Genomic DNA, 55,067 nt, shown 5'->3' with positions numbered 1-55,067 from the left:
CTCCGGGAGTTGTGTAAAGATATACTAAGACGCCGACGATAGCAGCGACGATTATTACGATCGCCACCAAAAGCACCTTCAAACGGAAAGCAACGCCTTTTCTATTCATATAAACCCCGATGGGGTTTGGAGTTGTGATCAGATATATAAGACTTGTGCCTAATTGACCGAAAGTATTAAATGTAGAATTATCCTACGAGTTAAGGGTGATTATGTTTGCCGTTTAAAGTTAAGGCAACTTTGGTGAATTTTCTAGGTGATACCAAAAAGTACCCGTGCCACTTCCTTCATAAAATTGGCGACGAAATAATTTGGGACGGAGAAAAGCTCATTGGAAGGGTTTGCCCAGACGTATTGCCTCTCCTCATTCCAGTGATGCACGCCCTCCGCTACGCCGGTCCAAGATATAAGGATCCAATGTATTATGCGCCTTTTTGGTATGCTTCCCTTAGCATTTTTGACCCCAGCATGAAGAAATATGATGGCCTAGGTTTTAAAGTTGTAAAGGAAAAAATCGTGGAGCCGCCATATCATGTAGCATCCCTCCAGCCGCCTAACGCTTTTCAATGGCCTCCCGTCAACGAAAGAATAGTCATGAAAGATATAACAGTGCTATGTCCTGATACCAGAACATCCGCAGTTTTTAAGGTGGAACCATTTGACTTATCTGATACTGGCCACGATGTCCCATACTTCAGACGCGAAATGGTAATACTATATAAAGTAATGCAAAAGCCTGGAATTGAAGTCAATAAAATACTTGATGAATTTACGAAGGAAGAGAGGGAAGAAATTTATCCTCCACTATCTCCAGTTTTGGTTCAAGCGTTAGTTGAGGAGCTCGAACTCGTCGGCTACATAAAGGTTAAAGAGGGAAAAGCCTATACTACAGATAAAGGCAAAATCAAACTAGACGAATTTAAAGCAAGTCTAACAACGGAAGAAAAAAAGGCGTTGAAACTTAAATAATGTATTATCCTCGTATATGGAGAGGTGAAACATAAAAACTTTAAGGAAACCCTTTCAAAAGAGGAAAACAAGCCTTAAAACTAAGCTAACTTGTGGGTGAGAGTATGAAGTTTGGTGTATCTCCATCGCCTTTTTTGTGGTGGAAAGAAGTTAAGGAGTTTGATAAGTGGATTCAAGAAGCTGAAAACTGCGGATATGATGCCATATTTATTCCTGACCATTATAATCTACCAGTGCCAGACTTTCCCTCCGACCAACTAATGGATGCTTGGTCAACCCTCTCATACATTGCTGCAAAAACAAAAACCGTTAAAATTGGAACATGTGTTAGTCCTTTACCCCGTTGGCTTCCAAGTCAACTGGCAAAAGTGATAGCTACCGTCGACTTATTATCTGAGGGTAGAGTTATCGCCGGATTAGGTGTGGGGTTGTTTCCAGACGAGTTCATTAATTATTCTCCCCAAGGGTATTTAGGTGAACCCAAAGAAAGGGTTGAAAGATTTCTGGAAGGCTTGCAAATAATGATTAAACTTTGGACTGAGGATAAGGTAACATTTATCGGAAAATATTACAAGCTGAAGGATGCAGTCCTTTTACCTAAACCCAAACAAAGGCCTAGACCTCCCTTATGGTCAGGAGGCTTAGGTCCTCGTATGCTAAAAATCACCGCCAAGTATTTTGATGCTTGGTTCCCTCACAGAGCCGGGCCGGGATATCCGGACCCCGAAAGGTATAGACAAGCAGTGATAACGATTAAGGAACATTTAAAAAAATATAGCAGAAGCTTAGATAAGTTCACGTTTGCCCTTTTAGGCTGGATAACTGACAAAGTAACCGACGATATAAACATGCTAGAAAAGTATGTAGAAGCTGGTTGCCAATACTATGTTGTTGAAATTCCACTCACTCCTCCATTATCAAATGGAAAATATATAGAAGCTATAAGAAAATTTGCAAAGGAAGTTATGCCGTCTTTCTGAAAATAATACAAAGCCACGGACGCTTTCAGATTGTCACGGCGTTTATAATGGTATGTTAGGCTCTAAGACCATTCTGTCCACACCAATTTTTTCTAAATTTTCAGGAATCTTATCGTTTCTAAAAAATATTGTGTTACCTTTACGTATAAGCACAGTTGGCATCGCTTTGCTCCTTATGTAGAAAACGTATTTTTGGCATTCCTTATTGCATGGGAAAACGCCTATCTCATCCTCTTTTCCAAGCACATCACAGTTAATTGCAAGACAGGCACGAGTTGTGGTGACATATCCGTAGGGAATGTAAAGTGATGCGGAAATACCATTTTTTAGGTTTAGCTCGATGCCTTGAAGTAGATTGTCAAGTTCCACACGATTTATCCTATTTTTTAGGAGGAAATCTTGGAAGACTTGGGTGTCGATGCTTGCACCTTTAAAATATTTGATGGTTGTTTCTGGCAAGATGTCTATAAGATTCATTAGCCTAGGCCCTCGTTTCATCTTATTGAGCAATCGTCCCATAACTGGTTTCAATCCGTCTCTATATCTATTTAAAAGGACTCTTAATACTCCATAATCGTTAAAAACAACCTCGCAGCCGGGTTTTCTCCTTATTATGTAGTCAAGCAGCTTCTCTAAATTTCTAAGTCCCTCATTAGTAACGTAAGGTGTTACAAAAGTGAAATGCAGCTTGCTTTTCGAAACAAAATCGAGTATTTCCCTTAAATCCTCGAGTCTTGGTATAAGACGTTCACAAAATTCATTGCCAAAATATAACCTGGAAAACTGGTAAGATATACTTGCTAGTTTTGCTAGTTCACTGGTTTTTGTTATATAAACTGCTTGTTCCATTTAAAATCACTTCAGGATAATAACACATTATGACCCGGCATTGACGCCCATAAGTTGAAGTGTAAAGGTTTCGAGCAATGTCTCTGAACTCCCTCCTTGACGGATTTTTGCTCAGAGTGTTTAATAGTGAGCGGATGAATTTTACGTCTATAATCTTCTTGGAGGTTGGATAACCACGTCCTACAATTTTGACGTAAGTTAGACCTATCTCATTAAACTCATAAAGCGCACACGCACCACATGGTCTATCGTCTATGTGAAACCTTTGCCACACTTGCTGCCTCACTCCAGCGATTACTCGCTTTTCATCATCTTCAGACGATTCAACATAAATCTCATAGGGTAACATGCAAGCGTTATTATAAGCGGGATCCGAAAAAGTGAAATGCAAAAAAGTGCAGAATCCATCGATATTCGCACATTTTGAGTTCAAAATAAAAACACCTGTCTCCACACAGGATATTTCTTTGTGAATATCTCGTATCTCCTTCAACGTGAGGTGCCTCGGCAACTGTATTCTCGAAGCACCCAACTCTTGATAGAATTTAATAGATTCGGAATTAAGCGCCACTCCTCCTGTGCTAATGCTTAGCTTAACCCCAACATTGAGGTCACGTAACCATAACAAAAGACCAAGATCCGAAATGATAAAAGAGTCAACATCAGCGTCAACACACTTTTCTACGAAGTCACGCAAAAGGGGATACATGTCCTCGGTATAGTAGTGCTCGTTTATTGTCAAGGCAACTGGAACACCATAAGAATGGGCGATCCTTACAGCTTCTTTTAGTTCTTCAAAAGACTTAAAGTTACATGCCGGGGATGGTCTCCTGTTTATAGCCGCTATTGTATATTTTTTCAGAAATTCACGTGATAAGAGACCACAATAAAGTTCGTCCGCCCCTGCCTCGATTATTTGTGTTACCTCTTCAACTTTATCTACGGGAGCTAAAATTTTCAACACCATTTATCATCCTTATTCTCATCGTCCATGTTAAGTAGAACATGCATGGAATATGTTATGATCCAAAAAATTTCTTTTTGTCATTTCCAGTTTGACTAACTGTTTTCAACTGATCGCTTTTAATACAAGTTCTACTAGGTCGTAATATTTTATTTTGTCCTTATTTTTGGTTATAGCTCTGTTGAAATTTATAGCACAATGCGGACAGCAAGAGACTATTGCTTCAGCCGCTGTTGTTTTTGCCTCGTTGATTCTCTCTTCAGCTGCGAATGTGGCAAGTTCTGGAAATACCTGTGATACTTCTGTACCTCCGCCACAACACCATGCATATTCTCTAATTCGCTCCATTTCAACAAGGTCTATTCCGGGTATAGCCTTTAAAACCTCCCTTGGAGGATCGTAAACACCGTTAGATCCGAAGAGCCAGGTTTTGGGAGGCACATGAATACCAAACATTTTGATTTCACCTTCCCATGGAATATAAGTTTCTCCAAGTCTTCCAAGTAGACATGGGTCGTGATACGTGACTTTCAAGTCAATCTTATTACTTAGACTTAGCTTCCCTTCATTTAGAAGTCTTTTTATAAGCTCACTTGTGTGAACTACATCAAAACTAAGTTTGTCAACAACTTTTGGATACTCTCTCTTAAAGGTTCCATAGCAGTGAGCGCAACTAACCAGCATGGTTTTCGCCCCTAAACGTTTGACTGCCTCAATGTTGTGGACCATTACTTCTTTAGCGATGTCTCTTTGTCCTGTTCTCCATAAATGTGCGCCACAACAGTATTCTTCGGGCCCGAGCACGGTGAAGTCTATTTCTGCAGCTTTCAATATTTTTACTGTTGCTTTAGCTATCTCCGGCTTTAGATAAGCTGTCGTACAGCCCACAAAATAAACTAAACCTTCATTATTGCTCGACTTGGCTGGCTTTATGTCATCATACATCCACTTGAATCTTTCTTCATGAGGCTTGCCGTAAACATTCTTATATTTTATGACGTTCTCAGCCATTCTCTTATGTTGAGGTAAAGGTCCCTTTCCATCATCAACCATTTTTGCCCTGAGTTCTAGTATTGTATCAAGCACTTCCGCATTTGCATGCACCCATTTGCAAGCATAGTCACAATATCCACATGTTGTACAAGAGTACACAACCTCAGGTAGCTTTTTAGAAGTTTCCAATTTTCCCTCAAGCATTTTATATGCAATATTCAAAAGTCCCTGTCCTGAATAAGCGTCAAACCCGTATTTCTTATGTATCGGGCACGCTGAGTTAAATCTCCAGCTTTTTTGCATAGGGCCAAATATCACTTTACAGAAACCACAACGAGTGCAGCACATCATATCGCGTTTATATTTGTCTAGTCCCATCTGCAACTTCCTCCTTTAAAATATGGCTAAGGCACCGGGATTCAGAACACGGTTAGGATCAAATATATTTTTAAGTTTTCTGAGAATATCAACACCCTCGGAATAATTGCTATACATCATTGAAGCCCATGGACCATATACCCTGCTAAAGAAACCACCTGCTTTCATCAAGGTTTCGCTCGCATTGACGAGGAATTTTTGAGTTTCCTCAACCTCTTTTGAATCTGATGGGTCGTATGGAACATCAAACTCTATGTGGTACGCGTGTCCTTGAACGATGGGTTGCAAGTATCCACCTATCTCTCTCATTGAATATCCATGGTTTACTGCAGTCTCTTGAAAAACCCTGATGAGGTGGGATGCTTTGCTTGGAGGTGAAAGGAAAAATATTTCACAACAGGAGCCCTTATACCTCAGTTTCCAGTATGGTTCTTTATCCCAAGGTTTAGACAGCAAATCGAGAACCGTTTTTTCTTTCCCATAAGCTCCAAGTAAGTATTGCGTCGGTTCAAGTGCAAACTCTTGAGCTATTTCCATTAAACATTTCTCTTGGACTTTTAATCGTTCCTCCGCCAGTCGATAACCTCCAATACATATAATCATCACCCATGGAGGTAAGCTTTTCCTTAGTGCTTCAAACTCTTCTGGCCATTTCTCAGCCAGAATGAGCGCCAAGTTAAAGTTATTTAACGCTAAGATTTCGTCTGCGACGCTTCCCATAACTCCATACCTCAAAAGTTTGTTCATCGGTTCCACCACGTCTTCACTCCTTTCAAATGGTATGAAATACAGTTTTCGAAGCTTAGGCATTACCTCAACTTTCACCATAGCCCATGTAACAATGCCGAATGTACCGTGAGAACCTGATAACAGTTTAAAATATTTAACGTCTCCTGGACCAAACGGGTTAACCATGTCCGCATTTATCTCCTCTGGAGAACCTGGGCCTGAAGCTGTACCAGTTCTGAATTCGTCACCTGTTCCAAACACGACTTCCATGGTAAGCATCGGGTCTACGTAGTCAAATTGATATTTTGGCATCATAGGCGGCTCTCTTTCCAAGTAACTTGTGACCACTGATTTTGAAGCACGTGGAAGAAAGGGCATGTTAAGTTTTAAACCATATTTTTCTAGTTCCGGAACCAGCTCACCAAAAGTTACACCCGGCTCAATGCGCACGGCTCTATTTCTTGTGTCAATTTTTAAGATTCTCTTCATTTTGCTTAGGTTTATGATTATTCCGCCCTCCCTTGGAACAGTGTCCCCACGGAAATGTGGTGATCCAGAACTCACTGGAACTATTGGGATTTTATATTCATTAGCAATTCTTATTATCTCTTTAACTTCTTCTTTTGTTCGAGGATAAACGATACATAAGGGCTTAACCGGTTTAACGAAACTGTGATCTTTTGCAAACTCATTCAGAGCTTCAACGCTATCTACAACATTTTCAGGGCAAACTATTTCGGCCAGTTTTTTCTTCAAGATTTCATATTCTAAGCTGGACACTTCAACTCCCTCCTAAAAGCTATTTTCAGGTATTACATAGTATTTGGGGTTAGCTACCAAATTAGGATCCAAAGCTTTCTTGATTTTCATCTGCCATATATGGAAATTAGAGTATAACGGACCAAGCCTTTTAACATCGTCATCGTTGAACATAAAGAAGCGAAACATTACGTCAGGAAATCTCTCCTTTAAATTTCTTTCAGTCATCTTGCTTACGTAAGAAACCATGGCTCCCGCGGATTCAGGCACTGTTGTGTCGCCGAAAATAAGGTTTTCAGTCACGGCCATGTGGCCGTATTCTGTTGGGACGATCCAGTAGCTGTCGAAAGTGTCCATAATCAAACCCTTTTCAACAAATTCTTTCCTAATGCTTGGGATACCCATACCCCACTTGACCATCGTGTCTATTGAATCGACACCGCAGGCGGTAGTCGCAAATCCGCTTGTCTTTTGAGCCCTGCAGCTTGATATTCCCAATAATATACTGGTTGTTGGAAGATCCAGTTGTATACACTTTCCAATCTCCCATCCATCATCATAGAACTCCTTAGGAGCCTCTTTACCACCAAACTCAGCAATGATTTGCCTTACAACATTTTCTTGATATCTCAAATCTTCACGACAACACGCCTCTATAAACACAACTATACATCTGGAAGTTTCCCGTTGGAAAAAACCTTGAACGTATGCTTCCCAAGCCTCTTCCATGGTACTACGCCCTTCAATGATTATTGGAAAGTTAAAAAGTTTAAAAACCGCCGTTCCTACCTCAGCCTTACTAATCTCGTATAAAGCTTCACCTAGTTTCCTCAAACTCTCTTCCCATCCCAATTCTTCCACGCCTGGCATCTGGAAAAGCAGAAGCTTGAACTTATCTTCTGGTAGCTTCGTTCTATATGCTATTGCTCCTGTTCTGGGATTCTTCAAAGTTTCAACGTGAAGCTCCCTTGGGCCCCACCATGGATATAATTTTATCGCTACTTTAGTTACTATACCCATACCAGCCCGTGTTAGCAGACCATCTAAGCCTGGACCTGGTCCCGTAGGACAGAACCAGTTATCGCTGGTATGTAGGGAGCCCAACCTTAAAATGTCTCCAGATGGCAAGACCCATTCAACAGCCAATGCGTGCCGGCGACCATCAGAAAAGCGGTTAGCCATATAACCATGCCCCTCAATACCTTTTGGCACAGCTCCCACTAAAGCTGAACCCACAACGCTAGCCGCAGCATACTGCAACCCTTTTTTAAAGCATTCAATTGCAAGGGCAGCACGTGTAACGCCAGGCTCAACGATGGCGTACATATCTTTCTCGTTTATCTCAATTATCCTATCCATTCTTTTGAGATCAAACAGCACCATTCCGGGTTCAAGACACATCGGAGCCATAGTCACAAAACAAGAAAACTTGACGCCATATCGATTACAAAGTTTCACAACGGCTGCAACTTCTTCAGTAGTTTTAGGCATAACAACAAGAGTTGGCCGCTCTGAAGGAAAGGAAGAGCCAGCAACACCTATCTCTTGGTAATAGGCGGCTAATATAGCCGGATCGTCGCTTACATTACCTTCCCCGACGATTTCTTCAATCATACGGTAGAGTAGTTTTGGTGAACTCAACGCAACACACCTCACAACATTTCGAAGCATTTTGAGGTAGTTTACATATAAGTTTTTGCATGGTTTCTGCTGCTCATGAAAAGTAAACCTTGACTGGAAAACTCTTCAGGAACTGTGAACTAGCTGTTTAAATAATAAGTTACACTTCTCATGGTCATGAAGAAGCTAACGGGTTCTTCAAACATAGAAAAATAGGATGAACTCTAAAGCACCTATGACTTGTCCCCCCAAAAATACTTAAGAATATTGGCAACTATTGTAGGTGTTTTATCGCCCGGTTTGAAGTAGTGGATATCAAGCTCCATCACGTCTAAACCCACAAGAAACTTTTTGTCTCCTTTTATAATCTTTCCTATAGTCCTAGCAAGTCTATAAAGTTCGGGTTCACTAAGGCCTCTTTCATGAGGTAAGCACCGTGTCAAGGTTATCGCCGACCCACAACCTATATCGACATCGAGCGAAATATATACAAACTTAGTTGACAATTTTTCTATTACACTTTTGAAAGTTTTTGATTTTACTATTTCATTTGTGACTATATTTACACCTTCATTTTCCAAATTTAGATATGCATTCACATAACTTTGGATGAGAGAGTCTTTTTGTGCTAGCAAGTCTTCAACCGGATAATCTTGAACGCCCACGACCCATAAATTTGTCGGCAATATTGTTCTCTCCTTTATCAGATAGTAAAGGAAAGTCCCCTTGTTGTAAGAGTCTGGTCTTTTAAAGGCTAACGGATCATACAGACTTGTACTTAAATAGAAACTGTCGGGGTAAAAGAGGGGCGAGTTCTTTCTTTTTAAAAAGGTAAAAAGTTTATAGCGTGCGGAAGTCTGAATAGCATCGAAATGAGAGTCTAAGATTATTACAGAAATATTTTCAACACCATATATTTCCGACAAGGCTTTAAGCATTCCTCCAGTCATTGAGTGGTCTATGCCTATCATTAATGGAACAGTATTTTCATCTGTTATTTTTTGAACAAAATCTTTCACAAGGTCAACATATTCTCTGCATCCATTTGCATCTATGAATGCAGAGTAGTTTTCGGTATTAACGAGAACTTCATCATCCAACTCGGGTTTTGGCGACAACCAAGACTCAACAGGCACCTTGCCCAGTTTGATTACTGTATTAGGCTTATATATTTCGCAAATATAAGGCATCATTAAGTCATATGGATCGGAAATTTCCTTAATATAGTCGATTCCACTTTTCAGTAAAGCAAGGTAGTACTGCCTTTCTATGGCACCTATATATTCGTCGGGATCAAATGCAACTCCGAAGACTTTTATTTTCTTATGATTTCTCAACTTAAACACAAAATAATGGGGTGATTGTTAGAGATTAAGTTAGGGCTTAATAAAAGGTAGCATTTGAAGGTCTTCAGGCTTAGCTTTATATACCTTACAAAGGAGGCCTCTGTTCCACCAGTTCCCATACATGGGACATAATGTATCAGAGTCGTCAAGTGTGAGGACGTTAGCATTGGATATGAAAGCCCCACAAAGCCATGGTTCTTCTGGTGGAAGTTCTGGATACCACCAAGATGCTTGAACATTCACCACCTTTGGATGAATGTGAGGCCCAACTTTTGCCTTTTGGAGTATTCGTCCTCTTCTAGTTTCTATCCAAACCCAGTCCCCATCTATGATTCCAAGCTCACGAGCTGTCTCATAATGGATGTCACAAACCGGCCAAGGATGCTGTTCTCGAAAACCTATACCCCATTGTCTGTTTTCTCCGTGAAACATCGGCTGAAATCTTCCACCAGTTGTGAGTATTAGAGGATACTCTTTTGCCACTTCAGGGGTGCTTATTGGACTTTCTGGTGGCTCTATGTATTCGGGTAATGGATCATACCCTAGCTCTTCGATGATACTGCTCCATATTTCAGCTTTTCCGCTTGGTGTTGCGAAACCCCTTGGTTTGCCAGTCTTTGGTTCGATGTAGGCGTAACTGCGATATTCTGTTGGTAAGTACCCCGGTGTGTTTGAGAATAATGCACCTAACTGTGCTCCCTCTTCAAGCGATAGGCCAAACACCTCTTGAAGCTTGGTTTTTTCATATTCTTCTACATCCTTCCAAGGAATATATTCACCAACTCCCAATCTATCAGCAAGATCCTTGAAAAACTCGAAGTCGCTTCGCCTCTCACCAAGAGGTTTAACCGCTCTTTCTCCGACCCAGAGAACATCAAATGTATCTTCAAAGTTGCATGCATATGAGTGTTCAAGCGATTTACAAGCCACGGGTATTACGTAATCTGCAAGAGCAGCTGTGGGAGTCATCCAGTGGTCCAGTACGACTAATAACTCTAAGTTTGGGCTTTTAAGCACTTTATATACCTTTTTAGTGTTGGGGGCCCACATCATGGGGTTCCCGCCCCAAACAATAATAGCTTTCAACGGATATGGTTTCCCTTCCAGCACTGCTCGCACAAATGTTGACCATGGACTTCCAAATGTGTGGCTTGCTTGTGCTTGAGGTACACCCCAAACCCTTTTGTAATGTTCGTTATGCATGTCAAAAGCGAGCCAAGAAGACAGTCTAAATTCGTCATAGCCAAGCTGTTTTTTCTTAACCTCCGGTTTAACAATCTCTTGTAGTTCAAAAATACTTTCTCGGAATGGCCTCCCGTTTATCACAGGTCCAGGTTTATGTCTACCTAAAACTTGTCCTCCATCAACGTCTAGATTCCCCAGCATGAGAATTAGTGTAACAAGCGCAATGTGCCACCTGTTGTCACTTCCAGTTTGGCAGGGAGCTACTCCTTTAGCTATACCTCCAGGCCTATTCTCCCAAAGGAGCTTAGCGGTTTCAACAATTTTTTCTGCAGGGATCCATGTGATCTTTTCAACATACTCCGGAGTGTACTTGTTCACTCGTTCAATGAACATTTGCCATACAGTTTTACATTCAACTTCTCTCCCACTTGACAGTCTTACTTTATAAGTTCCAGTTAGTGTTGGAACAGTGTCTTTAGGGTTATATTCAAAACTTCTAGATTTCCAGACAGCAACTTCGTTGGTTTTCTCGTTCCATACCACAAAATTTTCTTTGGAACCGTTTGCGATGATGTCGCTTTCTCTCAAAAGTTTTCTTAAATCAGTCCTCACAAGGAATGGTGCGTTAGTCCATTCTTTTAAGAACTCTTTATCATACATTTCATTATCAATCAATGTCTTAATCCATGAGAGAACTAAAGCTCCATCGGTTGCAGGTCTTATTTGTAAATGGATATCGCCCTCTCTTACAGTTTCGGTAACTCTAGGATCAACCACCACCAGCTTGAGGTTTCTCCTAAATTGTGTTTTTATTATGTGCCAAGTACGGGGTAATGCCTCAGCGAAATTAAAACCTATAGAAACCAGCAACCTAGTTTTATCAGAAATTAACGGAGTTGTCTCTATACACGCGCCGATCATCATCTGCTCCAGCGCCCAATTGTTATGATGGCAAACTGTACCAGGTGATGTATAGTTCCCAGGATTCCCCCAAGCATTGGAAAACCGCGCTCGCACCAAAAACGCATCTGACCGATAAGTTCCCTCTATGAAACCAAGACATTCAGGTCCATATTTTTCCTTTAGTTCTTTTAGTTTAGCCGCAATCTCATCTAACGCTTGCTCGTAAGATATACGTTGCCATTTGCCCTCCCCTCTTTCACCGACCCGTTTTAATGGATACAAGAGTTGGTTTGGATGATAGAGTAGAGATGCTGGCCAATTTTTAGTTTCAGCGGCTTTTCTTCGACCTAGGCACATGAAACCTCTGCTTAAAGGGTGATCTGGGTTTCCCTCCACTTTAACAAGTTTGCCGGTCTTCCTGTCGATATATGCTATTAAACCGCAATGTTCAAAACATCCGCCCATACCATTGTGACATATGATCCGCCTTACCTCAAAATCTTCACCGCCCAATAGTATTCCCTCACGAAGATTAGTATTTGCATAGTTCTGTGGTTAAAAGCTTTACTATTTTCGCCTTTCAAGATGTTCTAAACTCTAAACCACGAAGTCGTTATTTTGTTTTTGAGGCAAATTCTTCTGAAATCCGCTTGTACATTTCCAGTTCTCTTTGCGAGATGGGTTTAACTTTTTTCAATGCTTCTTCGAAGTGGCGCTTGTGTATTTTCAAGTTTTTAAGACCTTTCTTTGCTTCTTCTGGGTTTTTGTTTTCCATTATGTGTTCTCTTATGGCTAGCATGACTGCCGTGTTGCAAATAGCCGCCAAATCAGCGCCGGTATAGCCCTCCGTTCTTTTGGCAAGGTCATCTATGCTAATGTCTTCGGCTAGGGGTTTTTTCTTGAGGTGAATTTTAAGAATCTCTTTTCTAGCTTCGAGGTCTGGAAGTGGCACATATAAAAGCTTGTCGAATCTTCCAGGTCTTAGAAGCGCTGGGTCAACTATGTCAGGCCTGTTTGTGGCAGCTATAATGACAACGCCTCTTAACTCTTCAAGCCCGTCCATTTCGGTTAGCAGTTGACTTATAACGCGTTCAGTTACGTGGGAGTCGCCGTATCCTCCGCCCCTTACGGGTGCTATGGAGTCGATTTCGTCAAAGAATATTATGCTGGGCGCAGCTTGTTTGGCTTTTCTGAATATTTCTCTTACAGCTCTTTCAGACTCGCCAACCCACTTTGACAGTAGTTCTGGACCTTTTACGCTTATGAAGTTGGCCTCGCTTTCGTTGGCTACAGCCTTCGCCAGCAATGTTTTACCAGTTCCGGGTGGTCCGTAGAGAAGTATTCCTTTGGGTGGTTTGGCGTCTAAATGTTCAAAGACTTCTGGATATTTCAGCGGCCACTCCACCGCCTCTTGAAGTTCAAGTTTAACGTCCGCTAAGCCGCCAATGTCTTCCCATTTGACTGTAGGCACTTCAACGAGGACTTCCCTCATGGCTGAGGGCTCCACATCCTTCAAGGCTTCCATAAAGTCGTTCATTGTAACCGTTATCTTGTTTAGTATCTCAGCTGGAATCGTCTCCTTTTCAAAGTCTATTTGGGGCAGTATCCTGCGCAGTGCCCGCATAGCAGCCTCCTTGCATAAAGCTTCAAGATCAGCGCCCACAAATCCATGAGTAACGCTTGCTATCTTCTCTAAGTCCACGTCTTCAGCCAGAGGCATGCCACGCGTGTGAATCTGCAGTATTTCGAGGCGACCCTGTTTGTTCGGAACGCCGATCTCGATTTCACGGTCAAATCTTCCAGGCCTTCGAAGGGCAGGGTCTATGGCGTTCGGTCTGTTTGTAGCGCCTATTACAACTACTCTGCCGCGGGGTTTCAAACCATCCATTAAAGCCAAAAGTTGCGATACAACTCTTTTCTCCACTTCGCCTGTAACTTCTTCCCTTTTTGGTGCAATGGCGTCTATTTCGTCAATGAATATTATGCTGGGCGCATTTTCCTCGGCTTGTCTAAAGATTTCTCTTAGGCGTTCCTCGCTTTCGCCGTAAAACTTGCTCATTATTTCGGGGCCGCTTATACTGAAGAAAGCTGCATTAGTTTCGTTCGCCACAGCTTTAGCCAGCAAAGTCTTACCAGTTCCCGGCGGCCCGTACAGAAGAACCCCTTTGGGAGCGTCAACACCAAGCCTTTCGAAAAGCTCCGGATATTTCAGTGGGAGTTCCACCATCTCCCTGATCTTTCGAATTTCCTCTTGGAGCCCGCCAATGTCTTCATATGTTACTCGTGGAACTTCCCGCACCGCTGCGGCTGGTTTTTCACCAATGACTATTTGCGTATCAGCCGTTATTATTACAGCAGGAGTTGGAGGCTGAACGCTTGTAACCATCAAGTCCACTTTTCTACCCATGATTCCAACAGGAATGTAATCTCCCCTCGTGACGACGCGTCCCTCCAAAAGCTGGGCTAAATAATCTTCAGCGCCCTCTATTCGCAAAGGTTCTGTTGGTGTAAGCGTTATTTTTGCAGCTTTTTTGGCTTCAACCTTCCGCACAGTAACTTTTTCGTCTATGCTCACGCCCGCATTATTCCGTGTGTAACCGTCTATACGAATAATCCCCTTACCAGCATCTTCGCTGTAACCGGGCCAGCAAATAGCCACGGTCTTACGTTTACCAGAAATTTCAACAACATCTCCTGGAGTTAAACCTAACTTTTCCATAACTTCATGGTCAAGTCTAGCTATTCCTCTACCAACATCACGACTGCGAGCCTCGGCAACCCGCAAGCTGACAACGGCAGAACTCGACATGCATAAACCCCAGCAGAAATACTTAGTAACAAAAAGCCATATAAAAACATAGCAGGCAAAAAGCTTATCAACTCACAAAAAGAGTTTGTTGGCAAACATTATTATAGTACTATGAACAAGTTAATTGCGAGTTGTGAGGTTTGGAATTCTGTAAAGTAAAAGAGGTTGAATTTGAAGATATTGATTCGCTAATATATCTTTGCATTCCACCAGAAAGCAGAAATAGCCTGTCTCTTGTTGAAGTGGCAAACGCCAAGAAAAAATGGGTTAAGAAAAATCTTGAAATTTTTGGTGAAGTGGCGAAAATTGCTTGCGTAAACGAAGCCCCAGCAGGTTTAATCCAGTACCAGCCAAAACTCGAGGAAAAACTTCTAGAAATAACATGTATATTTGTTCCAGATTGGCGAAACCAGCAGCGAGGCGTTGGAAAAGTCCTCTTGAACGCTTTGATTAGGGACGCGGAGAAACCCAAGCCATATTTTGACAATGCACCGCCTTTAGCTTTGGTTACATGGGCTTTCAGCGAGCCTGGATATTACCCCCAAACTTGTTCTATCTAAAGATGGGATTCAGAAAGGCCATGGAAAACAACTCATTCCTGCTGTACTACCCGTTGAAAGAGGGATACATACACAAGCCAAAAGCTGGTGAATTTAACCCCAACCGGAAGATAGAGGCAAAGCGCTTATATTCTACGATCCTTCATGCCCATTTTGAATATACTTCATTGGACAAGTGAAAGCAGCTATAAGTGAAGCAGCACCAGATTTGCCCATACGAGCGATAAACATGTTTGAAGAATATGATGAGGTGAAAAAGCGGGGACAAGTACCGTTATGCGCGGTCAATGGAAGACCTATAACTACCTTCTTTTTGGACAAAGAAAATTTCCAAGAGGAAGTTAGAAAGGCTCTTTCTAGAGCCTAATTAGATCGGATTATATCAGCGAAGGCTTATACAACTTCAAATAGTCCGTAGTGGACGGAAAAATAGCCTTAACTCTGTCAAGACGTTTTCTGGTGCTTATGCCGTGCTCTAACATGGTGAAGACGCGGGGTGTGCTGAACTTCTCCACTTTGCCGTCTTCCCTTCTCCTTACAACTTTAATACAGTCATCCACCATACAGTTTAACACACACGCACCGCAGTGTATACAAAGTTCTTCTATGATTCCAACTTCGCCGCTGCTTTTCCAGAAAAGAGCGTTTGTTGGACAAGCCTTGATGCAAAGCTTGCATTCCACACCCTTGCATATGCGCTTGTCTATGGTGATTTTCCCGTCGACGAAAAATTCCTTGACTCCTAGAGGGGCTAGAAGTTCTTCTCGACGTCTACGTTTTTCCTTCTCGCTTGTTTCGACAAGCAAGCTGAAAATATCTGAAGACATAGAGCTAAGCTTTGCCTCTTTTTTCATTCAATTCATCTTGCAAGCTATTCTAGAGAGTGTATTTACCTCAAGGTTAATTAACTATTCTCAGCGATATTGGCAATTCCGCTTGAATCAAGCATGGTGGAGGTGGGCAAGTCCTTTTATTCAATCCTTCACTAACTGTTGGCGTAATTCATGAATGGCGACCAGAAAAATTATAATTGACGGAAAACTTTTTCCTAACTTTGTGGTTGGTGATAAAAATGTGTGAGTTTAAAGTAATCTTGGATGGAAAAGAAGTTTGGAATGATGTGGTATATGCGAAGACGGAAGATGGCAAAGTAATAGCTAAGGATGTGGCTGGCCAATTAAAAGAGTTTAAAAACTGTAAAATCGTGGAAGTGGATGTGAACGCGACGAAACTTGTCTTAGCTGGTTCCTAAACTGAAAAAGTGACGAGAAAGCCTAAGGCTAAGCCTAAAAAGATTGGGATTGGAAGCCCGGGGAAAATCCCAGCTCGTTCTAGCATTTTGAAAGCTAAAAGACAACCTAGCAGAACCCCGACAAAGGAGGCTAGGCAGGGCAAAATTCCGAAATACAGTAGCATATGACTAACTAGCATGGAGTAGAAGGTTAAATCACCTAAACCCATTTGGATATCCTTGAAGGAAAAGCTTAAACCTCGAAGTTTCTCAAGCCCTACATGGGCTATTTTCCCAACTGGCCCGCGATAAACTGCAAAGGCGTCATAAACGGCCAAAAAGCAGAGGATAAATATGGCGCTTAAGGTTTGGACGCATGCCCCCAACAACGTTCCCAAGGCGCTTCCTAGCAATAGGACAACAAAATCACCCATCTTACTTTGGGTTCTCAAAACCGCGTAGCTTGCTAGAAAAGTTGTTAGCATGGAAAACGTGACAAGAGCCCAAATTGGGTATGAAGCAAAAAGCAGTGAAGCCGCGTAGAAATACACCATTGAAAGGATAAAAATGGCTAAAACTAAGGCGAAACCAGTAATTAGATTAATAAGCTTATAGCTTCGCTTTTTTAAAAGAAAAAACAAAATTAAGGCACCCAAGCTGACTAAAATTACAAAATATAACGCGTTGCCCACGGGCCCCACCGGGTTTTCTTCTTGAAAAGGTGTTACGTTGAAAAGCTCAATTCCAGATGCCATAAGAAGATAGGCGCATCCCACGCTGGAAAGTAAGCTTACAATAATTGGAATTAAGTAAATGAGTTCAGTTTTGAAGTTTTTGCTCAAAGTTTCTCCCGTTAAGCCTCATTGATACTGGTCTGAACCTTCGAATGGCATATGTTGCAGAATAAGCTTTTCTTTCTATCCGTTTCGAATATGGAGTTGGAAAAATACATAATACAGAATGGGTTGGGGCAGTGTTGCAGGCCTAAAGTGTGGCCAAGTTCATGAACCGCTTCCTTAGCGGCTCTTTCAACGAAGACTTCAAAGTCTGAAGGCTTGCCATAAAACTCTGGCCTAAGCCTCCACAAAGATATAAGGGCTGCTTTTCCCGGACATTCGGCTTCCCCAAACACAAAGTTTAACCCGGGAACATAAATGTCAACGTCGACAACGCCTAAGACACGGTTAAATGCCTTTGTTTTATACGCGTAATTTCTTACTAATTCAAGAATTATGTCTGAGCGATGCTGTCCTCTAGAACTGTTGAAGGCTTGAGGGGGCAGAGTCAAAGCATCGGAAACAAGCTGACATTCTGACTTTGGAAAACTCATATTCAAGTTTTCTAGCAATCGCTTCAAAACGTCAAGGGAAACTTTTCCAACCCTTAGAACACCGATTTTCATCAATGAACACTAAACCTCAAAGGTGTCTCCCGGTTTGGGTGCTAAAGCCTCTAACCCAGCCTCTTTTTCAGCCCATTTCGCTAAAAGCTCACAGTTTCCCTCAGCGCCATGAATCACGTAAACCTTTGCTTTACCGTTTATCCTGCGGATGGCCTCTTTAAGCTCTTTCGCGCCACAATGGGATGAGAAATCAAAATGCTTAACGGTTGCCTTAACCTTTCTAGGTTTGCCATCGATAACGCAGACACCCTTCTCTAGAAGTTCTCTACCCGGTGTTCCGGGAATCTGATAACTAACCAGAAAGATGGCGTTTTGCGGTTTTTTCCCAATTTTAGAAACATAAAAGGCTGCTGGACCACCCTTAAGCATTCCAGCGGGCGATATTATCACGCATGGGATTTTGGTTGCTTTTCTACGATCTTTCCAACCTTCCACCCAATTGACTGAATGAATCGCGTCCATAAACAGTTTTGGATCTCTTAAAAAACGTGAATAGTTCATCATCAACCGGCTTGCTTCACGCGCCATTCCATCAAAATAAACCGGGTGCTCAAAATGGTGGGCGGTGAGGATACAAGCAATTTCTTGTGACCTTCCAATGCTGAAAGCTGGGACAAGAACTGTGCCGCCCTTTTCCACAATTTCTGTTGCTTCCTCAACAAAGCGTTTCTCAAGCTCCAGACGGTCAGGGTGGTCTTCGTTGGCGTAGGTGCTTTCAATTATGACAGCATCTAAGTCTCCGTAATCCATTTTAGCACCTTCCAATAGCCTTGTATCTATGAGATTAAAGTCACCAGTGTATAGTAGCCTTCTGCCCTCCGCCTCCACAAGTACCTGAACACTTCCTGGAATATGTCCGGCGTTACGGAACTCGAAGGTCAAATCACCCATGGTTTCTCTAACACCGAAATCTAGATGTTTCACGTTTCTCATCATAGCCCGCAGTTCCAGATACTCGTATGGAAGATAATAGCTCGAAAGGTGGATGAAATCCGCGATTAGCAGTTGGCTTAGCTCTGCTGTAAGCCTGTTCGTGTAAACGGGTTTCCTTCCATGAATAAAAAATATAGGGATTGCGCCGGAATGGTCTAGGTGGCTGTGTCCCAAAATTATAGCGTCAACATCTTTTGGAGGAACATGAATCGGAAAGCCCGGTTCATGATTAAGCATCACACCGTAGTCTAATAGAACTTGCGTTTTTGCAGTTTTCACAGCAATGGCTGCCCTACCAACCTCGCGGGTTGCGCCCAGAAACCTTATCTGCAACGAACCCATTTCTATTCAACCGTCTAACGCAGTAAACATTCACACTGCTATTTTAAAAATATTTAGTATTTTGTTTTGTTTGGTAGTAGTTAATCGGTTTGATTGCTCTGTAAAAAATTTTATCCTAGAACCACTTTCAGACTGTGTGTTGCGTACTTAAGTTAATTAGATTAGAAGAGGTAAGGCTTCTCTCAAGTGTGGAAATAAATTTTAAGTAATGTATCACCACTTTAAGAGGGGTTAAAATTAATTAACGAGGCGAGTCTCTGAAAGGAGAATAAACGCTGCATCATTGAGGAGCAAGAATTAAAGGCATTGATGTTAAAGTTAAGCGGGGAAAGTTATGGTTCCGCCTTTGAAAGGTATACGTATCCTAGACTTATCCCGTATTTTAACAGGGCCCTTCTGCTCTATGATCCTCGCTGATTTAGGTGCTGAAGTAATTAAGGTGGAGATGCCTAGAAGCGGTGATGATGCTAGACTCTGGGGACCACCTTTTATTAGGGGTGAAAGCGCGTATTTCCTATGTTTAAATCGTAATAAAAAAAGCATCACTTTAAACCTAAAGAGTGAAAAAGGTAAGGCGATAATATACAAATTAGTAAAGGAGTGTGATGTTCTTCTAGAGAACTTTAAACCTGGCGTAACCAAAAGGCTCGGAGTGGATTATGAAACAATAAGTAAGATTAATCCCCGCATAATTTACTGTTCAATAACAGGTTTCGGTCAAACTGGCCCGTATCGAGATTATCCTGCATATGATATAGTCATTGAGGGCATGGGCGGCTTAATGGGCATTACCAGCGAACCAGATCGACCTCCAAGGGAAGTAGGCATAGCTATAGCAGATATCGGAGCTGGAATGTACGCCGCTATTGCGATTCTCGCTGCTTTGATTGCTCGTGAAAAAACTGGGAAGGGCCAATGGATTGATGTGTCACTACTCGACTCTACAGTTTCATTGATGACGCATATGGCAGCAAACTACTTTGCTACGGGCATAGTCCCCAAAAGAGATGGGTCCACTCATCCAAACATCGCACCATACCAATGCTTTAAGGCTCGTGATGGAAAATACTTGACTGTTGCTGTTGGAAATGACAGAATTTGGAGAAACTTTTGTGAAGCGCTAGGGCTAGCAGATTTGGCGGAAAACCCAAAATTTTCCACGAACCCGAAACGAGTTAAAAATAGAGATGAGCTGATTCCTACATTGGAAAAAATTTTCCTAAATAAGACTCGCGATGAGTGGATAGATATATTACTTAAAAAAGGAGTGCCGTGTGGTCCAGTGTATGCAATAGATGAAGGATTCCGCGACCCCCAAGATCTACACAGAAAAATGTTGGTTGAAATAGAACACCCAAAAGCAGGAACAATAAAGCAGATTGGAATACCTATGAAATTTTCTGAAACTCCCGGAGAGATTAGGACTGCGCCGCCCCTGTTAGGTCAGCATACAGATGAAATCTTAAAAAATCTCTTGGGATACTCCGAAGAAGAAATAAACCAGCTGAGAAAAGAGGGAGTTATTTAGAGAAACCACTAACATTCACTTTCCGGCATGCGCCACTTTTACAAGCCCTTGTTTAATGGCTTTTAAGATTTCATCTAAGTCTGTGGAAGCTTGGATTTCAGTGTAGACTGTCCAGAGTTCATCTGTTTTGTGGGCGTCGCTTCCGGCTACGCCCGGCAGACCCATTGTTTTGGCGAGTTCTTCCGCTAACATGTTAAGCTGGCGAGAGCAGCCGCCGTTTAAAACTTCAATGGCGTCTATGGGGTATTTCTTTGCGGAATCGCCTAAACCATAAATCCTGTAAGGATGCGCTGCAATTACTAGGCCATCTCTGCTTCGGGCAAAATCAATCACATTTTCCACCGTCCAAGGTTGTGGCGGCACTTCCGTCACGCCTAAAATGATTATGTCGCCTTCGACGGTGCTTACTTCGACGCCTGGAATAATTAGCAAATCTTGGTAGGTGGAGGCCAACTCTTGCACTTTAAAATAGCCTCTTACAGTGTTGTGGTCTGTTACTGCCACCACATTGAGGTATGGGTGAGCTAAAAGAAGGTTTACTAACACTTTCGGCTGGATGGAAGAATCTGGAGAGAAAGTTGTGTGAACATGTAAGTCTGCCCTAATCAAGATGTTTCACATCCAACATTTCCTTTCAGAAAATTGGCGATGGGTTCAACCCAATTTTCGCTAACATCAAAATGCTTGAAGACTGTTCCCTTTTCTAAGCAAACTTTTCTGCAAGCCTCCAGAACCTTTTCACCCCAAACTTCAGAGTCGTTAATAAACACCACGGCTTTGTAGTTTATTCCGCTTAGGTAGTTTGCCGCTTGAACCGCAACATATTCCACGGTTTCCACGTCGAGTGGAAGCGCAGTCTCATGCTGGGAAAGCGGATAAACTTCATCAAGTTCTACTGGAACAACACCGAAAGGCGCCTCATAAAAGCAAACATAAACCTTGGCCAGGCCTTCTTCTCCTAAAACGCTGCGAAGGACTTTAGCTAACTTTTTGTAAAGTCCAGACCTATGAAAAGGCTTCGTCCGCGTTTGAGGCATTAAAACCAGAACTTCAGCCCTTTCAGAAGCCGTAAACCGTTCAGAAAGCCTAGCCCTGTGGCGCACGACCTCCGGACGGGACAAGCCAACAGAGCTGAAAAAGAATATTCCGCTGGGCTTGACTGTTGGACTATGCTTTTCAATGAAATTTTCATATTTTTTCAGTTTTTTCAAAGCTTGCAGAAGCGTAGGATGCCCGTGGGCTCTAAGCTCCAGATGCTCCCAGAGGCGGCCCTCCCTTATCGCTTGTTTTATCCGCCTAATCTCTGAAAGACACGCGTAAAGATTATGCTCAGCGAGAAAAGCCTGTCTTTCACTTGGAGACATCCTGGCAACATCTTTTGGCGTTCTCTTTGAACACCTTGGACATGTACATGGGAAATATTCAAGCTCTTGAAGCCTAGCTGTTCCAGTCTCCGTCAAGTAGCGGCCTTCCTTGGCGTATATAGCGTAGGCCGCTGAATCGAAAAGGTCGCAGCCCAACGCAACAGCCAACGCAAACATGAACGGGTGTCCAGCCCCGAAAAGGTGCAGAGGCCTCTCAACCGGCAAGTTCATCTTGGCAGTTAAAATCATGTCGACCAAAACATCAAATCGATAGTTTTCCATAACTTCAGTGGGACTGCCAAGCGCGTGGACATGAAATGGAAGAGCACCCATTTCAGAGGCTGACCTTGCCACGAGATCTAGATAGCGTCCACCTTGAACAGGCCCAACCCATAGAATGTCGTCCCTAGTTTTGATTTTGAATAGTGCACGTGCCCTTTTCAATGTTTCCTCCACTGTTTGTTCTGCATGTTTTCTTGTGGCCTTCCATCCAGTCGGCCAATCCAGTATGGTGGCTATGTCCGTGCCTATTCGCTCTTGATAGGCCACAATCTCTTCTGGAGTTGTTTCCACATCACCGTAAACCAGTATTTGGTAGGCGCCTGAATCAGTCATCACAACACCGTTAAAGCTAAGAAAATCGTGTAAGCCTTTTTCCACCGGTTCGTCTTTGAAACGTTTCTTTAGAATGTAGGCGTTTGTTATGAGAGCTTCAAAACCAAATTCTTCGCGTAGCTTTCTGGGAGAAACCGGCTGCACTGTTGGGTTTATGACTGGAAAAAGAAGCGGAGTCTCCACCGTACCACTTTTTGTTCGCAGCTTCCCAATTCTCGCCAGTAAATCTTTTTCTTTTACTTCGAAGCTCATCGCCAGATCTAGTCAAAATCAGTCAAACCGACTTATAAAAGGTGAAGCTGCAAGCTTAATTACCACAAACCCTTCTTCTATAAAGGGTGAAGGGAAACAGCATGCCACTAACTATTCAAATCGAGGAAAAGCCGAACCTCAACAATCCGGTGCTTATTGAGGGGCTTCCGGGAATAGGCTTCGTAGCGAATATTGTAGCTTTACATTTAATCCACGAGTTGAAAGCAAAACGCTTTGCAAGAATATTCTCCGCCTCCTTCCAAGACTTGGCGGTAACAGCCGAAACCGGAGAACCCCGTTCTCCAATAAACGAGCTTTATTACTACAAAAGTATTGGTGAAGGCCGAGACTTAATTATATGGTATGGAAACACTCAAGCCCTAACAACCGTTGGGCAATATGAACTATGCGGACGCATACTAGACATCGCCGAGGAGTTGGGATGCCGCTTCCTAATAACTGTAGGCGGCTTCAAGCAGGAGGAAATTAAAGAACCTCCGGAAATATACTGCGCAGCCTCAGACGTGGAAACTCTAAAAGAAGCGCTAAATCTGGGCACAAAAATAATGGTTGGAAACATTTTCGGCGTGGCAGGCATCCTAATAGGCCTCGGAGCCCTTAGAGGTTTTAGAGGTTTTTCGCTTCTGGTGGAAACTTTGGGCACTTATCCGGATGCGAATGCTGCACGTTATGCCCTTTCAGCTCTAAACAAGTACTTAGGCCTAAAAGTTGATTTGACAAGGCTGGACTTGGCAGCTGAGAAAACCGCGAAGATTTTGGAATCTTTCGGCTGGGTTAGAACGGTTAAAGAGCAGGAAAAGAAAAAGGAAGAATTCCGCTGGTTTGTCTAGCCTTTGGTCTCGCTTACAAACTGTTCGTAGACTTTCTGCACCCTCTCCGCAGCCGGGCCGGAGCCTTCAACAACGCCTTTTTCAGTTACCTTAATTTTATCCATAACCCAAATGAAACCTTTGTCCTCGTAAAGCTTAACCATGGTTGGGAAAACCCTTTCTAGACGTTCTGCCAAGGCCTTCAAATCAAAAGGCTTTTCAACGCTTAAAATTTGGGCGACAACGTTTCCGTTCAAGAACACTCTATGGAGTTTTTTGCCTTCCTCGTCTTTCGCGTCTGCTAAGCATAGGCTCAAGTTGTCCGGGTTTATGCCCACTAATGTTCCATTGTATGTTTTGCCGGTTGTCGTTACAACAATTACACTCCTATCTACAAGGGCTGAAACTTCGGTGAAGTATCTTCTCTGAGCTACTGACAAAGCTTATCCTCCTCTAACTTAAAAGTACACTCCACACATATTTTAGGATTTAAACTACACAAGGGTTATTAGCGTTGTAAAGGATAAACCTATTTCCGTGGCGAGACAATGGCCCATGTTGACAGAGAGCGAGAGGCTCTTTATGCTAGGCTGCGCTCCATCGAATCCGACTTGTCCAGTGCTTCTGCAGCCATAAGTGATGTGGAGGGCAAACTGGCCTACATTGACGCTGCCATGGCTTCTTTGCCAAGCAGACTTACAGCGGTTCGAGGTCGCGGCTACGCTGCCATGGGACACCTCGAAAAAAGCATAGATCTCTTAACCAAAAAATGGATGGAGGCTTCACCTACAATCAGGCAAGCCTTCTACAACAACATTCAACCTTTAACAGTTCAGATTCGCATGCTCCAATCTGATGCCAACCAATTAAGGAGTGAAATAAATCGCGGAAGCACAGTCCTCTGTTGGGGCTTAGCAAGCCGTCTTTCAGTGGAAGCTTCCACGTTGAAGGCGCGGGTTACTGCTGAAACTGCCCGAGTGAATGCTTCCCTCGGCGAGTTTCTCGGGAGCATAAACGCCATAGACAGAGACTTAAAAATTGCAGAGAAAACCATGGAACTGTTTTCCTTCGCCTCGTTTCCACTTAAACCCGAAGAGAGCCCGGTTCTAGCCATTGAAGGAAAAATCATGGTAAAAGATAAGTGTGAAGGCACCTTGTACTTTACAAATCAACGGTTCATTTTTGAAGGGAAAAGGGAAGTAGTGCTTGAAAAAAAGCTGTTCATAGCCACTAAAAAGAAGACTGAACGTACCGTCCTAATTGAGCAGCCCATAGGCGCCTTGAAAGAAATTTCAAAGGGAAGAGTAGGGCTGATTGCTTGGACAGGTATATACATAAGTTTCAAGCCGGGGGTTCGAATGGAGGAAACATCCTTCGACGTTAGAGACTGGGAAGCTGATATAATAACCAGATTTTTCCAATATATCATTGGCGGGGAGGCAGACAGAGACATAGCAACAATAAGAGGCGTAACGCTGAAAGAGGCGCCAACAATACGGGTTGTTCGCTGCCCCCACTGTGGAGCACCGTACACGAAAGAAATCTACAAGGGACAAACATCTGTACAATGCGAATACTGTGGAACATCAATAATAATCAGCTAGCTAAGCCTTCTTTCTTCCAGTTCTTGTTTAAGGAATAAGGCCGTGTTTGGCGGCACGTCACGGTAAACAACAACGTTTGGGCCTATCCAACAGTTGTTTCCAACTTTTACGCCTGGCATGAAGAGCACATTTATTCCTGTTTTAACATTATCGCCCAAAATTGCGCCAAGCTTTGTTCTACCGCTGTCTACAAGCTTGTCTTTAACCATCATTTTAACTGTTCCGGCGTCAAGACGGTAGTTGGCGGTTATGGTTCCAGCGCCGAAATTGCAGTTTTCGCCTACTATGCTGTCGCCCACATAGGATAAGTGGCCAATGTGCACTCCGTCCATGATTATGCTGTTCTTTATTTCACATGCGTTTCCGATGCGCACTTTCCGGCCTATGCTTGTGTATGGACGTATGTAACAGTTAGGACCTATATCGCTATATTCACCTATATAGGCAGGCCCCTCAATGTAGGCCCCGGAGCGGATATGTGCGGTTTCAGCCACCGTTACGGGACCTAACACGTGGGCACCTGTTTCTACGTGTCCAAGTATCTCATGTTCCATACGGCTTAGCATCCAACGGTTGGCCTCAAGTAAGTCCCATGGCCTACCTATGTCAAACCAATCGCTTCGGGAAATTTCAACGGCGAAAACGGGTTTTTTCTCCGCAAGCAGAAGCCCTATTGCATCGGTGATTTCCCACTCCCCCCTCGAAGAAACCGTTATCTTTTTGGCCTTTTCAAAAATCTCAGTAGAGAACACGTACAGTCCCGCGTTAGCCATTTTTGAGGAAACCTCTCCACAGGACGGCTTTTCCACAATACGTTTTACGACGCCGTCCCCTTCAAGTTCCACGATGCCATAGTCCTCTGTCTTTTCGACAGGCAAAACCGTCAATGTAGCAACAGGTTTCTTGGCGCCATGCGCTGTGATAGCTTTTTGAAGAGCCTCAGCCGTGAAAAGCAAGTCACCATAAACTAGTACGAAGTCTTCTTGCAGAAATGGTTCAACAACGCTTACAGCGTTCCCAGTTCCAAGAACACGTGGCTGCTCCACATATTCTATTTTCAGTCCAAACTTTTCGCCGGAACCGAAGTAACTGCGGATCGTGTCAGCCATGTAATTGACCACTATGATCACATGGGTTACACCGCAGGTTTTAATGGCTTCTAAACAATGCTGGAGGACTGGTTTTCCGCCAACACTCAGCATGGGTTTTGGACGCGTAAAAGTTAATGGCCGAAGACGTATTCCTTCACCAGCAGCTAAAACTACAGCCTTCATTTACTAAAACTCTCCATAACTTCCACTATAAGGCTTGTAGTCTCCTCCATTATTTCTCTGGTAACTTTTAAAGATTCACCCTCGACTGTTAAACGTATAAGAGGCTCGGTGCCGGAGGCTCTAACTAAAACCCAGCCATCTTCAAGGGCTAAGCGAACTCCGTCAACCGTCGAAATACTTTTGTATTTTGGAAAATGGGCTTTCAGAAGGTTTTCCGCTCTTTCGACAACAGCATATTTTATACTATTTGGACATGGAATGTTTTTCCTCAAGACTGGATAGGTTGGGATCTCAGAGACAAAATCTGAGAGGCTTTTGTCTTCCTCCTCTAAAGCCTTCAATAGAAGCGTCGAAGAAAGTATTCCGTCTGGACAGTAATGATGCTGAGGGTGTATCCACGCCCCGCAAGGCTCCCCGCCAAAAACAGCATCAAACTTTTTCACAGCTTGGGCAACATACACGTCTCCAACCTTTGTTCTGATGACTTCTCCGCCTAAAGCCTCCACGGCTTTTTCAACACACATGGAAGCTTCAACATTTGTAACTATGATCCTTTGCTTTTTAAGCGTGTTTTTTACGACATGCGCTGCGTAAGCGGCTAAAACCTTGTCGAAATCTACAAAGGCGCCTTTGTCGTCGATGAAGGCTGCTCTGTCACCATCGCCGTCGTATGCCACCCCAACGTCTGCGCCAAGCTCTTTCACAATTTTAGCTAGGGCTTGAAGAGACTCCGCATTCGGCTCTGGGCTTCTTCCAGTAAAAAATCCATCGGGCTGGGCATTCACTGTTGTAAGCCTACAGCCTAAACGCTTAAAGACTGCCGGTGCTATTTGGTATGTTGCGCCGCCTCCAGGATCGACGACAACACGCCACTCACGGTTAAGCTTCACATTTTCGCATATCATGTCAATGTATAGGCAGCTTTCATTCATGGGAGAAGGTTCGCTTAGTTCATGCCAATCTGCTAGGCAGAAAGCTTCATGTTCGAGTATTTGCTCTATTTCTTCTTGGCTTCTTTCATCGTAAGCCATGCCATTCTCGTCAAAAATTTTTATTCCGTTATATTGTGGCGGATTATGCGAGGCTGTAATCATTATGCCAACATAAGCATTCAACTTTTTCGCCAGATATGCCAAGACTGGAGTTGGCAAAACATCGAAGCAGCAAACTTTCGCGCCGCAAGCCAGCAAACCAGCAACGAGGGCATTTTCAAGCATTAAACCGGAAGTTCTGGTATCCTTTGCAACGAAAACTCTTCTACCTCTACTGAGGGTGCCAACGGCCAGCCCTACCTTAACCGCCAAAACTGGAGTTAGATCCACATTAACCAAACCCCTTAATCCCGAACTCCCGAACAGCCTCATATCTATCCCCAGCACTCGCTGAAGGCATTCACAATTATTGGAAAATGCACTTAAATACTTGAGCCTTAATTTCAAATTTTGGCTGAAAGTTTGTCAAGAGTTATGGTCTTCGCAACTATAGGCTCAGTTATTTTAATCGCCCTTTTTACAACATTTCTCGCTGAGCTCTGGCCAGACCATGTTCCATATATACTCCCCATTTTTGTTGCGCTTTTTTGGTTTGTAGTTCTGGCTTCAAACAAAAAGCTTAGGGACGGTTGCCGTACAGTTATAGAAAGATATTCAGCAGACTTTGTGGAAGAAAATTTTTATGGTTTGGGTTAATATCCAACTTTACCATGCTTGCAGTTTCGCTTACTCTTATTTCTGTATCAGTCCAAAATCCTCAAATTCTGTATATTCCACAATTGGCGATCATATCGATTATAATATATTTTGTTACAGCCGTTATCGTGATTTACGGCTTAATTAAAACTTATGGAAAATGGGGGCTTATAATCATTCTATTAGCTATTATAGCGGCCATTTTGCGTTTCTTAATACGATGACGAAAGGAGGGAGAGCTAGACGACCCATGTGCTTAAGCCTCCCCTCTTCAACTTGCAAAATGGGCCGGGCCGGATTTGAACCGGCGACCTTCGCCGCGTGAGGGCGACGTCCTAACCAGCTAGACTACCGGCCCAGTTTGAAGCGGAAATTATTAATCCAGAATTAATATTTCTACTTCATAAAACTTTTTCAAAAACATTTAGAGATAGACGCAGGGGTTGTACGTTGGACAAGATAAGCAAAAATGAACATTTAAAATGCTGGAGCAAAATGGATTCTTTTATGCTGGTTTTATGCTTCACAGTGTTCGCTATAATAGGATACTTTGCTGCAAAGCTGATCTTACGATGAAAATTAGCTTTGCAGTTTAGCTCTCTTTAACCACGACATTCTTAACTCGTTTAATCCATGGAATTAAGAAGCAGTTCTCCTCAAACCATTCTAGAATTTCTCTTTGAACTTTGTTCATATCCTCTGAGACGCTTTCATCGACCAACTCGACAGTTACCACGGCTAACATGCGCCCCATTTCTTAACCACCTCTTTTCTGCGGAACACCATACACCAACATTTAAAGGATACTTCAGTGGCTGACCTATCTTAAACACGGATTCAGAATATGATATACGACACACATTTATTTAAACCAAGCTTAAACTCATTCATAATATCATACAATGCTATTGCTCGCATACCAAACTTGTAACGAAACGTTAAAAAATCTCCAGTGATATTCCAAAAAATAGCCGAGGCAGCTCATTCTCAAAAGAGTATGGAGATTTCTCCCGCGCATCTCCATTTTCTCTGTTTTTATCTTATCTAATCTAATCTAATATAAAATCAAAATTTTGGTCTACTTAGCTAACGGTACGATCGCTGCGGAACAAGATCTCAGAAAATGAGTTTAAATTCTATCGATCATAAGCTTTCCTGTTGTTTATGTGGATCTTTCCGTTTACAAATTTTCCCCTATGATTTTGCTCAAAATTTGATGTCTCAAATTACTAGAGCTTATGCAAAAGATTTAGGTAAAATTGAAAAGGCATCAATAGTTATAGGTAACCTCTTGAAAACTTTGACGAAATTGAAGAAGCTACGTTTAACTTTTGAGCCGTCAATAGACGAGAAGGGCGAGTTTTCACGGCAGATCCGCCCTGAGTTAGCGGAAACTGAAGATTACAGAGGAGTTTTTCTATTAGCTTTTGACTACGCAAATGAAGTCTCGAGGAAAAGCGGTAAGCGTATTGTAGTGATTATCGATGAATTTCCAAATCTGATTGAGTTTAAACGTTATTCTAAGCTTGAAGCTATAATTGAACTTTTTAGAGGCGTGGTTGAAAGCAGGGAAAATGTAGAGCATGTTGTAAGCGGTTCTAGAGTTCACTTCATGCTAAATATCTTGGGAAAAGGAGAAAGCCCACTATTTGGACACTTTGTAATTATGGAAGTTGGTCCACTTTCTAAGGAATATGCACTCGAGCTTTTCATGAAAAGCGCCAAGTGCAGTTTAGATGAGGCTGAGTGCACATGGAAAATCGACGGAGGCCACCCTTACTATCTCATAATGCTTGCTGAGAGCCACAAACCTGGCGAAAGTTACGAGGAAACATATAAAAGAATTTTAACAAGTCCAACTGGCGCCCTCAACTTATATGTTAATTACTTGTTGAAAGAAGATTTAGGATCCTCCACAAAAGAGGCAAGACTCCGCAAAATACTACAAGCGATTGCCCAAGGCAAAAACACTTCCTCGCAAATTGCACGACATGTAAAGCTAAAATTGTCAAGTGTTCCCTATTATCTTCAAGAGCTTGAACGGTACGACCTAATTTATAAAAAAAGAAGGAAAATACCTAATAACAGATAAAATAATCGAGGACTATTTTTTGCTTATCCAAGAATAGGAATTTCTAATATAGAAAAATCTATACTAAATAAACATCCACTTTTCTGTTATCAGCGATTAAAAGAAGCTTTATGACCTTGTGTTTTTCTTTAGCGGTTTGTTGGTTACTCTGTAGACATTTTTGAGCAGGCAAATTGTTGCGGATAGCGTTAACGTTATTAGCAGAAGTATTGCTGGATTGTGGAATTCTGGAATAACTTGCATGAGTGGAGTGTTGTCCTTTGCGTTGGCGCTTCCAACAATATTGTATGCTATGTCTCCATATCCGTCTTTGTTAGCGTCAATTCCATGATAGTCGCTCCAGTAGTTTCCGTCCCCCAGTTGTTTTGTTGTCCGTCATCCTGTGCGTTTTGGTGTATATTGACGAAGTTGTTGTAGTGAATTTCACAGTTGAAGGCTGAGTTAAGCCATATGCCTAAGGAGCTGTTTCTTACATCGCAGTATTCCACTGTTACGTGGTCGGATGAATCCAAGTATATTCCGTGGTCTTCATTGAAATGGATTAGGCAGTTTAGGATTGCGCTGTCAATGGTAACGTAAAAGTGCACGTCGTCCCCAGAGTTGTCGTGGATGTTGCAGTTGTTTATGGAAATGCTCGATGACGATTCAGCGTAGACGCCGTAAAGGCTACCGTAGATCTCGCAATCTTTGATGGTGGTGTTGTTTACGTGTTGCATGTAGAGGCTATAGTATTGGCCTTCTCCGATTATGCAATTCTCCACTTTAATGTTGGTTGATGAATAGAGCAGAACAACGTCGCCGACTATATGGTCAATATGGCTGTTGGAAATGACAATATCTGCTGAGTCGTACACGTATAAGCCTTGATGACCTCCATTCACTTGTAACATTTTCAATTAAAACGTTTGCCACATGTTCAAGCCTAATATCGGTGTATGGTGAAACTATCAAGCAGTTCCTAATAACGACATAGGCATCTGTATTTTCAAGCCAAATTCCATAATCAACGCCATAGTCTTCGGTTATGGCCCAACCTCAATGACATACGGGTCGATAGCCGTTCCAGAACCGCCAGTCACCCCGTTAACAGCGGTAAAGTCCATATTACTACTTATGCGGATTGGACCCCTCGGAGATAAAGAAGCCTTACACAGCGGAAGAAAAATGAAGCTCAGAAAGGTCAAAATCGCCGTAAATCTAACAAACTTACAGCGCATCCTTTGCCACCCACTTAAGTAGTTAGTATTAACGTCCATAGGTTTTCTGTTACGCCCTTTACTTCCAGTTTTCCTTTCAGTTTTTCAATTATGGGTTTTGCGTTTTCCCATTCTTCTTCTGTTAGTGGTGGAACACCAGTCTTTTCCACTATTGTTTTGATTATTTGTTTTGTGTTTGCTTCTCCTTTTTCAGTTTTTGGCACGACGAGCCAGATGTCGTAGAATATGGTTGGCCTGAAGGCCCTCGGTATTTCTGCAAGGAACTCGAGTATTATGCTGTCTTCGGTTTCAGCGCCCGACCTATAGAAAACTTTCTTTAATGTGGCTAGGAAAACGCCTGTTGGAAGGAAAAATGCAAGCGCCAAGCCTTTAATAAGCTGGGCAGTAGACACAGTTATGCCTTTTGACTCGCCGAGTCTTTCAAGGGCCGCTTTGGCTTCATCACTGTCAAGCTCTTTAAACTTTACATCCATCTTCTTTAAAATATCTACCAGAGGTTTCCTAACAATAAGGCCTAAACCAAAAGTTTTAGAAGCCTTATCAACAAACCTCTTACCAACATATAAAACAAACGGCTCAGGCATGCTCATACCTTAAAGCATGTAATTTTAAACCTTAAAAATTTTGCCCAAAAATAACTATAAAAAATTACAGTAATTGCCTAAATAATGTTCTGTTAGCAATGACTAAAAGAATGTCGAGCTATAGTTAGCACTCATTGTTTTATATTTGTGATGTTATGTCAAAGTATGCGAGTCAGAGTTTTATCGTTTGGCTTGCGGCGAGAAAATTTTAAGGTTTGAAAAACAGTAGACTATATAGAGGGAGCTAAAGTGGGGAGAATTTTTTGCATAAGTCTGAAACGATTTGTAATTTTGTTTCTCTTGGTTATAGTTGTGGTTGCTGGGGTTTTTTGGGCTTTCCAGAAAATTAATGCGCACAAGCTTTGGGCATCGATGCTCAGGGAGTCGCAACGTCTAAGAACTCATCTAGACGCCGTTTATGTGCTCTTGCCAGCCAAATTTAATGGAAGCTTGGATCCCACAACTTCAAACTGGCTTAATGCTGAATTAGTTTATGCAACCAGTTCGTTGACGGAGCTCATTAATCTGGACCAAGGGCATCAAGTCCAATTAGGAAAAATCCTTTACTTAATAGATACCATCAGGGGTCCCAACATTGATTTGTCTTGGCTGAACTCTACTGAACAATCAAGAATGATGAACACAATCCATGATATTGGACAGAAAGTTGCACAAGCCTACTGGAGCATACTCAACTATACAAGCGTAGACAGCATAAATGGACCACCCTTCTGGTATTTCGGCCCAGCACCACCAAACGAAACAATATTGGAAGAAGCAGCACAACTAGCGCTTAACTTAACAGAGGAAATTAAGCAAATTTAAAACGTGAACCATAATTACACTTCTGGTTCTGTTAGGAGACATTAAAGGAAGCTCTAAAACAATTTAATCCGCGTTAATCAGCTTGAGAAGGGTAATTTTTGTCTGTATTGATAAGTTTCTAAAATTGGTTAGGTTGGAAGCATTTAGGTAAGTCTTATTAGGAGGCCCTTACAAGTTTAAGTGAGCTTCGCTGGCTTGTGAAGCGAGCATTTGAGGCTGCTTTCTTTACTTGTTGGTGGAGTTCAGCTCCGACTCCGGAGCGCATAAAACCTAATAGGAGGTGAATGTGAAATGCCTAAATTCTATGTGAAGTGGTGGTTAGAGCAGACTAAAGTGCCTGTTGATGCTGAGCAGAGGGTTAAGGGTTGGCTTTCAATGCTTGAAATGGTTAAGGCAGACTTGAATGCAGGCGTAACGAAGGACTGGGGAATAGCTACTGGAGGAGATTACGGATACTCAATTAGTGAAGCAGCAAATGAGGCTGAACTTTTCACCCGCTTGCTTAAATGGATACCCTTCGCTCACTTTGAAGTGGTGCCAGTATTGACAGTTGATCAAGCCATAGAATCAATTAAAAAAGCTGTAGCTTCAGCAAAGAAGTAAATCCTTAAACATTTTAACAGGCTTCCACTTTCACCTTTTTAAGCAAAGCTTCCTTTTCTTTTAGGAGCTGAAAACGATAAAACGTTGTAAAACTTAAAAATGGCGCTAATTTTATTTCAAAAACCAAAGTTATCATCAGCTTTTAAACGAAAGCGTGAGCATCGCTGCCTCAATAACAAGCCCCTTTGCATTCAAACTTTATAGACAAATGATACATCGCTTGTGTAGTGTTCTGTTAGTAATGTCCAACGAAAAATGCTTATTTTGGCTTTTTCGCGTTTTGTTTTGTGTTTTGTCAGGCTTCGACGTTAAAGGGAAAATCCTAGAGTTTGCATGGTTCCTTAAAAAGCAAGGTTACAGTGAAGAAACAATAAGGTTGCATGTTTCAGCCCTGAGAACACTGCATGAAAGAGGAGCGGATCTATACAATCCAGAATCGGTCAAGGAGGTTGTTGCTCAACAAAAATGGTCTGAAGCTAGAAGACGTAATGTAATAAACGCCTATTCACGCTTTCTAAAGCATGAAGGAATACAATGGGATAAACCAATATGCAAAGTTACCAATAAACTTCCATTCATCCCAACAGAACAAGAATTGGATGCTTTAATAGCAGGTTCAGGAAGTAAGACCTCGGTTTTATTACAACTCCTTAAGGAAACTGCTATGAGAGCTGGCGAAGCCATGAAGCTTAAATGGACAGATATAGACTTTGAGAGGCGCATTATAACCCTAAACGAGCCTGAAAAAGGAAGTAAACCGCGAATATGGAAGGTAAGTGAAAAACTCATTGGAATGTTAAGAAGTCTGCCAAGGGAAAACGATAATGTCTTTGGAAAATCTAGGTACGAGACTTTAAAACAAACTTTACAGAAAACAAGAAAGCGTTTAGCGGCTAAGCTCCAAAATCCGAGACTTAACAAGATTACATTTCACACGTTTAGGCATTGGAAAGCAACTATGCTTTACCATAAAACTAAGGATCCATTCTACGTCAAAGATTTCTTGGGCCATAAAAGCATTAAGAACACGGAAATTTACATAACAGTTGAGCGGGCAATATTCGGCGATTCATGCAACGATGAATTTACAGTCAAGGTTGCAAGCAATCCAGAAGAGATTAAAGCTCTGCTTGAGGTGGGCTTTGAATATGTTTGCGAGAAAGATGGGCTACTATTCTTTAGAAAGCGCAAGTAGCGAAACATTAAAAAATCTCCGAGGTTATTCCAAAATTAGCCGAGGTAGCTCAGCCTGGGAGAGCGCCCGGCTGAAGACCGGGTTGTCGCCGGTTCAAACCCGGCCCTCGGCATTTTTGGATGGGCCCGCGGCATGGTTTATTTGCGTTTTCTAAACAGCATTACACCTTCGTGGTGGCATACGTATTCGAAGCCGGCCTCTATTAGTTTGCCCGCCTCGTCTATTGTTTTGGCTGTTGCGAAATGATATTCGTCATCTTTAAAGTTCACGAGCTGCGTGTATTTCAGGGTGTTTTTGATGTTTTTGTGGCCTAGCAGCTGCATTACATGTAGGATGTCTTTGGTTTTGGCGTATTCCATGGTGGCTTTCCAATGACGGAAAGTGTGAAACGTTATTAGTTTTAGTCTCGGATTGCATAGTTTCAAGGCAAGGCGGTTTCGTATTCTCTGGAATGTGCGCCTCATGTGTTTAAGCTGCCACGGCTTGAATATCCACTCGCTTGTTTTGTCCATGCGATTTAGCATGGCTAAAAGTTTTGGTGAAAGTTTGAATATGCGTGGGTTGCTTCCCTTTTCAGGTGTTACGCGGACTGTGCCGTTTTCAAAGTCTACGTCTTTCCATTGAAGGTTGTAGGCTTCGCCGGCTCTCATTCCGGTTTCTTTAAGCAACATTAGAAAGGCTGCAAGTTTCCCGTTTGAAGCTGCTATTAAACTGTTAAGCTCTTCCTCTGTTGGTATGAAGGGTAATTTTTCCACAGGCCTTGTTTTAGGCGGAGTCCATGAGCCTCCAACCATTTTTAGGAACGTGTTGTAGGCTTTGACTGCAACGTTTTTGCTGTTTTCATCCCATTTTTGCCTCGCTAAAGTTTCCTTGACGCTTTCTGGATCATATGGGTTTGCACCTCGCTTGGCTAGAACTTCTAAGATTTTGCTTCGCCTTTCAATAGTTGACTCCGCGTAGCCTTGTTTCCTCATCCACCAGACAAAGTTAATGATGATTTCCTTTATTTTCGCCCCGTCTAGTGTTTGCCCTGTGGCTCCCGCAGCCCATTGCCCATTTTCCTTTTGCCCGTTCATGGCCCCTTCCTCGCTTTGCTCCAGAAGGGCCAAGGCTCTGGAGCTGCATCGGTTAAAAGTTAAGCCATGTTCGCTTTTTAAATTCTTGCTTCCATGCTGCTTTGGCTTTTCAGCCCTCGGCCAGCTAAAGCGGTAGCCGCAATCCCTACACAAGTAGCGTTGAACGGTTTTGCCGTCGGCTAGATAGCGTAAGCCGTCCTTGTAAAGCCTTTTTGAGTTGCATTCTGGACAGAAAAGCCCGTTTTGGGCTTCAATTGTGAAAGCGGGTTTTTCAGAGGGGCTTGCTGCGGGAGCCTCTTCAGCCATTTTATATGCCTCAGAGGATTTTAGGGGGTCTTCCAGGCGGAAGTTTAGGCTTGCTTTTGTCGGGCTTATAGTGAGCTAGGCGCGTCAATGTAAGGATAAGGCGGAGGTCTATCCAAAGCCGTTGGTTGTGTTTGAGGTAATGCATTATTTTGTTGACTGTTGGGTTTCGCCTTCGCGTTTTTATGAACTCTTCTATGGCTTCAAGCTCATGGGATGTGAAGATGTAGCTTCTCATGGCTTGTTTAAGCCTCGTTGGCAATTTTTTCGCTAAATTCCAACTGTTGGAATTTCTAACCCCCCTATTTTTCGCCTAGAATTTGCCTCGCTTTTTCCAAGGCTTTCTCAGCTTGTCGTCGTGCTTTAGCCCTTCCTAGACTTGTTAATTTAGCGTGGACTCTGCTTAAATTGTCCAATACTTGAAGCAGCAACATTATGTTTTTTCTATCGCCGACTTTTTCCAGCCTTTCTAAAATTTTCTCGATTTTCTGTATAGAGTCAGCTATCAATGAACTCATTTTGGCATATTCGTAGGCGGAAAAAGATGGGGGCTGCTGGTTTTCCAATGGCTATTTGCCTCGTAACAGTTTTTCAACAAGGCTTGGCGGGTGAACTTCAACCAGTTTTAGAATGGTTTTGCCGCCTTCTTTTTTAACATAGCCTATGGCGTTGCTTGGAATTTTTTTAACATTCACCATATCGCTATCGAAAACTATGGTTTTCGGCTGTGTGTAGCCTACCACGGTTTTAACTCCGTCGATAACCATGGCGATTTCCTGCTTTTCTGTGAAGAGGTTTGCCAATATTTCTACAAACTTATCCATGTCAATTTGCATCCGTTTTCACCTCCGTTCAAGTTTTTCCACATCTAATTTTTTCTTCAAGCTCCTTTATTTCAGCTTGGATTTTCTGAACTTGCTTTTCTAGGGCTTCTTTTCTGCTGCGAAGCTCAGGCTCTTCTTTGCGTAATTGTTTGAGCCAGTTTTTCAAGCTTTCAATTGTTTTATGTTTTTCTAGAAGTTGCTGTTCAAGCTGGGGTTTTTCACGTTCCATTCTAGCGATTTCTCCTCTGTAATTTTCGATTTGGTTTTGGATGGCGGTTATTGTTTGCTTGTCCTTGGCGAGAAACATTTTCGCAACGGTTAAGGCTAGCTGTTTTTCAAAGTAGGCGTTTCGGACTTTGGTGAGCTCGTGGGTTTCACCCTTCGTTAAAGCCTTGTTCTCCAAGTCTTCAAGAGCAGCTAGGAGCCTCTGCTCATCCTCTTGTAAAGCGCTGATGCGTTTTTGCCTAAGCTCAACCCGTTCATTCAGCGTTTTCAACTCGTCTTGAAGCCGCGGAATCTGCTCTTTCATGCTTTTAATTTCATGTTCAATTTTCTCGATTCGGCCGTCTAACTCCTTGTAAGCATGTTCCTCTTGTTGCAGCCTGCGCTCGCATTGTTCAAGCGACATTTTACTGTTAACCCACCGACTGTGGGCTAGGCTTAGCTCATGGTTAACTAATTCGTTAAGCTGCATGTGAAGTTCGCGTAGCCTCTGTTCCGCGTCTTCTTTTTGAAGCAGCCTTGCAATCCGCTCCATTATTGGCGTCTCTCCTCTGCTGTTTTAGGCGTTAAAACCTCGTTGACAAGGCGCAAAGCATTTTCAAGAGCTGAAACCACTTGACTCAATTTTTTACCTTCAACAAATGTTTCCGGATAGTCTCTGGCAAGCTTTTTAGCCAAGTGCAAGTCGGCTTCAATTTGGCTTTTCAGGGCTTCAACCCTCATTTAATATGGCACCTCCGTTTTGTTTAAGCCGGACTGGTGAACCTCCGGCTTTTGGAGGGGCGGGAGGCTCGGCGAGCCAGCAACTCCGAGCCTCTATGCGGGAATGGGACACCTCCTCGCTTGTTTGTACTGTTGAACCGCCCTTTCTCCAATTTCAAGCCCAGAAAAACGTGAATCACATAAATTCTCATTTTTAAGGCTCCAACTGTTTGATTTTCCAAATTTTCTTCTTTTTAATTGTCCAGAATGGGAGAACAGTTTCAATAAGGCTGTTTTTTTCAACTGGAATGTAGCTTTGGGTTAGGTGACGGGGGTTCTGTAATATGTTGGCGATGGCTTTCTGAATTTTTGGAAGGTCTTTACTCAAAACTGTGAAGGCTGCGACGTCGGGGGCGAAGGCGAAGCTTTGCCTTGCAATCCATCGGCTGTTCTTATGATTAGCAATATAATGGTAGATGAGGCGGAAAAGTTTCCTTTGCCCTTCAGGAGCCAAGTTGTAGCCGACTTTGTAAAGGCATATTGTTATGTTGGCGAATTGAAGCCATTTCCGCACTTTAACCACCTTTTCAAATTCAAGCTCTGACAGTCCATTCATTTTGCAACCCCAAACTTGCCGATTTTAGACGCGTCCATAAGCCAGCCGTCAGCCTTCAAAACGTCAATAACCTGTTTCGGCTCCAAGCCAAGCTCCTGAATTTTCGCGTATAAGGCGAAAGCATCCACAAGGCCGTCGGAATCCTTGTTTTCTATAAGCCAGACGGTGAGTTGTTTAAGGGCTTCTTTTAGTGTAGTTTGTGTATTTAGTGCAGTTTGTGAAGTTGGGGAGACGTAAGAGTTTTGGAAGCCTAGGCGTTCAGCAAGGTCTTGCACAGCTTTAAGTGTAAGGTAGTATTCAACTCCACGTCCAACTCTACGTTTCTCAGTGAAACCTAAACGCTTGAGAGCGCGGCCCAGCCACTTGGTTGACAACCATTTTTGCTCTTCATCGTAGGCTTGAGACATTGTCTCCTTAATCTGTCGGACAGAGAAGTAGCCATCCTGTGTTACAAGCTTCGTTAAAGTTTCAACCAGAATAAACTCTGCTGTCTCCGTAATGTTTTCAACTTGTTTTTCTTCAGTTGTTCGGCTGGCAAGGTTAATCATTTTCTGTAAAAGGTTTAACTCTGGATTATACTTGTCAAAGAAGGCTGCGAGAGTGAAAATAGGCCTCCACAGCTCTAAATCTCTAGCAGAAACGTTTGTCTCCTTAACTTCACAAACTGCACTTTGTGCACAAACTACACTAAAATAGTCTAAGAAAAGCACATAAAGCCTACTGCGGATCTGCTGCCAAACGGGATCTGCAATATTAGGCTCCGCGTTTATGATGGCCTTATTCTTGCCCCGCTTCATAATTATGGGAATACACCGTTCCTCTAGGACATTTTCAATTCCTTCGATATTGCAAACGATTTTGGGTGAGTAAACCTCAAAGGCTTCAGGAACAAGCTTTTCGCTACGTTTTTTCTCTGTGCGGTAAACTACCGCGCCTTTCTTGTAGCCTGTTAAAAGCAGATTGCGAAGCTCTTCCGCTCGCTCTTTAGCGGCAAGTTTCTCACTCTCATCCAATAGTAGAGTACAGCGGCCGCTTTGTGTTAGGCGGTACAGCGAGGCTGTTGATATATTATTGGTGAAAATCGCATTGAAGGCCAATAGGCTTGCAACGGTTAGAAGCTTAGTTTTCCCAGCTTGTTTCAGTCCGCCCACATAAACATATGGATATGTGTTGAAGAGATGGAAAAAGTATGTTCCAACGGTCCAGAGGGTTATGAAATCGTAAATATCAGGATTTTCGAATTCTATGTATGTTTGATAGGCTTTCTTAACCATATCGTAAACTTCGGCGGGATTGACAGATGCTCCTTCAAGCCAGGCTTTAACGCCCTCGAGGGGCCACCTGTTTTCAAACTCGACAATGCGGTAGGCTAAACGCCAATGGAGAGGCTTCAACGCGTCTTTGTGTAATGGAATCTTCTGCCTATCCGAAGTTATTAAAAATGGCAGCTCCCTTTCTTCCTGATTGCCTTCCTCATCGACTGTTAGGCACGGAAGTGTAACGCCCACAACGGCTCGGCCGTCAACCACATCTATGGCTGGATGCACTTTACGCATGAGTCCATCAAATTTAGGCAAGACTGTTAGTTTGCCAAGCCTAAACGCGTTTCCAGCCTCAATTTCAGCTTGAATCTGCTTTTCCGCCTTAACTTCAGCCTCAATTTTAGCCAACTCATCCACAACGCTCATTTCACAACCTCTCTGATTACTTCGCGGATTAAACTGACTCCAGCTAGGGCGGAGCCTAGGCTCACGCGATTTTTGTAATGATAGTCGACAAGGGCGAGACGCGCAGCCCTCTCCTCATCCCTCGTTAAATCGCAAACCCGTTCAATTATTCTCCTTGCAGACTCGTAGGCTATACCCCTCTTGATGCAAAAGCCCAAGAACGCCATCTCAAGCTGATTCCTTCGGCCCTTAACCCAATACCGGGCTAAGAATTGAGCCGCCCGCTCTTCCTCCTCATTTGGCAAAGACACCATAAACTCATGCAATTTTAACGGAACTTGAACCAACTTCTCAGCCTTAAAACTCATTATCTTAGCTGTGTCAGCCTCTGAGAACGAAATTCCAAAACATTCAAGCAGGGTTTCGTTTGGAAGGGGTTGAAAGGTTTCCGGATCCAACAGCCTACTCCATTTACCAGCTGCTTGATGCTTGCCCAATGGAAGCTTAACAAAGTTGCCATACGGCCTTTCAGGCGTAAGCTCCGTCTGCTTTGGGAAAAGTTCAATCTCTCGAGGGTTTAAACCAGCCAACTCTAAAATTCGCATGCCAAGCCAACGAGCAACCTTAGCATAGGTTGGGACATTGAATAAAACCCAAACATGATATGAAGGATCCGGATAACGGCTAGCCTCAAGTAAGACCGCATGAGGCCATATACGCGGCCTTTCTACGTCGCCCTCACGCTTCTTCTGGAAGCAGGTTTGCAATATTTTACGAGCTGCAGCCTCTGGATCACTCAGCCTTTCAGGATCCAAGTCAAAGCATACATACTTAACTGTGTTGTCTAAGCCTAACTGGTAGGCCCCGACGGTTAGCATTCCCGTTAAATGATCCTGCAAAACATCCAACATTAATGGCTGTTCGACTTTAACGTAACTGCCATCATTTTTCTGTAGGCAGTGGCAATCTACACGGTTGACGAAACACTTAAAAACCACTTCAGCTAAACAAATGGTCATTTTAATGCCTTCTTAACGTCTCGGCAGGTTAAGTCGCTTGATTTTGCACAGGTTTTGCAAACATTTGGCGGAATGGGTTTATTTTGGCCTATACAACCTGCAAGCGTGCCATCTTCCTTAATTTTAGGTTTTCGCTCACTCATGTTTTAGTCACCTCCTTTTAGCGGTTTTTCCGTGATATACAATTTAAAAGGAGCTTTTTTGTCAAAAACGACTTTTACATCACTGAAATTTTTGATATAGTCGATAACCTGGGCTATGTCTCGATATTTACCATACAAAACAATCGCATAAAACAGCTCCATTTCATACAACTCTTCTTTCATCCTATTCCTCCTACCTGTTTTAAGCCCCTCATTCGGGCTGGATCCGTCAAAAGTTAGAGGCCAATCATCTAGAAGCGAAAAATCTTTAAACTCGTTGATTATTATGTAATATTTTGCCCACGTTCGGGTGAGGCCTTTGACAGCTAGCCCCTGGATGAAAGGCCTCTAACTCATGACTTTAACTTTTTACTTTTTCACCTCCTTCTCATGAATTATGTAAACCCGTGCGTTTTCCCCTTTACCTGTAATGGTAACACGATAAGAATTTGGCAAAATGCCTTCTTGGATCAACTTTCTTATGCGATCTCTCGCTGTGGATCCAGGAATTCCTCGTATAGCCTGCGCATACCCCTCAGGAATGCTGCGGCATAATTCGCTAAAGACCTCGAGGCTTAGTCCCCTACGCCTTTTAAGTTTAAGCTGTGAGATTGGAATAGGTTCGCCGTCCTTTAATTTCTCAATTTCTTCTGACACATCCACTGTGTCTTTTTCGATTTTTCGACTCATAGTCACCAAATAACAGAATTTTAAACACATACTTATAAATGTTTCGCAAACAGTCCGTTTTTGCTCCATTTGCTCCGTTTGCTCCAATTCACTAAGTTACGCATACACGCATACATTACGGTATACTATAACGTATAATTTGGTGCATATCTGTAAATACCGTAAATCAACCGTTGGAAACATCGCATTTCCGCGGATTCAATATTTTTGGCTTCTAGTTCAAACCATAAATTAAGCATTTCAAAAAGCTGGGGCTATTTTGCGAGGAAAAGGCAGTTTTCAACCCTCGTTAACGAAGTTTTCGAGGTGAACGCGTTAGAAAGCCTAAATCAAGCCCTTGCGGAAATCCTCTTCAATCTTTTTAAGAGCCATGTCAATTTTGCGGCTTAACCTTTCCCGCTGCTTCTCAGACAGGCCTAAAACGTCGAGGCTGTGGCCCAACACATGCCGGGTTATCCGTTCTTTTAGGGCTGGTTCAGTGCTGGCCATCTCCATCCTTCCACAGATTGGACAACAGTAATAATATGTGGTCCATCCTACAGCTAAACCGCCTCACCTAATTCTCGGTTAGCCATCAACCAGTCACCTCGAGAAGACTTAGCTGAACAGTTCCAAGCTTCTCTTCTACGTAGCCTTCAAAAATTCGTGGCAGCTTATAGCCCGTCGTGTTTGGCAATTCGAAGCGAATCCTGTAGCCCATATGCCTAACCGTGAAGCCCCAGCCATGGTTACATTCGACTTGAACGCGGTAAGCTGTCTTAACTTTCTCGACAAAACGCCCCTCATCCATTAACCATTCAACTGAAGGCTCAACGGCTGCGAAAGTTATTCTATTCAGGCGGATGTATCTTCGGCCCCTAACAGTTACCACATCATTCATTTTCATCTTACTATTTTATTGCTTTTGAGTAATAAATTAGTAAGAAATATTTAAATATTTCGATTTCGTTAGAAATTGGTTAGAAACTGGTGAGAAAATGGTAAAACGCATCATGGTAACATTAGACGACGAACAATACGAAATTCTCAAAAAAATTAAAGGGTTTGGAACAAAAGACGCGGAGAAAATTCGAAACATCATAATCGCCTACCTAGCAGAAAAATCCTACATTAAAACAGCCCAAGAGTAGGCTCTTACGGGTTTAGCCTGGCCTAACTAGTTAAAAATAACATTTTTCAGCATTTTCCACCTAAAAATATGCATAAAAATTGGATTAGGAAAAGTCTAAAACTAGGCCGCATCCTTTGCAGGTGCAGCAAACCCAGCTTTTAAGCCTTTCTAAAATCGCGCTAGAATATTACGCCTTCGTAATGTGATGTAGGCTCCAAATGCGAATAACATTGAAAGCATCGCAGTAATTGTTCCAAAAGGAACGTCTGGAATAACTTGAGGTGGAGGCGGAGGCACGTTGGTAGGATACGCTGTACTAACTCCATTACCAATACCTGGGCCTGCTGCAGCATAACCGCTTGGGCTTCCACTGGCTTCAACCGGACGCCAACTCGGGTCTCCAGGCTTATAGCTCCATGCTGTAGGCCAGTACATAACGGTTGAATCAAACTCGATCTTCACATAAAAGTATAAGCCCGCTAAGCTCCCCTTCGGGTGAATGTCACATACTGCCGTGCCATTAGGATAATTTGGGTTACGATAGCTAGTGTAGATTGGATTTCGCTTAATGTCTGCAATCTTATCTTTTACGTATGTGCCTTGGCCATCGTCAGCTGGCATAACGCTAAACGGTCCATTGGTTGAATTTGCCCAGTAAATAGTTAGTTTAGCTCCATTTACAGGATACCCTGAACTATTAGTAACATACCAAGCTACATCTTCAGGATCAGCATTCACCTTCCCATACATTAATAGAACCATAACTGATACAAGCATAAATCCTACAACTATTTTCTTCACATTTTCTCCTCAACCAAAGTAATAATTGTTATGAATTATAAAAAGGTGCATGTTACATTGATATAGAAAAACATACATAACCTTCTAGCTCATAACTTTATTAACCATCTAAACGTTGAACAAAGAAAAAAGGGTATTCTGCTCGAGTCTTTCTCTCCAGAGTTCTCCTTTGTCTCAAGCAAGATTGAAAGAGAAAACTTGCAATACTTATGGCGCCTATACTTTCTCAACTGCCTTGTCGGCTTGGATTAAGCCTGCGCCTGTTGCCTCGTAAGGTGGAGTTTCTTGTTCCCACGAGAATTCTGCCCAATGGTCATAGTCATAAACCTGCATGCTGCCTGCCGGAATGTTCAGGGCGGTTGCTTTGATTATACGCTGTATTTGTCTCTGCGTTAAGTTTGGGTTTTTCTGAAGCATTAAGGCTGCAACAGCCGCAACATGCGGTGTTGCCATACTGGTTCCGCCAACATAATAGAAGTTTACAAGGCCCGGGGGCGCCTTTATCCATCCCCGTCCTTTAGCCCACCATGGAATATGACTATAGCCTGGGAAGCCTGGATATGGGCCTCTAACCCAGCTTCCAGGTGCAAGCACATCTAGCTCTTGATCGTAGCCAGCAACGCGATTGTCATTTTCTCTGCCGCTAAAGTCTGTCACGTAAACTTGGCGTGCAAGTCTGTATGGGCTTTCAGGGACATCATTATATCCATGCGTGTTGTCTTGAAGCCACCAGAGGCGGTATCTCGGCGGCGGTGGCGGCGGATTAAGATCACCTGGCCAGTACCACTCGTATTTCCATCCGCATGCGCCCACCGATATAACTTGCGGATAGGCTCCCGGCCAATCCATCCCTTCAATTCCATCGTTACCTGCTGCAGCTACAACGATAACGCCATTTTCAATCGCGTAATTTATTGCTTTCTCAATTATGTCTGATGGTTCAGGCCCGCCGAGACTCATTGATATGATCATTGGGCTGTAGCCCTTCAATTTTAACTCAGTAGCATAGCGTATACCTGCAGCCACCATAAGATCCGTCCCAAAAACCAAACCATCCGGCCCAGTGTAAGGCGGCAAATTATACGTATGTAGAACCTTAACCGGTATAATAGTTACATCCGGGGCTATTCCTTCGATGAATAATGGTGGAAGCGGAAACCCTGCAGCTGCATCGGCTGGAGCATAGTAATTGTAGCCTATAATTGTGCTTACCACGTGGGTTCCATGCGATGATAGAGTTGAGCCAATCCATGAAGTTTCAACCACAAAACCTGCATATACAAGCTCTCCTGTTTTCGGGTCAACATGTACAGGCTCATAAAAGCCCTTGCCAAGGTTTGTGGCTATCCTGTCAGCTGGGAAATAGTCACGCCAGTTCGGAACCAGGCCAGTATCTAAAACAGCAATATAAACGCCCTTACCCGTATAGCCCATCTTATGAACTATATCAGCATTTATCATATCTGCATCCCAAGTGTAACGGTGTGGTAAAGAAACTTTGGGAGCCGCAAAAGCAGGCGCCAGTAATACCGCTGAAAAAGCTGCAATAACAAACAAGACCCAAAGCCTTCTCAACCTTCCTCCCTCCTTCTCAAACTTTTTGCATTTAATAAAACATAGTAGTGTACAAGCATAATTACTTTATGTAAGAAACTTCTACCCTTAAGAAACAAACAATATAACCACAAGAATGGCCTTTTATGGGCTTCATAAACGAGCCACAAAGAAAAATGGGGGTTTTGCGGGAGAATTCGCCATGCATCAAGGGTTCAAACCCGGCCCTCGGCACCAGTTTTCCGAGTTCAGCGCTGTTCCCCATTTTAAAGTTCAGAGGCTCCAATGCTAATGGGCTGGTTCTGGAGTGGACATCTACGGGCTTTGAACGTGTTATAAAGCGCTACCGCAGGATTATTTGGGGGCTTAGGAACGGTGAGGTTGCGCTGTCCTTTCTGGAATCATGCGACATCTTTTAACTAAAAAGGGTTTAACTCGAAAAATTATGTTAATAAATTTAATACGACAAAAAGGCATAATGAAGCTGAAGGCTCTTCTCATCTTCTGGTGTTGTAGTTATTATTGAAGGTTTGAACTAATTACTTCTGTTATGTCTTTGACGGATAATTTGTTTTCCAGCCCTTCTGCTTTAACGGCTTCTTCAAGCATTATTAGGCATGATGGACACGCCACCGCTAAGATTTCGGCGCCAGCTTCGATTGCTTCTTTAACCCTCATTCTACTTGGGCTTGTCTCATTTTCAGATATTAGGCCGCATCCGAAACCAGTGTAACAGTTTCCGCTTCCTCCGCCACAGCAAAGGGAGTTCTGCCTATTTCTTTTCATTTCAACAAAGTTAACCCCTGGAACGGCTTTTAAAATCTGTCGTGGGGCTTCATACTCGTTGTTCCATCTTCCCAGAAAACAGGGATCGTGAAATGTCACAGACTTGTTAAGTTTAACATTTTCTTGAAGCTTGAGTTTTCCGTTTAAAATAAGCTCCCAGAGGAGTTGGGTGTAATGTTTCACTGTGAAGTTTCCACCATAGGCATGGTAGAAATTTTTCATAACATTGTATGAATGTGGCGATAACGTGACAATTTCTTTAACTTTTAAAGTTTCGAAAAGTTTTATGTTTGATCTAGCTATTTCTTCAAACAATCCTATCTCACCGATTTCATAGGCTTCGCTGCCTGAACAGTTTTCGTCGGCGCCTAAAATTCCAAAGGAAACGTTTGCTTTAAGCAATATTTCTGTTAAAGCTTTAGCGGCTGCCTGGGCTCTTGGATGGAATGATCCCATGTCGCCAACATAGTAGAGGATGCCCACTCCAGGCTTGTATTGAGGAACTTTTTCATCAGTCCAAGCTTGCCGTTTCCCACGAGGCAGCCCGAAAGCGTTGCCGTATTTGTAAATGTTTTCCAGAACTTCTTTGATTTTGGCGGGTATCGTTCCTTTTTCAATGCTTTGCATTCTAATCTTCCTGGAAATTTCGGCGCTGTTAACTTTAACGGGACACACCTCTTTACAAGCGTTACAGAGCAGGCAGAACCAAGATAAAGGTTCAGCGTTGTCCAAGCCTTCAGTTACCGCGGTCCAGCCGACACCCATGGGTCCTCCATAAACTGCTCCACCCCAAAAGTTTCCGCAAACATTCCAGATGGGACATGAAATTTGGCATCGTCCACATTTGACACAGCGCAGCTGTTCTTTTAAGAGTGGGTCTTTTGACGCTTTAATTCTTCCACCATCATAGAGTATCACGTGGACTTCTTGGGCTCCATGAGCACCATAAACCCTATGATACTCTATGTCAGCTGTGCTGCTTATCCCGGAAATCACGTTCATGTATGTCGGGGGGTAAAGGCCGGCGTAGGCTGATTGGACCATAACTTGTAGGAGTGCATCCCTAAAAGTTGGCATGATTTTATCAACGCTCGCAACCACGATGTGCACAGGAGGGAGAGTAATAACATTGTTTATGTTTCCTTCATTGTGCACGAGAAAAACTGAACCTGTATCAGCTGCTATAACGTTTGCGCCGCTTATCCCAACGTCAGCCTTCATAAATTTTTCCCTGAAAAAGTTTCTAAAATTGTGGACAAGCTCTTCGTGAGTTGAGTTTTCAGTTACTTGGAATTTAAGGTGATGCTCAAAAAGCCGGGCGACGTGTTCTTTACTTATATGAATTGCTGGAACTATAACATGCATCGGTTTACTTTTAGATATCTGTATTAGGAATTCGCCTAAGTCTGTTTCGTAAACCTCGTGACCTTTTTCAGCAAGGAACTCTCTTAGTCTTACTTCTTCAGTCACCATTGACTTTGCTTTCACAATAATTTTTCTTCTTTCTCCGATTATTTTGTCGATTATGCCTAAAACTGTTTCAGAATTTCGGGCAAGATATGCGCGTGCTCCGGTGGCATTTATGCCTGCGATGGCTTTTTCAATGTAATATTCGATGTTCTCTAAAACCTTCTCCCTGACGCCCTTAACATATTCAGCCATTTCGGAAAGTTCTGGGAACCTTGTTAAAACCTTCTCCACAGAATTAGAGAAGTTTGCAACTGACTTTTTAAGTCCGATTTGAAGTTCCACATTGTTCTGCGCTTTGATTATTTCCCTCGCAAGCTCTTCAATAGCCATTGTTTCACCGTAAAATGCAATTGATAGTTCATCTTACCTCATTTATCTTTAATTTATGCTGTATCTTTAAGCACTTTGACTTTAAATTCCACTCCGACCTTCTCGCCTTCCTCCATGATTTCCTTCAAGATATTTTTATGGACGGGTATCCCAATTTTTTTACGTGTCTCCATGGTTAACCAAGCTTTTTCTCCAGGAATCCAGATTTCAGCATCTTCAGATATCTTAGATAAACTTTTCACATACCCTTTGTATTCCTCAACTCTTTGAAGGAAATAGTCTAGAGAAGTCAATTTGTCTATGTTAATTGCCATCATGAAATGTCCCACGTTGGCCCGCTCTTTATCAGTTGTATGCTTCACGTTTCTGCCATAGTTTGCGCCCGTCAAAACTCCGCATAGCAAGTCCACTACAAGGGCTAAGCCAGCGCCCTTGTGGCCCCCGAATTCTTCGCCAAAGCCTCCTAAAGGCAGCACTGCACCTTTTCTTGCTAAAACCTCTTTGGGGTCATCTAAAAGTCTCCCTTCCGGAGATATAGCCCATCCCAAAGGCATTTTTTTCCCTTCCTTGGCGTAAACCTCAACTTTACCTATCGGAATAACACTTGTGGCTGCATCAAAAAGTATGGGTGGAGGGTTTCGGGTTGGGAAGCCGAAGGCTATGGGATTCGTGCCCACATTTCTGCCCACCGTGTGAGTGTAAGCCACCAAAGCTTCAGAGTTAGTCATAACTAGACCGATCATGTTGCTTTTGACTGCTTGAAGAGCATAATAGCCAGCTATACCGAAATGGTGGCTGTTTCTAATTCCAACAACAGAAACGCCGGTGTCCATAGCCTTCTTAATAGCTATTTCCATGGCGTTATAAGCTACGACATGCCCAAGTCCAGAGCCCCCGTCAATCCATGCTGTCGATGGAGACTCCTTCACAATAGATATACTCGTTTTAGGGTTAACTGAACCAACTTGAATGCCAACGGTGTATCTTCTAAGCCTCTGAACCCCGTGACTTTCAATTCCCATGAGATCAGCTGAGACAAGAACGTCAGCAACTATCTTGGAATGCTCTTCAGGAACATTATAAGCCTTCAAAACATCAGCAACATAACTCCTCAAAGATTCCCACTCGACTCTAACAAACTCTTCAGGCGGCACTGGAACCGTCTTCTCATATAATCTAGCCACTTATACCACCAATTACCGCGTAAAATTTGAATAATTAATATTTATTTATTTCGATTACGCGCATCGCGGATAGCTTTTATTAATCTCTGCGGTTGATATTGTATCTAAAGGTGGTTACATGGATCTGATTACAGCTATAAAAACGCGTAGATCTATCAGAAGATATAAACCTGATCCTGTTGAAAAGGAGAAACTTCAGGCTGTTTTGGAGGCTGCTCGATGGGCTCCTTCATGGGCTAACACTCAATGTTGGGAGTTTATAGTGGTTACAAGCCCTGAGACTAAAAGGAGGTTGGCTGAAACATTGACTCCACGGAACCCGGCGATTGAGGCTATAAAGAACGCTCCTGTGGTTATAGTTGCATGTGCAAAACTTGGACTTTCAGGATTTCTGAGAGGAGAGCCGATTGCTGGTAAAGAAAACTTTTACATGTTTGATGTAGCTTTAGCCCTTCACAACATAAGCCTTGCAGCTCATAGCCTAGGCTTAGGCACACTCCACGTGGGAGCTTTTGATGCCAAAAAAGCCGCCGAAATTCTTGAAGTCCCAGCAGGAGTAACCGTGGTAGAGCTTATGCCCATAGGCTACCCATTAGAGACCCCATCAGCCCCCGCCAGAAAGGAGCTTAAAGATTTCGTATATTACGAGAAATACGGGCAAAAAGCCTGATTCATTCATTAAATTTGAAGATTACACGCGTGCTATGTGTGGACTGTCTTAGATTAATGGAGTGAAACGTCAATCGTGAGAGATAATTAAGAAGAGTAGAGGACGTGGCTTTTTAGATAGTTTGCTGCCGTTTTGATAGTGCTTTTTATAATATGGAACTGTTTTTGTTTAACCCATCTCCACAGCATTTTAGGTCTTATGTAGAAGGTTAGGTAAGCCCTCTCAAATAAGGATTGAAGCTGCTTTATGGTTAAGTTTTTTAGCTTCATTACTGGTTCTATAGCGTTGAATTTGGACCAGTCTCTAGTTAACAGCATGTTATTTTCCTTTGCATATTCATAGAGAGGTGTTCCGGGATAGGGTGTCAGAATTGAGAACTGTGCATAGTCTAGGTCAAGCTTTTTGGCAAAGGCTATCGTCTGCTCAGCTGTTTCAATCGTTTCTTCAGGAAAACCTAAAATGAAGGATCCTAGAATTTGAATTCCTGCTTCCTTTAAGGTTTTAACAGCCTTCACAATTTGGCTTATGGTTATTTTCTTCCCAATCGTGTTTAGGATTTTCTGGGATGCAGACTCCACGCCCAAATATATTATCCAACATCCGGCTTTCCGCATTTTTTCAGCCAGCCCCCTGTGGATGGTGTCAACTCTTGAGGAGGCACCCCACGAAATGTCAAGGCCTTCCCTTAAAATTTCATCACAAATTTCTTCAGCTCTTTTACCGTTTAATGTAAAGGTGTCGTCAATAAACTCTATGTTTTTGATCTTGAACTTATCGTGTATGAATTTAATCTCCTCAACCACGTTTTTGGGGCTTCTGCCACGCCAGCATCCTCCAAAAAGGCGTGATGAAGCGCAAAAAGAACATTTAAATGGGCATCCTCTACTAGTGATTATTGGCATATATTTTATCCCTTGAAGCGCATATTTCTCTACGGGGAGCAGGTCGATGCTTGGAAAAGGAATCTTATCTAAATCGCTAATGAAGGGTCTTGAATCTGTGACAATTATTTTGTCGCCTTTTCTAAAGGCTATACCCCTAACGTTCTCCAAGGGGATTTTGCGGTCTGTTGCATTAATGAGTTCTTGGAAGGTTTCCTCACCCTCACCTCGAACGATAATGTCAACGCTCCTACATTCTGTAAGGGCCTCCTCTGGAAGGAAAGTTGCGTGGGGCCCTCCCAAAACAACAACACAGTCATCTCTCACACTCTTAGCAACCTCAGCAACCCTGTAAGCTTCATAGACGGACGGTGTTGCTGAGGTTATGCCGACAACATCCGGATAAAAATTTTTCAACTCTCTTCTAATATCGTCTAAAGTATAATTCAAAACGTTTGAGTCAATAATTCTAACGTCATGCGCATCTTTAACCATAGAAGCCAAATAAGCAAGCCCCAAAGGTGGAGAACTGATCCCAATAACGGACTTAACGGCTGAGCTGTAAGAGGGAGAAATAAGGCAAACTTTCAACACACCACCATGCCTTTACAGATCTTTATCAAAAAGATTCAGAATATTAATTTTAACTTTGATTTTCAACGTATCTTACAATTACTGAATTTTAGAGCGGCAAAGCTAAAAGAGTTTTAGGCGCCGGGGGTGGGATTTGAACCCACGCGGCCCAAATTGGACCACAGGCTTAGCGGCTTTTAAGTCTCCAGGCCTGCTCCCTACCGGACTAGGAGACCCCGGCTTAGGAAGTATACCCCATTTATTACTGAAGCTTATCTTTGTTAATTAACAATTTAATGAGGTCTATTAGTCTTTCTTTTTCTTCACATTGATTCATGTATTGTTGCGTGTACTAGTTTCTGGACAGAGTGTACTAAAAACTAGGATAAAATATGCTTGTTAATTACCTATATGCGGTGTTAAAATTGCAGGTGAAATTAAAAAGGATACTGTTATCATATGGTGTTGCAACAGTGCTTTTAGCTATTCTGCTTGCAGCCGTATGTTATAACTTAGGCGTTCTACATGGGACACAGAGGTTTTATTCTAAGCTTAAAACCTTTTCAAGCTATGAAGAACTCGAATTTTTCTTGAAGACTAACATGGAAAAAGCTTCAAGAACCTTTCAATTGTACGGCTCTCCTTTCGTAAATATCCTAGAGGCAAAAACCATCGCTCCTAATGTTCGAGATGTTAATGGCGTGCTTGAGTATTCGACTACGAACATTCAAGTGGAAGGTGTGGACGAAGCTGACATAGTGAAGACTGACGGCAAGTATTTGTATGTTGTTTCAGGCAGCACGGTGCATATACTTCAAGCTTATCCGCCTGAACAAGCCGCATTACTCTCAAAAATCGTTTTAGATGAGGCATACGGTATAGAACTTTATGTAAACGGAGATAGGCTTGCAGTTTTGGGAAGAAGCCATGTTTACGCTTTAAAAAGTGTGCGGTCTTACTATGGAAACGCGTTCATTAAGGTCTACGACGTGTCAGACAAGGCTGATCCTGTTCTTACAAGAACCATAATTTTCAACGGATCTCTTTCTGGTTCGCGAATGATAGGGGACTATGTCTATGTAGTGATCACGCAGCCAGCTATACGTCCAAGTGAAAAGAACGAAACAGACCTAGAGGTGAATTTGCCAAAAATTATTATCAACGGCTACATTAAAGAGGTGAAACCTACGGACATACGTTACGTCGACGTTTTAGATGTATCTTATTTCTTCACGACAGTCATTGCAGTAAACATTGCAGACGATACTCAAGAGCCAACTTGCGAATCAATCTTAACAAGCACAACATCATGCATGTACGTTTCAACAACAAACATGTACTTGACAACCCCTAACACGGATGCGTGGATTCAAACGTTAATGGCAACTGAGCCAAAATATGAAACATTAATTTATAGAGTTAAACTGGACAGAGATAAAATAGTGTGGGAGGCTGAGGGGGATGTTCCAGGGTATGTGCTCAATCAGTTCAGCATGGATGAGTATAACGGTTTCTTTAGGGTAGCTACAACCATTGGATGGAGTGAAACTTCCGTTAACAACTTATTCGTATTGGACATGAACTTGAACATCGTTGGAAGCCTTACAAACCTAGATCCTGGCAAACAGATATACGCGGCAAGGTTTATGAGGGACAGATGCTATCTTGTAACATTCTACCAGAAGGACCCATTCTTTGTGATAGACATAAGCAACCCGTTTAAGCCGAAGGTTCTAGGAGCCTTAGAAATAGAAGGCTTTTCAGGATATCTTCATCCGTACGACGAAAGCCACATTATAGGCGTAGGCATGGAAGAAAACAGTGTGAAGGTTTCACTTTATAACGTTGCAGACGTCGCAAACCCAAAGGAAATTGACCGATTCCTAATAGGCAACTGGTCAACAACACCAGTTTTATGGGATCACAAGGCTTTCCTATTCGATAAAGAAAAACAAGTACTAGCACTACCCATTTCAATAAGCTGGATGGAAACTGTAAAAGAAAGAGAGTATTATTCTAAGGGCTTTTGGCAAGGCGCGTACATATTCAATATGTCACTAAATGGCTTCAAACTTAAAGGCTCTATCATCCATCAAGAAAACGCAACATTAGTTGAAGGCGACTTCGAAGTGAAAAGAATACTATTCATTAACAATGTGCTCTATACAGTGTCAAACGCAAAAGTCAAACTAAACAGCATGGAAGACTTGGCTTTCATAAAGGAGATAAAGCTAGGCTAATTCACACACCCAGATTTTATCAAGATGGAACTAAAGATGCAGATAATTGTCAGGGCTGTTTCATTAAAACAAACATCAAACTAGGGCTCCCTGATTAAACGTGAAGCTTTTAATAAACTATGCTTTACGAGAGCCCAATGGGCTAGATGATAACAAATTAGATTGCAACAATCCACAACACGTCCTGGCCTATTAGAATGCGCCCCAAAGCTCTACGAGGAACTTTTAGAAACGCTGCCAGACTCTGCGGACAGTGAACAGTAGCTTTTATGTGTATGCTTTTATTCTTCTTCTCTTTCTCCCTTTCACTCTCCTTTTCAAAATTGAATGCTGCGAACCCGTACAGGCACACCATGCACTTGCCTCTAAACCGGGGCTGATGGGAAGCTAGAGGGGGAGGGGAGGCGAAAATTGCTTTTAGGAGCATCCATTTTCCAAGCGAAAAATCCTAGAGGGGGCCATCAATTTTGACCGTTGACGGCAAGCACAAAATTGACCTTATTGTTTTGGGCGGCTTGCACATGGACAACTTTGAATGAGCAAGCAGACAATACGAGGCTATAGGCTATGCACTGGTCGCCTTCATGATGGACTGTGATGGCTACCACTGGAAGGCCGTTTACGTAAAAGCAGACCAACTCATGGAAGCAGTGCAAAGGGGCATTTTAGGCCCTCAGCAACAAGGCAAATGGCCTAGAGGGCGGTCGGCTTTTGGCTTCACGGCAAGCCAAAAACAAGCCTATAGCCTGTCCAGAATGCTGTCCCCTAAGGTTTGGACGCCATAGCCTATTACCGCCAAATATGCGCCTCCCAGCCTTTTGGGGCGAAAAATGGGCTGCGGGGGCCACAGAGCAGACAACCAAAACAGACCCAGCTCAAGCTGACGTTAAAGGCAAAATCCTAGAGTTTGCATGGCGGATGAAAAAGCAAGGCTACTCGGAATCAACGGTGATCGGCAGGACCAAGCTTCTGAGAATTCTCGTTAAACGCGGTGCAAACCTGCTAGATCCAGAATCTGTAAAAGACGTTATCGCTAAGCAGACTTGGAGCGAAGGCCGAAAAGAGCTTGCCGTTGAAGCCTACAGCAGTTTTCTCCAAATGATCGGGGGCAACTGGAACCCGCCAAAATACAGACGCATTGAAAAGCTTCCATTCATTCCCACAGAGGCAGAGATAGATCAGCTGATTGCGGGTTGCGGAAAGAAAATGTCAGCCTTTCTACAACTGCTTAAAGAAACAGCAGCCAGAGCCGGCGAAGCTTGGAATCTTCAATGGGCGGACATAGACTTCGTCAACAGGACTATTAGGATATCGCCGGAAAAAGGCAGCAGCCCAAGAATCTTCAAAGTTTCAAGCAAGCTGCTTGCAATGCTTTCCATGCTTCCAAAAACTTCAACAAGAGTTTTCGGGGGATTATCCCCTAAGAGGATTTGCAAGATCCTTCCAAAGGTCAAGAAAATTATTGGCCGCTAAGCTTGGGAACCCAAGACTGTTACAGATAACCTTTCATACGTTCCGTCATTGGAAAGCCACCATGGAATACCATAGAACCAAAGACATTCTTTACGTCATGAAGCTGCTC

At 42.8% G+C, this 55,067-nt stretch carries 59 protein-coding genes and 3 tRNA genes (1 of these 62 only partly in view); 20 read left to right on the top strand and 42 right to left on the bottom strand.

Annotated features, from left to right (window positions below):
* Positions 1–216: 216 nt before the first annotated feature.
* Together KEJ24_06270 and KEJ24_06265 are read left to right on the top strand one after the other, a co-directional pair.
* Positions 217–969 carry a TIGR04076 family protein gene (locus KEJ24_06270; GenBank protein MBS7647421.1) on the top strand — a complete coding sequence of 251 codons (753 nt, stop codon included), beginning with the start codon at positions 217–219 and terminating at the stop codon, positions 967–969.
* A 104-nt stretch (positions 970–1,073) separates the two neighbouring features.
* The gene (locus tag KEJ24_06265) at positions 1,074–1,949 is read left to right on the top strand and encodes an LLM class flavin-dependent oxidoreductase (GenBank protein ID MBS7647420.1); all 876 of its coding nucleotides are present in this window, start codon (positions 1,074–1,076) and stop codon (positions 1,947–1,949) included.
* A gap of 42 nt (positions 1,950–1,991) precedes the next feature.
* On the opposite strand, the gene KEJ24_06260 is transcribed toward KEJ24_06265, so the two are convergent.
* The 8 genes from KEJ24_06260 to KEJ24_06225 form a co-directional block, all read right to left on the bottom strand.
* Entirely contained in the window at positions 1,992–2,798 is an 807-nt protein-coding gene (locus tag KEJ24_06260; GenBank protein ID MBS7647419.1) for a hypothetical protein, read from the bottom strand.
* On the bottom strand, positions 2,764–3,765 hold the full coding sequence (locus KEJ24_06255; GenBank protein ID MBS7647418.1) for a U32 family peptidase: 1,002 nt from the start codon (positions 3,763–3,765) through the stop codon (positions 2,764–2,766). Before KEJ24_06255 ends, KEJ24_06260 begins: the two co-directional genes overlap by 35 nt.
* A 102-nt stretch (positions 3,766–3,867) precedes the next feature.
* Positions 3,868–5,058, bottom strand: coding sequence for a (Fe-S)-binding protein (locus tag KEJ24_06250; GenBank protein MBS7647417.1), 1,191 nt, complete (start codon positions 5,056–5,058; stop codon positions 3,868–3,870).
* A gap of 90 nt (positions 5,059–5,148) precedes the next feature.
* Positions 5,149–6,642: an FAD-binding oxidoreductase gene (locus KEJ24_06245; GenBank protein ID MBS7647416.1), complete on the bottom strand. Its 1,494-nt coding sequence runs from the start codon at positions 6,640–6,642 to the stop codon at positions 5,149–5,151.
* 12 nt (positions 6,643–6,654) lie between these two features.
* Positions 6,655–8,262 carry an FAD-binding oxidoreductase gene (locus KEJ24_06240; GenBank protein MBS7647415.1) on the bottom strand — a complete coding sequence of 536 codons (1,608 nt, stop codon included), beginning with the start codon at positions 8,260–8,262 and terminating at the stop codon, positions 6,655–6,657.
* Between the two features lie 212 nt (positions 8,263–8,474).
* Complete coding sequence (locus KEJ24_06235; GenBank protein ID MBS7647414.1) at positions 8,475–9,578, bottom strand: arginase family protein; 1,104 nt, start codon at positions 9,576–9,578, stop codon at positions 8,475–8,477.
* A gap of 39 nt (positions 9,579–9,617) precedes the next feature.
* Positions 9,618–12,188, bottom strand: a complete 2,571-nt coding sequence (locus KEJ24_06230) for a molybdopterin-dependent oxidoreductase (protein ID MBS7647413.1) — start codon at positions 12,186–12,188, stop codon at positions 9,618–9,620.
* Between the two features lie 100 nt (positions 12,189–12,288).
* Complete coding sequence (locus KEJ24_06225) at positions 12,289–14,484, bottom strand: CDC48 family AAA ATPase (GenBank protein ID MBS7647412.1); 2,196 nt, start codon at positions 14,482–14,484, stop codon at positions 12,289–12,291.
* A gap of 140 nt (positions 14,485–14,624) precedes the next feature.
* Here KEJ24_06225 and KEJ24_06220 point away from each other — a divergent pair, with 140 nt between their 5' ends.
* Both KEJ24_06220 and KEJ24_06215 read left to right on the top strand, forming a co-directional pair.
* On the top strand, positions 14,625–15,044 hold the full coding sequence (locus tag KEJ24_06220) for a GNAT family N-acetyltransferase (GenBank protein ID MBS7647411.1): 420 nt from the start codon (positions 14,625–14,627) through the stop codon (positions 15,042–15,044).
* A 208-nt stretch (positions 15,045–15,252) separates the two neighbouring features.
* Positions 15,253–15,411: a hypothetical protein gene (locus KEJ24_06215; GenBank protein MBS7647410.1), complete on the top strand. Its 159-nt coding sequence runs from the start codon at positions 15,253–15,255 to the stop codon at positions 15,409–15,411.
* 10 nt (positions 15,412–15,421) lie between these two features.
* On the opposite strand, the gene KEJ24_06210 is transcribed toward KEJ24_06215, so the two are convergent.
* The gene (locus KEJ24_06210; protein ID MBS7647409.1) at positions 15,422–15,898 is read right to left on the bottom strand and encodes a 4Fe-4S dicluster domain-containing protein; all 477 of its coding nucleotides are present in this window, start codon (positions 15,896–15,898) and stop codon (positions 15,422–15,424) included.
* A gap of 218 nt (positions 15,899–16,116) precedes the next feature.
* Here KEJ24_06210 and KEJ24_06205 point away from each other — a divergent pair, with 218 nt between their 5' ends.
* Complete coding sequence (locus KEJ24_06205; protein MBS7647408.1) at positions 16,117–16,296, top strand: CooT family nickel-binding protein; 180 nt, start codon at positions 16,117–16,119, stop codon at positions 16,294–16,296.
* Here KEJ24_06205 and KEJ24_06200 read toward each other — a convergent pair.
* The 3 genes from KEJ24_06200 to KEJ24_06190 are packed head-to-tail and all read right to left on the bottom strand — an operon-like array spanning position 16,293 to position 18,952.
* The gene (locus KEJ24_06200) at positions 16,293–17,117 is read right to left on the bottom strand and encodes a hypothetical protein (GenBank protein ID MBS7647407.1); all 825 of its coding nucleotides are present in this window, start codon (positions 17,115–17,117) and stop codon (positions 16,293–16,295) included. The two genes, KEJ24_06205 and KEJ24_06200, sit on opposite strands and share 4 nt — an antisense overlap.
* Before the next feature lie 11 nt (positions 17,118–17,128).
* Positions 17,129–17,677, bottom strand: a complete 549-nt coding sequence (locus KEJ24_06195; protein MBS7647406.1) for an archaemetzincin family Zn-dependent metalloprotease — start codon at positions 17,675–17,677, stop codon at positions 17,129–17,131.
* Between the two features lie 9 nt (positions 17,678–17,686).
* The gene (locus tag KEJ24_06190) at positions 17,687–18,952 is read right to left on the bottom strand and encodes an MBL fold metallo-hydrolase (GenBank protein MBS7647405.1); all 1,266 of its coding nucleotides are present in this window, start codon (positions 18,950–18,952) and stop codon (positions 17,687–17,689) included.
* Positions 18,953–19,286: 334 nt separating this feature from the next.
* Here KEJ24_06190 and KEJ24_06185 point away from each other — a divergent pair, with 334 nt between their 5' ends.
* Positions 19,287–20,480, top strand: a complete 1,194-nt coding sequence (locus KEJ24_06185; GenBank protein ID MBS7647404.1) for a CoA transferase — start codon at positions 19,287–19,289, stop codon at positions 20,478–20,480.
* A gap of 15 nt (positions 20,481–20,495) precedes the next feature.
* Here the strand turns inward: KEJ24_06185 and KEJ24_06180 are convergent, their stop codons facing one another.
* Both KEJ24_06180 and tgtA read right to left on the bottom strand, forming a co-directional pair.
* The gene (locus KEJ24_06180) at positions 20,496–21,089 is read right to left on the bottom strand and encodes a PHP domain-containing protein (protein MBS7647403.1); all 594 of its coding nucleotides are present in this window, start codon (positions 21,087–21,089) and stop codon (positions 20,496–20,498) included.
* The gene (gene tgtA / locus KEJ24_06175) at positions 21,086–22,711 is read right to left on the bottom strand and encodes a tRNA guanosine(15) transglycosylase TgtA (GenBank protein ID MBS7647402.1); all 1,626 of its coding nucleotides are present in this window, start codon (positions 22,709–22,711) and stop codon (positions 21,086–21,088) included. The genes KEJ24_06180 and tgtA overlap by 4 nt, the downstream gene beginning before the upstream one ends.
* Positions 22,712–22,812: 101 nt before the next feature.
* Here tgtA and KEJ24_06170 point away from each other — a divergent pair, with 101 nt between their 5' ends.
* Entirely contained in the window at positions 22,813–23,562 is a 750-nt protein-coding gene (locus KEJ24_06170) for a PAC2 family protein (protein MBS7647401.1), read from the top strand.
* Here the strand turns inward: KEJ24_06170 and KEJ24_06165 are convergent.
* Complete coding sequence (locus KEJ24_06165) at positions 23,559–23,981, bottom strand: Lsm family RNA-binding protein (protein MBS7647400.1); 423 nt, start codon at positions 23,979–23,981, stop codon at positions 23,559–23,561. The genes KEJ24_06170 and KEJ24_06165 overlap by 4 nt on opposite strands.
* A 108-nt stretch (positions 23,982–24,089) precedes the next feature.
* Here KEJ24_06165 and KEJ24_06160 point away from each other — a divergent pair, with 108 nt between their 5' ends.
* Positions 24,090–25,145, top strand: a complete 1,056-nt coding sequence (locus KEJ24_06160; GenBank protein ID MBS7647399.1) for a hypothetical protein — start codon at positions 24,090–24,092, stop codon at positions 25,143–25,145.
* On the opposite strand, the gene KEJ24_06155 is transcribed toward KEJ24_06160, so the two are convergent.
* A complete protein-coding gene (locus tag KEJ24_06155; GenBank protein MBS7647398.1) occupies positions 25,142–26,419 on the bottom strand; it encodes an NTP transferase domain-containing protein in 1,278 nt (425 codons plus the stop codon). The genes KEJ24_06160 and KEJ24_06155 overlap by 4 nt on opposite strands.
* Positions 26,416–27,783 carry a phosphoglucosamine mutase gene (gene glmM / locus KEJ24_06150; GenBank protein ID MBS7647397.1) on the bottom strand — a complete coding sequence of 456 codons (1,368 nt, stop codon included), beginning with the start codon at positions 27,781–27,783 and terminating at the stop codon, positions 26,416–26,418. The genes KEJ24_06155 and glmM overlap by 4 nt, the downstream gene beginning before the upstream one ends.
* 90 nt (positions 27,784–27,873) lie before the next feature.
* On the opposite strand from glmM, the gene KEJ24_06145 reads away from it, so the two are divergent.
* Positions 27,874–28,107 carry a hypothetical protein gene (locus KEJ24_06145; GenBank protein ID MBS7647396.1) on the top strand — a complete coding sequence of 78 codons (234 nt, stop codon included), beginning with the start codon at positions 27,874–27,876 and terminating at the stop codon, positions 28,105–28,107.
* A 284-nt stretch (positions 28,108–28,391) separates the two neighbouring features.
* Here KEJ24_06145 and KEJ24_06140 read toward each other — a convergent pair.
* Both KEJ24_06140 and KEJ24_06135 read right to left on the bottom strand, forming a co-directional pair.
* A tRNA-Val gene (locus KEJ24_06140) sits at positions 28,392–28,465 on the bottom strand.
* Between the two features lie 234 nt (positions 28,466–28,699).
* Complete coding sequence (locus tag KEJ24_06135) at positions 28,700–28,861, bottom strand: hypothetical protein (protein ID MBS7647395.1); 162 nt, start codon at positions 28,859–28,861, stop codon at positions 28,700–28,702.
* A gap of 462 nt (positions 28,862–29,323) precedes the next feature.
* Between KEJ24_06135 and KEJ24_06130 the strand changes: the two genes are divergently transcribed.
* The gene (locus KEJ24_06130; protein ID MBS7647394.1) at positions 29,324–30,199 is read left to right on the top strand and encodes an ArsR family transcriptional regulator; all 876 of its coding nucleotides are present in this window, start codon (positions 29,324–29,326) and stop codon (positions 30,197–30,199) included.
* A gap of 290 nt (positions 30,200–30,489) precedes the next feature.
* Here the strand turns inward: KEJ24_06130 and KEJ24_06125 are convergent, their stop codons facing one another.
* The gene (locus KEJ24_06125; protein ID MBS7647393.1) at positions 30,490–31,095 is read right to left on the bottom strand and encodes a right-handed parallel beta-helix repeat-containing protein; all 606 of its coding nucleotides are present in this window, start codon (positions 31,093–31,095) and stop codon (positions 30,490–30,492) included.
* A gap of 142 nt (positions 31,096–31,237) precedes the next feature.
* On the opposite strand from KEJ24_06125, the gene KEJ24_06120 reads away from it, so the two are divergent.
* Positions 31,238–31,438: a hypothetical protein gene (locus KEJ24_06120; protein MBS7647392.1), complete on the top strand. Its 201-nt coding sequence runs from the start codon at positions 31,238–31,240 to the stop codon at positions 31,436–31,438.
* Here KEJ24_06120 and KEJ24_06115 read toward each other — a convergent pair.
* Positions 31,431–32,000, bottom strand: coding sequence for a hypothetical protein (locus tag KEJ24_06115; GenBank protein ID MBS7647391.1), 570 nt, complete (start codon positions 31,998–32,000; stop codon positions 31,431–31,433). The genes KEJ24_06120 and KEJ24_06115 overlap by 8 nt on opposite strands.
* Before the next feature lie 249 nt (positions 32,001–32,249).
* Here KEJ24_06115 and KEJ24_06110 point away from each other — a divergent pair, with 249 nt between their 5' ends.
* The 4 genes from KEJ24_06110 (at position 32,250) to KEJ24_06095 (ending at position 34,735) form a co-directional block, all read left to right on the top strand.
* Entirely contained in the window at positions 32,250–32,825 is a 576-nt protein-coding gene (locus KEJ24_06110) for a hypothetical protein (protein MBS7647390.1), read from the top strand.
* 291 nt (positions 32,826–33,116) lie between these two features.
* Entirely contained in the window at positions 33,117–33,428 is a 312-nt protein-coding gene (locus tag KEJ24_06105; protein MBS7647389.1) for a DUF3303 family protein, read from the top strand.
* 241 nt (positions 33,429–33,669) lie between these two features.
* Positions 33,670–34,623, top strand: a complete 954-nt coding sequence (locus tag KEJ24_06100) for a site-specific integrase (GenBank protein MBS7647388.1) — start codon at positions 33,670–33,672, stop codon at positions 34,621–34,623.
* A gap of 38 nt (positions 34,624–34,661) precedes the next feature.
* A tRNA-Phe gene (locus tag KEJ24_06095) sits at positions 34,662–34,735 on the top strand.
* A 25-nt stretch (positions 34,736–34,760) separates the two neighbouring features.
* On the opposite strand, the gene KEJ24_06090 is transcribed toward KEJ24_06095, so the two are convergent.
* The 14 genes from KEJ24_06090 to KEJ24_06025 all read right to left on the bottom strand — a co-directional run bounded on the left by KEJ24_06090 (position 34,761) and on the right by KEJ24_06025 (position 42,765).
* Entirely contained in the window at positions 34,761–36,005 is a 1,245-nt protein-coding gene (locus tag KEJ24_06090) for a tyrosine-type recombinase/integrase (GenBank protein ID MBS7647387.1), read from the bottom strand.
* A 10-nt stretch (positions 36,006–36,015) separates the two neighbouring features.
* Entirely contained in the window at positions 36,016–36,240 is a 225-nt protein-coding gene (locus KEJ24_06085; GenBank protein ID MBS7647386.1) for a hypothetical protein, read from the bottom strand.
* Between the two features lie 64 nt (positions 36,241–36,304).
* Complete coding sequence (locus KEJ24_06080) at positions 36,305–36,568, bottom strand: hypothetical protein (protein ID MBS7647385.1); 264 nt, start codon at positions 36,566–36,568, stop codon at positions 36,305–36,307.
* Between the two features lie 3 nt (positions 36,569–36,571).
* Positions 36,572–36,838: a hypothetical protein gene (locus tag KEJ24_06075; protein ID MBS7647384.1), complete on the bottom strand. Its 267-nt coding sequence runs from the start codon at positions 36,836–36,838 to the stop codon at positions 36,572–36,574.
* 16 nt (positions 36,839–36,854) lie between these two features.
* Positions 36,855–37,583 (bottom strand): hypothetical protein, encoded by a 729-nt coding sequence (locus tag KEJ24_06070; protein MBS7647383.1) that lies wholly within the window; start codon positions 37,581–37,583, stop codon positions 36,855–36,857.
* On the bottom strand, positions 37,583–37,771 hold the full coding sequence (locus KEJ24_06065) for a hypothetical protein (protein MBS7647382.1): 189 nt from the start codon (positions 37,769–37,771) through the stop codon (positions 37,583–37,585). Before KEJ24_06065 ends, KEJ24_06070 begins: the two co-directional genes overlap by 1 nt.
* A gap of 193 nt (positions 37,772–37,964) precedes the next feature.
* Positions 37,965–38,366: a hypothetical protein gene (locus KEJ24_06060; protein MBS7647381.1), complete on the bottom strand. Its 402-nt coding sequence runs from the start codon at positions 38,364–38,366 to the stop codon at positions 37,965–37,967.
* Entirely contained in the window at positions 38,363–40,054 is a 1,692-nt protein-coding gene (locus tag KEJ24_06055) for a hypothetical protein (protein MBS7647380.1), read from the bottom strand. Before KEJ24_06055 ends, KEJ24_06060 begins: the two co-directional genes overlap by 4 nt.
* Positions 40,051–41,052, bottom strand: a complete 1,002-nt coding sequence (locus tag KEJ24_06050) for a hypothetical protein (GenBank protein ID MBS7647379.1) — start codon at positions 41,050–41,052, stop codon at positions 40,051–40,053. Before KEJ24_06050 ends, KEJ24_06055 begins: the two co-directional genes overlap by 4 nt.
* A complete protein-coding gene (locus KEJ24_06045) occupies positions 41,049–41,195 on the bottom strand; it encodes a hypothetical protein (protein MBS7647378.1) in 147 nt (48 codons plus the stop codon). The genes KEJ24_06050 and KEJ24_06045 overlap by 4 nt, the downstream gene beginning before the upstream one ends.
* A 3-nt stretch (positions 41,196–41,198) precedes the next feature.
* Positions 41,199–41,378 (bottom strand): hypothetical protein, encoded by a 180-nt coding sequence (locus KEJ24_06040; protein ID MBS7647377.1) that lies wholly within the window; start codon positions 41,376–41,378, stop codon positions 41,199–41,201.
* A 186-nt stretch (positions 41,379–41,564) separates the two neighbouring features.
* Positions 41,565–41,885: a hypothetical protein gene (locus KEJ24_06035; protein MBS7647376.1), complete on the bottom strand. Its 321-nt coding sequence runs from the start codon at positions 41,883–41,885 to the stop codon at positions 41,565–41,567.
* 324 nt (positions 41,886–42,209) lie between these two features.
* Positions 42,210–42,374 carry a hypothetical protein gene (locus KEJ24_06030; protein MBS7647375.1) on the bottom strand — a complete coding sequence of 55 codons (165 nt, stop codon included), beginning with the start codon at positions 42,372–42,374 and terminating at the stop codon, positions 42,210–42,212.
* 85 nt (positions 42,375–42,459) lie between these two features.
* Positions 42,460–42,765: a hypothetical protein gene (locus tag KEJ24_06025; protein MBS7647374.1), complete on the bottom strand. Its 306-nt coding sequence runs from the start codon at positions 42,763–42,765 to the stop codon at positions 42,460–42,462.
* Positions 42,766–42,862: 97 nt separating this feature from the next.
* Between KEJ24_06025 and KEJ24_06020 the strand changes: the two genes are divergently transcribed.
* Positions 42,863–43,015, top strand: coding sequence for a CopG family transcriptional regulator (locus KEJ24_06020; GenBank protein MBS7647373.1), 153 nt, complete (start codon positions 42,863–42,865; stop codon positions 43,013–43,015).
* Between the two features lie 149 nt (positions 43,016–43,164).
* On the opposite strand, the gene KEJ24_06015 is transcribed toward KEJ24_06020, so the two are convergent.
* From KEJ24_06015 to KEJ24_06000, 4 genes are all read right to left on the bottom strand, one after another.
* On the bottom strand, positions 43,165–43,797 hold the full coding sequence (locus tag KEJ24_06015; GenBank protein MBS7647372.1) for a hypothetical protein: 633 nt from the start codon (positions 43,795–43,797) through the stop codon (positions 43,165–43,167).
* Between the two features lie 216 nt (positions 43,798–44,013).
* Entirely contained in the window at positions 44,014–45,372 is a 1,359-nt protein-coding gene (locus KEJ24_06010) for a S8 family serine peptidase (GenBank protein MBS7647371.1), read from the bottom strand.
* Between the two features lie 498 nt (positions 45,373–45,870).
* Positions 45,871–47,937, bottom strand: coding sequence for an LUD domain-containing protein (locus tag KEJ24_06005; protein MBS7647370.1), 2,067 nt, complete (start codon positions 47,935–47,937; stop codon positions 45,871–45,873).
* 53 nt (positions 47,938–47,990) lie between these two features.
* Entirely contained in the window at positions 47,991–49,121 is a 1,131-nt protein-coding gene (locus KEJ24_06000; protein MBS7647369.1) for an Ldh family oxidoreductase, read from the bottom strand.
* 118 nt (positions 49,122–49,239) lie between these two features.
* Between KEJ24_06000 and KEJ24_05995 the strand changes: the two genes are divergently transcribed.
* A complete protein-coding gene (locus KEJ24_05995; protein MBS7647368.1) occupies positions 49,240–49,791 on the top strand; it encodes a nitroreductase family protein in 552 nt (183 codons plus the stop codon).
* 86 nt (positions 49,792–49,877) lie between these two features.
* On the opposite strand, the gene KEJ24_05990 is transcribed toward KEJ24_05995, so the two are convergent.
* The gene (locus tag KEJ24_05990) at positions 49,878–51,263 is read right to left on the bottom strand and encodes a radical SAM protein (GenBank protein MBS7647367.1); all 1,386 of its coding nucleotides are present in this window, start codon (positions 51,261–51,263) and stop codon (positions 49,878–49,880) included.
* A 121-nt stretch (positions 51,264–51,384) separates the two neighbouring features.
* Positions 51,385–51,486, bottom strand: a tRNA-Ser gene (locus KEJ24_05985).
* Between the two features lie 184 nt (positions 51,487–51,670).
* Between KEJ24_05985 and KEJ24_05980 the strand changes: the two genes are divergently transcribed.
* Positions 51,671–53,485: a beta-propeller domain-containing protein gene (locus KEJ24_05980; GenBank protein ID MBS7647366.1), complete on the top strand. Its 1,815-nt coding sequence runs from the start codon at positions 51,671–51,673 to the stop codon at positions 53,483–53,485.
* 157 nt (positions 53,486–53,642) lie between these two features.
* On the opposite strand, the gene KEJ24_05975 is transcribed toward KEJ24_05980, so the two are convergent.
* Positions 53,643–53,840 (bottom strand): hypothetical protein, encoded by a 198-nt coding sequence (locus KEJ24_05975; GenBank protein ID MBS7647365.1) that lies wholly within the window; start codon positions 53,838–53,840, stop codon positions 53,643–53,645.
* Positions 53,841–54,196: 356 nt separating this feature from the next.
* Here KEJ24_05975 and KEJ24_05970 point away from each other — a divergent pair, with 356 nt between their 5' ends.
* On the top strand, positions 54,197–54,958 hold the full coding sequence (locus KEJ24_05970; protein ID MBS7647364.1) for a tyrosine-type recombinase/integrase: 762 nt from the start codon (positions 54,197–54,199) through the stop codon (positions 54,956–54,958).
* A protein-coding gene (locus KEJ24_05965) for a site-specific integrase (GenBank protein ID MBS7647363.1) crosses the window boundary here: on the top strand, positions 54,948–55,067 show its 5' portion. The gene runs 174 nt beyond the window's last position; 120 of the gene's 294 nt are visible here — the first part of the coding sequence; its start codon is at positions 54,948–54,950; the stop codon falls past the right edge of the window. Before KEJ24_05970 ends, KEJ24_05965 begins: the two co-directional genes overlap by 11 nt.

The sequence above is a fragment of the Candidatus Bathyarchaeota archaeon genome (genome assembly GCA_018396705.1).
Taxonomy (GTDB): domain Archaea; phylum Thermoproteota; class Bathyarchaeia; order Bathyarchaeales; family Bathycorpusculaceae; genus DRVP01.
The sequence above is the reverse complement of the archived record's forward strand: the minus strand, read 5'-3'. Positions and strand labels throughout refer to the sequence as shown.

Bases quoted from the DNA above. Each gene is read 5' to 3' on its own strand.
- KEJ24_06265 (MBS7647420.1), top strand. From the start codon at position 1,074: ATGAAGTTTGGTGTATCTCCATCGCCTTTTTTGTGGTGGAAAGAAGTT.
- KEJ24_06260 (MBS7647419.1), bottom strand. From the start codon at position 2,798: ATGGAACAAGCAGTTTATATAACAAAAACCAGTGAACTAGCAAAACTA.
- KEJ24_06255 (MBS7647418.1), bottom strand. From the start codon at position 3,765: ATGGTGTTGAAAATTTTAGCTCCCGTAGATAAAGTTGAAGAGGTAACA.
- KEJ24_06250 (MBS7647417.1), bottom strand. From the start codon at position 5,058: ATGCAAAAAAGCTGGAGATTTAACTCAGCGTGCCCGATACATAAGAAA.
- KEJ24_06225 (MBS7647412.1), bottom strand. From the start codon at position 14,484: ATGTCGAGTTCTGCCGTTGTCAGCTTGCGGGTTGCCGAGGCTCGCAGT.
- KEJ24_06210 (MBS7647409.1), bottom strand. From the start codon at position 15,898: ATGAAAAAAGAGGCAAAGCTTAGCTCTATGTCTTCAGATATTTTCAGC.
- KEJ24_06205 (MBS7647408.1), top strand. From the start codon at position 16,117: ATGTGTGAGTTTAAAGTAATCTTGGATGGAAAAGAAGTTTGGAATGAT.
- KEJ24_06195 (MBS7647406.1), bottom strand. From the start codon at position 17,677: ATGAAAATCGGTGTTCTAAGGGTTGGAAAAGTTTCCCTTGACGTTTTG.
- KEJ24_06190 (MBS7647405.1), bottom strand. From the start codon at position 18,952: ATGGGTTCGTTGCAGATAAGGTTTCTGGGCGCAACCCGCGAGGTTGGT.
- KEJ24_06185 (MBS7647404.1), top strand. From the start codon at position 19,287: ATGGTTCCGCCTTTGAAAGGTATACGTATCCTAGACTTATCCCGTATT.
- tgtA (MBS7647402.1), bottom strand. From the start codon at position 22,711: ATGAGCTTCGAAGTAAAAGAAAAAGATTTACTGGCGAGAATTGGGAAG.
- KEJ24_06170 (MBS7647401.1), top strand. From the start codon at position 22,813: ATGCCACTAACTATTCAAATCGAGGAAAAGCCGAACCTCAACAATCCG.
- KEJ24_06160 (MBS7647399.1), top strand. From the start codon at position 24,090: ATGGCCCATGTTGACAGAGAGCGAGAGGCTCTTTATGCTAGGCTGCGC.
- KEJ24_06155 (MBS7647398.1), bottom strand. From the start codon at position 26,419: ATGAAGGCTGTAGTTTTAGCTGCTGGTGAAGGAATACGTCTTCGGCCA.
- glmM (MBS7647397.1), bottom strand. From the start codon at position 27,783: ATGAGGCTGTTCGGGAGTTCGGGATTAAGGGGTTTGGTTAATGTGGAT.
- KEJ24_06135 (MBS7647395.1), bottom strand. From the start codon at position 28,861: ATGGGGCGCATGTTAGCCGTGGTAACTGTCGAGTTGGTCGATGAAAGC.
- KEJ24_06130 (MBS7647394.1), top strand. From the start codon at position 29,324: ATGTCTCAAATTACTAGAGCTTATGCAAAAGATTTAGGTAAAATTGAA.
- KEJ24_06120 (MBS7647392.1), top strand. From the start codon at position 31,238: ATGACATACGGGTCGATAGCCGTTCCAGAACCGCCAGTCACCCCGTTA.
- KEJ24_06115 (MBS7647391.1), bottom strand. From the start codon at position 32,000: ATGCCTGAGCCGTTTGTTTTATATGTTGGTAAGAGGTTTGTTGATAAG.
- KEJ24_06105 (MBS7647389.1), top strand. From the start codon at position 33,117: ATGCCTAAATTCTATGTGAAGTGGTGGTTAGAGCAGACTAAAGTGCCT.
- KEJ24_06100 (MBS7647388.1), top strand. From the start codon at position 33,670: ATGTCCAACGAAAAATGCTTATTTTGGCTTTTTCGCGTTTTGTTTTGT.
- KEJ24_06090 (MBS7647387.1), bottom strand. From the start codon at position 36,005: ATGGCTGAAGAGGCTCCCGCAGCAAGCCCCTCTGAAAAACCCGCTTTC.
- KEJ24_06085 (MBS7647386.1), bottom strand. From the start codon at position 36,240: ATGAGAAGCTACATCTTCACATCCCATGAGCTTGAAGCCATAGAAGAG.
- KEJ24_06075 (MBS7647384.1), bottom strand. From the start codon at position 36,838: ATGCAAATTGACATGGATAAGTTTGTAGAAATATTGGCAAACCTCTTC.
- KEJ24_06070 (MBS7647383.1), bottom strand. From the start codon at position 37,583: ATGGAGCGGATTGCAAGGCTGCTTCAAAAAGAAGACGCGGAACAGAGG.
- KEJ24_06065 (MBS7647382.1), bottom strand. From the start codon at position 37,771: ATGAGGGTTGAAGCCCTGAAAAGCCAAATTGAAGCCGACTTGCACTTG.
- KEJ24_06060 (MBS7647381.1), bottom strand. From the start codon at position 38,366: ATGAATGGACTGTCAGAGCTTGAATTTGAAAAGGTGGTTAAAGTGCGG.
- KEJ24_06055 (MBS7647380.1), bottom strand. From the start codon at position 40,054: ATGAGCGTTGTGGATGAGTTGGCTAAAATTGAGGCTGAAGTTAAGGCG.
- KEJ24_06050 (MBS7647379.1), bottom strand. From the start codon at position 41,052: ATGACCATTTGTTTAGCTGAAGTGGTTTTTAAGTGTTTCGTCAACCGT.
- KEJ24_06045 (MBS7647378.1), bottom strand. From the start codon at position 41,195: ATGAGTGAGCGAAAACCTAAAATTAAGGAAGATGGCACGCTTGCAGGT.
- KEJ24_06040 (MBS7647377.1), bottom strand. From the start codon at position 41,378: ATGAAAGAAGAGTTGTATGAAATGGAGCTGTTTTATGCGATTGTTTTG.
- KEJ24_06035 (MBS7647376.1), bottom strand. From the start codon at position 41,885: ATGAGTCGAAAAATCGAAAAAGACACAGTGGATGTGTCAGAAGAAATT.
- KEJ24_06030 (MBS7647375.1), bottom strand. From the start codon at position 42,374: ATGGCCAGCACTGAACCAGCCCTAAAAGAACGGATAACCCGGCATGTG.
- KEJ24_06025 (MBS7647374.1), bottom strand. From the start codon at position 42,765: ATGAATGATGTGGTAACTGTTAGGGGCCGAAGATACATCCGCCTGAAT.
- KEJ24_06020 (MBS7647373.1), top strand. From the start codon at position 42,863: ATGGTAAAACGCATCATGGTAACATTAGACGACGAACAATACGAAATT.
- KEJ24_06005 (MBS7647370.1), bottom strand. From the start codon at position 47,937: ATGGCTATTGAAGAGCTTGCGAGGGAAATAATCAAAGCGCAGAACAAT.
- KEJ24_05995 (MBS7647368.1), top strand. From the start codon at position 49,240: ATGGATCTGATTACAGCTATAAAAACGCGTAGATCTATCAGAAGATAT.
- KEJ24_05975 (MBS7647365.1), bottom strand. From the start codon at position 53,840: ATGGTGTGCCTGTACGGGTTCGCAGCATTCAATTTTGAAAAGGAGAGT.